Here is a 56,673-nt window from a genome sequence, read left to right as displayed (position 1 = left end):
TGGATGGCGCCGCGGTCACCGCCATGATCCATAACGCGGAAGAGGCGTTCGGCAGCCTCGACATCCTGGTCAACAATGCCGGTATCCAGCATGTGGCGCCGATCGAGGAGTTCCCCGACGACAAATGGGAAGCTATCATCCGCATCAACCTGCTTGCCGCCTTCTACGCCATCAAGGCGGTGGTGCCGGGCATGAAAAGCCGCAAATGGGGCCGCATCATCAACACGGCCTCGGCGCACGCACTGGTCGCCTCGCCGTTCAAGTCGGCCTATGTCTCGGCCAAGCATGGCATATCGGGCCTGACCAAGACGGTGGCCCTGGAAGTCGCCCAGAACGGCATCACCGTGAACGCGATCGCGCCCGGCTATGTCTGGACGCCGCTGGTCGAAAAGCAGATCCCCGACACGATGAAGGCGCGCGGCATGACCGAGGAGCAGGTCAAGCACGACGTGCTGCTGGCCGCGCAACCGACCAAGGAATTCGTCACCGTGGAAGAGCTTGCGGCACTGGCATTGTTCCTGTGTTCGGATGCGGCCAAGCAGATCACCGGCACTACGTTACCGATGGACGGTGGCTGGACGGCGCAGTAGAGCTGGTCGAAACATACCGGCTTCAGGCCGACGCCAGGCGGCGGCAGGAAGGCAGTGCGCGAGCCCATGAAAATCATCCAGCTCTCCGATCCGCATCTGATGGCGCCGGGTGGCCGTCTTCATGGCTCCGATCCGCTCGCCCGGCTGGAGGCTTGCCTGGCCGATATCGGCAGGAACCATGCCGATGCCGATCTGGTGGTGATGTCAGGCGACCTGACCAATGATGGCGAGCGCGCCGCCTATGCGGCGTTGAGGCAGGCGCTGGCGGGGTTCGTGCCGCGTTGCCGGCTGATGCTCGGCAACCACGACGACAGGGCGCTTTTTCTCGAGATGTTCCCGGAAGCGCCGGCCGGGCGCGGGTTCGTCCAGAGCGTCTTCGATGGCAGCGATGGCCGCCTGATCCTGCTCGACACGCTGGACGCCGGACATGTCGAGGGCAGGCTGTGCGCGGCCCGTCTCGACTGGCTCGACGAGAAGCTGCAGGAAGCGCGCGACCGGCCGGCTTTCCTCTTCATGCACCACCCGCCGTTCCGGATCCACATGCCGGTGCTTGACGAGGTCAGGCTCGCCGACGCCGATGCCTTGCATGACATTCTCCGGCGCCACGGCAATGTCGGCCACATCTTCGCCGGCCATGTTCACAGGCTGATCGCCGGCAGTTGGCGCGGCATACCGGTCAGCACGCTGCGCAGCACCAACCACCAGAGCGCACTGGATTTTTCGGACAGCTGGCGGCTGGGCCATGAGCCGCCAGCCTATGCTGTCATCTTCATCGATGCGGATGGGGTGGTGGTGCATTTCCACGATTTTGGGGCCGGCCAGCCCGAGCCGGTCAAGGGTCCTTGACGAGGCGGCTTTCGCCGCCGCCGAGGTGGGTCTCCCACACATGGTCCGAGATCAGCCGCCGGTACTCCCGGGTCATGACCAGTTTTCTGTGCGAGGCGCCGCCGATGTGAAAAAAAGCGCCGCCCAGCATGCGATGGTCCGCCTCTACCCCACCAAAGTCGAGATCGGCTGCCGTCTTCTGTGCATCCGAAACATCGTTCTCAGCAAGCCCGCGATACAGCAGCGTCCAGTTTCCGCCGCCGGTGTCCATTCCGCTGACAAAACGCGGTGTGAAGTCCAGGTCCAGTCCTTGCACGGCGCTGAAGCGGAAGAAGCAGAACCCAGCCCACATGAACCAGGCTTCAGGGTCCGCTTGCGCTGGGCGCTTTGAGCCGTAGACGACTTTTCCCTCCATCATTGCGGGAATGTCCACGCGGGCGATCGGAAAGCAGTCGTGATCCAGAAATCCGAAAAGCTCCGGCCGCAATGGCCGAACGACGTTGTGGAAGATCCAGTTCATGGAAATCCCGTGCGACCGGTTGGGATGGCCTTCCCGATTCCGAGGCAAACCGAAATAAGTGACTTTTCGCTCCCTGCAGATGTCCGCAATACGCACCCTGGCTGATCGATCGGATGAATTGTCAACGACGACCAGCGTCATTCCCGAGGAATACAAATGCCAGGCGCGGGTGAGCGCATCGATGACCCAGGGCGTATTGAAGGCAATGACAAAGCAGAAGCGCTGGGAGCCGGTTTGCCGCAACTCCTCGGCGAATTTCAGGCCTTCGGGAATGCCGCGCGCGCGAAAATCACGCTCAATCAATGCGTTGCGAAAAGCCTTGACCTTTCTGACAGGCCAGTTGTGGTTCAGCAGATCAACAAGGCCCTTGGCCGGCTTCCAACTCATGCAAACTTCGCCATTGCTCCAAAATCGGATGCCTGCTCATAAGACGAAGCCCATCTTCCCACAACCCTGGTCTTGAACCGCGAGAATTCGCGACCACCGGCTGGTCCGTACACGCATGCTGTATTTCAACCTGATCTGGTCGCGGGCGCTATCAATCGCGACATCGTAGCGCTAAAACGCCATCCGGGTTCTGCACGGGGTTGATATGTTTGTTGCGATCTTTCGCGCATTGCGCGCCATTCCCTTCATTGCTGCAAGTATTGCGCCGTAAAGCAGATAGCCCAGGACCTGGTGGCGCATTGCCGAGTATGACAGGGCCATCGGCGTCAGGAATCGCTTGGCGGTTCCCTCCACCACCCCGCGGCGCGCCGCGATGCGCCTGGCGAGCGCCTCATGCGACTGCGTGTAGGCCTCTGGATCGCCCGTCGTGCCGGACGCGTATCTGTCTTTCAGACGCCTGCTGAAGCGATTGGCGAACAAGGCCGAGCCGGTGATGCCGTGGATCATCGCGATCGGCTCCTGGCCGACGCTGCCGGACACCGGCACGATCAGTTCGCGGGCCGGATGCTCCGGTACCAGCGACGCGATCAAGCGGCCGAATTCGCGCGGTGTCTGGGCTTCGAGCAGGACCGAGGTCTGCAATTTGACGCCGAACCGCTTCTGCACGGCAAGCACCAAAGTCTCCGCCATCAGCGAATCGCCGCCGAGATCGAAGAAATTGTCGTCGAAGCCGACTGCCGGTACGCCCAACTCCGTGGCGAAGATGCCGGCAATCGCATGGGCCGGGCCATCGCCTGGCACTGCCACAGGTCCAACCCGTTGTTGCACGTTCATCGGAAGCCCCTAACCGATGCATGTTCACTGCCAACGCTTTTGCGCAGGGTAACGGCTCCTAACAAGTATCCTGTGCGCCATGGGACGGGACGCACGCGCGCCGCCATTGCGTGCAGTCTCGTCACGGCAATGTGGAATTACGCGGTTTGCCGGCTCTCCACCGGCTTTTTCTGCTGTGCTGCACGCATTGTGAAAGTGCTGCAAAAACACGCAGATTTTGGACATTAGTCTTGACAGAAATACAGATGTTCAATACCCGTCAGGCAATTGAACAAGCCTGCATTATGGGAGGAATGAGCGGTATGGCTTCCAATGTTTCGTTGACGGGCCTTGCTCGCGATCTCGAGGAACGCGGCAAATCGGGCAAGCCGATCCGCATCGGCCTGATCGGGTCGGGCGAGATGGGAACCGACATCGTCACCCGTGTCGCCCACATGTCGGGCATCGAGATCGGGGCGATCTCCGAGCTGAACCTGCCTGCCGCCAGCAAGGCGGTGGACATTGCCTTCCAGGAAACCGGCCATGCGCGCGAAGTGTCGAACGCTTCGGCGATGACGGCTGCCATGGAAGCCGGCAAGGTGGCGGTCACCAATGACGCCAGCCTGGTCATCAACAATGATCTTATCGACGTCGTCATCGATGCCACCGGCGTTCCCGCCGTCGGCGCCGAGATCGGTTTGCGCGCCATGGAGCATGGCAAGCATCTGGTGATGATGAATGTCGAGGCCGACGTCACCATCGGCGCCTATCTGAAGAGCGAAGCCGACCGGCTCGGCGTCACCTATTCGCTGGGCGCCGGCGACGAGCCGTCCTCCTGCATGGAGCTGATCGAATTCGTCTCGGCGATGGGCCATCCGATCGTCGCCGCCGGCAAGGGCAAGAACAATCCGCTCAACATCGACGCCACGCCGCCCGCCTATGAGGAAGAGGCCAGGCGCCGGCACATGAACGTGCGCATGCTGGTCGAGTTCGTCGACGGCTCGAAGACCATGGTCGAGATGGCGGCGATCGCCAATGCCACCGGACTGGTGCCGGACAAGGCTGGCATGCATGGCCCTGCGGCGACGCTTGGCGAGTTGAACAAGGTCCTGGTGCCGCAGAAGGATGGCGGCGTCCTGTCCAGGGTCGGCGTCGTCGACTATTCGATCGGCAAGGGCGTCGCGCCGGGCGTCTTCGTCGTCGCCGACATGTCCCACCCGCGCATCTCGGAGCGCATGGAAGATCTGAAGATGGGCAAGGGCCCGTACTTCACCTTCCACCGCCCCTATCACCTGACTTCGCTCGAAGTGCCTCTGACCTGCGCCCGCGTCGTGCTCTACGGTAAGGCCGACATGGTGCCGCTGGCCAAGCCGGTGGCCGAAGTGGCCGCGGTTGCCAAGAAGGACATGCAGCCGGGCGAGAAGCTCGACGCGATCGGCGAATATTGCTATCGCGCCTGGATCATGACGGCGCCGGAAGCGCATGCCGTCAGGGCCATTCCCTGCGGCCTGCTGCAGGGCGGTTCGGTGACGGCGCCGATCAAGAAGGGTGAGTTGATCACCTACGCCAATGCCACCCCGGCTCCGGGCTCCAAGATCGCCGAACTGCGCGCCCGCCAGGACAAGCTCGTCTACGGAACCGTGGAGGCGTGATCATGGCCGGAGCCAGCAAAGCCGTCGCGGACAGCCGCGCCAACCTGCCTTTCGTCTATCGCCAGTACAGCGCCGAGCAGTTGAAGCAGGTGCTCTACAAGATGTACCTCATCCGCCGCTTTGAAGAGGGCGCGGAGGAAAGCTACACGCGCGGCCTCATCCACGGCACCATGCATCTATCGATCGGCCAGGAGGCCAGCGCCATGGGCATCTGCATGCCGCTTGGCGAGGATGACCAGATCACCTCGACGCATCGAGGCCATGGCCATTGCATCGCCAAGGGCGCGGAAGTGAAGCGCATGTTCGCCGAGTTCTTCGGCAAGACCACGGGCTACTGCAAGGGCCGCGGCGGTTCGATGCACATCGCCGATGTCGCCAAGGGCAATCTCGGCGCCAACGGCATTGTCGGCGGCGGCATTCCGATCGCGGTTGGCGCCGCGCTGTCCTCCAAGATGATGAAGACCGGCAAGGTGGTCGTCTCTTTCTTCGGCGACGGCGCCAACAATGAGGGCGCCTTCCACGAGGCGCTCAATATGGCGGCGGTCTGGAAGCTGCCTGTCATTTTCGTCTGCGAGAACAATGGCTACGGCATGTCGACATCGACGGCCCGGTCGACCGCGGTCAAGAACATCGCCGACCGTGCCGCCGCCTATTCAATGCCTGGCGTCATCGTCAACGGCAACATCTTCTCCGAGGTCGCCGAGGCTTCGTACAAGGCGGTCGAGCGGGCACGCGCGGGCGAGGGGCCGACGCTGATCGAGTCCAAGACCTACCGCCATCGCGGTCACTCCAAGAGCGACCGCAACCGCTACCGCACCAAGGAAGAGATCGAGGACTGGATGTCGAACCGCGACCCGATCACGCTGTTCGAGAACGAGTTGCGGGAATTCGGTTTCATCGACGACAAGGGCATCGAAGCCATCCGCGACGCGGTGGCGCAAGAGATCGCCGACGGCATCGAGTTCGCCAAGGCGAGCCCCTCGCCTGACGTCAGCGAGACCGGAAATTACGTGTATACGGAGCAGGCGTGATGGACGCGATGGTGCGTGAACTGAGCTACGCCCAGGCGATCCAGGAAGCTATGGCGATCGCCATGGACATGGACGAGCGCGTCTTCCTGATGGGCGAGGATATCGGCGTCTATGGCGGCGCCTTCCAGGTCACTGGCGACCTGGTCGATCGTTACGGCGCGGACCGGGTGCTGGACACGCCAATCTCGGAACTGGGTGGTGCTGGCGTCGCAGTCGGCGCTGCCGTCACCGGCATGCGGCCGATCTTCGAATTCCAGTTTTCGGATTTCGCCACGCTCGCCATGGAGCAGATCGTCAACCAGGCCGCCAAGATGCGCTTCATGCTGGGCGGCGAGGTTTCAGTGCCTGTCGTCATGCGCTTCCCTGCCGGCTCCGGCACGGGGGCCGCCGCGCAGCACAGCCAGAGCCTGGAAGCCTGGCTCGGCCATGTGCCGGGACTGAAGGTCATCCAGCCCGCGACACCCTATGATGCCAAGGGCATGCTTCTGGCTGCTGTCGCCGATCCCGATCCGGTCATGATCTTCGAGCACAAGCTGCTCTACAAGATGAAGGGGCCGGTGCCGGAAGGCTATTACACCGTGCCGATCGGCAAGGCCGACATCCGCCGCGAGGGCCGCGACCTCACCATCGCCGCCACCTCGATCATGGTGCAGAAGGCGCTTGACGCCGCCGCCACGCTGGAGGCCGAAGGCATCGACGTCGAAGTCGTCGACCTCCGGACCATCCGGCCGATGGACAAGCAGACCGTCATCGACAGCGTCAAGAAGACGTCGCGGCTGATGTGCGTCTACGAAGCCGTCAAGACGCTGGGCATCGGCGCCGAGGTCAGCGCCATGATCGCCGAGAGCGAGGCGTTCGATTATCTCGATGCGCCGATCGTGCGACTGGGCGGCGCGGAAACGCCGATCCCCTACAATCCGGAGCTGGAAAAGGCCACGGTGCCGCAGGTTCCCGACATCATCATCGCCGCGCGCGACCTCGTGAAAGGGGTTCGCTGAGAGATGCCGACCGAAGTCATTCTTCCCAAGGTCGACATGGACATGGCGACCGGACAGATTTCGCGCTGGTTCGCCGAGGAAGGCGCTCAGGTCAAGAAGGGCGACGTGCTGTTCGAGATCGAGACCGACAAGGCCGCGATGGAGATCGATGCGCCTGCCAGTGGCGTGCTTCGCGACGTGACCGGCAAGGAAGGCGTCGACATTCCGGTCGGCGCGCCGGTTGCCTGGATCTATGCCGACGGCGAGGCTTATGGGACCAAGCAGGACGCGGCGCCAGTCTCCCCCCTCGCGACGAAGCACGATGTCCTTTCAACTGCCGGGAGCGAGGCGCCCCCCTCGGCCCTGCCGGGCATCTCCCCCACAAGGGGGGAGATCGGCCAATCGCCGTCGGGCGCACGCGCGACACCGTTGGCTCGCCGCTTGGCGCGCGAGGCGGGTCTCACCCTTTCAGCCATATCAGGCACCGGCCCGCATGGCCGTGTGGTCAAGGCGGACATCGATGCGGCGATTGCCAAGGGCGGCGCCAGGGAGGCTCCGGCGATTGCTCCCGAAGCTCCTGCCGCATCTGCTCCGGCTGTAAAGGCAATGTCGGACGATCAGGTGCTGAAGCTGTTCGAGCAAGGCTCCTACGAGCTCGTCCCGCACGACAATATGCGCAAGACCATCGCGCGGCGCCTGGTCGAGGCCAAGACCACCATCCCGCATTTCTACCTGACGCTCGACTGCGAGCTCGATGCGCTTCTGGCGCTGCGCACGCAGCTCAACGCGGCGGCACCGGTGAAGAAGACCGACAAGGGTGAGGCGCCCGCCTACAAGCTGTCGGTCAACGACATGGTGATCAAGGCCATGGCCATGGCGCTGAAGGCGGTGCCGGACGCCAATGCCTCGTGGACCGAGAGCGCCATGGTCAAGCACAAGCATGCCGATGTCGGCGTCGCCGTGTCGATCCCCGGCGGCCTGATCACGCCGATCATTCGGCATGCGGATGAAAAGACGCTGTCGGTCATCTCCAACGAGATGAAGGATCTGGCGAGCCGTGCCCGCAGCCGCAAGCTGAAGCCGGAAGAGTACCAGGGCGGCACCACGGCAGTGTCCAATCTCGGCATGTTCGGCATCAAGGATTTTGCCGCCGTCATCAACCCGCCGCACGCGACGATCCTGGCGGTCGGCGCCGGCGAGGAGCGGGCGGTGGTCAAGAACGGCGAGATCAAGATCGCCACCGTGATGTCGGTGACGCTGTCGACCGACCATCGTGCGGTTGACGGAGCGCTGGGGGCCGAACTCTTGGTCGCCTTCAAGAAGTTGATCGAGAACCCGATGGGCATGCTGGTCTGAACGGTTTTCCGCGCTGCCTTCGGAGTATGCCGGTAGCGGAAAGCGGGTTGACAGCAGGAGCCCGCCTCCCGCTCCGTTGAGGCTGTTCGTTGCGATGTGCCCGGGGCCTTCCCGGCCCCACTCGAGGCTGCCAGACAGCCTCTCTTTCCTGATGAATGCGATCTGATCCGGACGCTGACACTCAGTGTCATCCACCAGTCATATGGGCCGTGCAGGGAGAATATGGAAACCGGCCAGGATGCCGGTCCGCTCATGCACAGACAGGATCAGGAGGTCTCATGAAGACGCTATTCATCAAGCTGCTGGCCAGCCAGCTGGCGCTCGCCGCAACTTTGTTTGCCGGCGTGGCAAATGCCGAAACGCTGACGCTCTACACATCCCAACCCGAGGCGGACGCGGCCAAGACCGTGGATGCCTTCAAGAAGGCGCAGCCCGGCATCGACGTTACCATCTATCGCTCGGGAACCAGCGACATCCTGACCAAGATGGCGGCCGAATTCGCCGCGGGCAGCCTGCAGCCCGACGTGCTCCTGATCGCCGACGCGGTCTCGATGGAGCTGCTGAAGAAGGATGACCGGTTGATGGCCTATCCCGGGGCCAAGCTCGACGGTATCGATGCGGATGCCTATGACGCCGACAAGACCTATTTCGGCAGCAAGCTGATCACCACCGGCATCGTCTACAACACCGCGGCCGCGCAAAAGCCGGAGCATTGGGCAGACCTTGCCAAGCCGGCCTATGCCGACGGCCTGGTCATGCCGAGCCCGCTCTATTCGGGCGCTGCCGCCTACCTGCTTTCGGGCTTTGTCGGCGACGCTAACTATGGCTGGGATTTCTTCCGGAAGCTGAAGACCAACAGCACCGCCAGCGTGCGCGGCAATGGCGCGGTGCTGAAGTCGGTGGCATCGGGCGAGAAGCCCTATGGCATCCTCGTCGACTTCATGGCGATGAACGCCAAGAAGAAGGGCTCGCCGGTCGAGTTCGTTTTCCCCAGCGAAGGCGTGCCTGCCGTGACCGAGCCGGTCGCCATCATGAAGACCGCCAAGAACGTCGATGGCGCGAAAAAATTCGTCGACTTCATTTTGTCCGATGAAGGCCAGAAGCTGGCGCTGTCGATGGGCTATCTGCCGGCGCGCGCCTCGGTCGGCCGTCCCGACTGGCTGCCGGAAGGCGTCAAAATCAAGGTGATGCCGTTCGACACCAAGGCCATTGTTGCCAAGACTGACGCCGACAAGGCAAAGTTCTCGGAACTGTTCGGCGGCTGAGCCGACAGTCAGGCGAGATGCCGTTTCCACGGCATCTCGCCAGTTCCGGCGAAACGTGATCGAATCGATCGACCGATCCCAGGAAACCAATCATGTCGGCACGAATCAGGGAAAGCCGGGGCCAGGAAATGGCCCTGACGGCGGCGGTTGCCGTCGTCATTGTGCTGCTTTCGCTGCTGCCCATGCTGCGCCTCGTCAAGGAGATCGCGGCACCCGGCGGCGTCTTGACGACCGTGGCCGTGGAGGCCGGGCTGAGAAGCCCGGCAACCTGGATCGCGACCTGGCACACGCTGGTCGTCGGCATTGGCGGCACTCTTCTGGCTGTGCTGTCGGGGACGCTGGTGGCCGTGCTGGTCTCGCTGACCGACATACGTGGCCGAAGCGCCCTGGTGCTCTGCTACGTCATGCCGCTGCTGATCGCGCCGCAGGTGACGGCGCTGGCCTGGCTGCAACTGTTCGGCCCGGCGAGCCCGTTCCTAAAACTGTTCGGGGCGGCGCCGCCGCTCGGCACGAAGAACCTGCTCTATTCGACCTCGGGCATCATCCTGCTGCTTGGCGTCCAATACGGCCCGCTGGTCTTCCTGCTGGTGCGTGCCGGCCTGCGCAAGCTGCCGCGCGAACTGGTCGAGGCGGCGCGCGCCGGCGGCGCGAACTGGTTCACCGTACTGGTCACCATCGTGCTGCCCTTGATGACGCCGTCGATCATGGCGGCGGCCGCACTTGCCTTCGTCTCCTGTGTCGGCAATTTCGGCATTCCGGCGTTTCTCGGCATTCCCGCCAACTATCTCGTGCTGCCGACGCTCATCTATCAGAAGCTGGCCGGCGGCGGTCCGGCGGTGCTCGGCGAGACCGCGTTTCTGTCGGTGCTGATCGGCATCATCGCCATGGCCGGCATCCTCGCCCAGGAGGGGATGAGCCGTCGCCGCGACTACCGTATTTCCTCGACATCGCTGCCGTCCGAACCTTATGAGCTCGGCCGCTGGCGGCCGGTCGTCCAGACCGGCATGTGGCTGCTCATCCTGCTGGTGCTGGTCCTGCCGCTGTTCGGGCTGGTGCTGACCTCGCTGGTGCCGGGCTACGGCATCGCGCTCACCGCCAAAACGGCGACGCTCGACAATTACCGTTTCGTGCTGTTCGAGCATGATGCCGCCAATCGCGCCTTCTTCAACAGTTTCTGGCTGTCGATCGTGGCTGCTTTCTTCGCGGTTATCGTTGCCGTGCCGGTCGGCTATCTCATCGCCTGGGGCAAGCAGCGCTGGGTGCGGCTGCTCAACCTGTCGGTCGAACTGCCCTATGCCTTGCCCGGCGTGGTGCTGGCGATCGCCTCGCTGCTGTTGTTTCTCAGATCGATCCCGCTGACCGGCATCCAGCTCTACAACACCGTCTGGATTATCCTCTACGCTTATCTCGCCCGCTTCCTGGTGCTGGCGCTGCGGCCGACCATCAGCGGCTATCATCAGATCGACCGGGCGCTGGAGGAGGCCGCACAGGTGGCGGGCGCCGGCCTGTTCACGCGTATGCGCACCATCATCTTTCCGCTCGTCGCACCGGCGGCGATCGCCGGCGGCCTCCTGATCTTCATGACGGCGCTCAGCGAACTCACCGTCTCGGCGCTGCTGTGGTCATCGGGGGCCGAAACGATCGGCGTGGTGATGTTTTCCTTCGAGCAGGGCGGTGATTCCAACTACGCGGCGGCGATGTCCGTCATCACGGTCGCGGTCACCTTCGCGCTGATGCTGGTGACCAACCTGCTTGCCCCTCATCTTCCGAGCGGAGTTCTGCCATGGCGCGACTGACGCTGGACCATGTGACCAAGAGCTTCACCGATTTCGATGCCGTGAAGGATGTCTCGATCGATGTCGCTGACGGCCAGTTTCTGGCGGTGCTCGGACCTTCCGGCTGTGGCAAGACGACGTTGCTGCGGCTGGTCGCCGGTTTCGAGAAAGTGACTTCGGGCGAAATCCGCATCGGCGGCGAGGTCGTGTCGGGCAAGGGCGGCAGCGTCGCGCCGGAAAAGCGGCGTGTCGGCATCGTCTTCCAGAACTATGCGCTGTGGCCGCACATGAGCGTCGCCGAGAATATCGGCTATTCGCTGAAGGTGGCCAAGCTCGACAAGGCCGTCGCGCGTCAAAAAGTGGAAGACGCGCTCGCGCTGGTCAATCTGCAGGGCCTTGGCGAGCGCAGGCCGGCCAATCTCTCCGGCGGTCAGCGCCAGCGCGTGGCGTTGGCGCGTTGCCTTGTCGCCGCGCCGTCGCTGGTGCTGTTCGACGAGCCGCTCGCCAATCTCGACGTGCATCTGAGAGCCTCGATGGAGGACGAGTTCGCCGCCTTTCACAAGCGCACGGGCACGACCATCGTCTACATCACCCACGACCAGGCCGAGGCGATGGCGCTGGCCGACCGTATCGCGGTGATGGACCACGGACGCCTGGCGCAGCTTGCGACGCCGCGCGAACTCTATCATGAGCCGGCAAATGAGATGGTGGCCTCCTTCATCTCGCAAGGCATCCTGCTGCCAGCGGATGTGATGACGAGCGAAGACGGCGGCCGTTGCAAGGTCAGGGTTCTCGGAACCGAACTGGTGGTCCGCTGTCGGCCTGGTGAGCGGCCACGCGCCGGCGCCAGGATCTGCTGCCGATCCGCTGATATCGAGCTTTCCGCCGATGCCTCGGGCTTCGACGGTCTCGTCAAGCGGGCGATCTACCAGGGAGGTGCCGCGCGCATAGAATTTACGCCTGCTGCCGGTCCCGACCTGACCTTGCGTTTCGAGCAGCCCGATCCGGTCGTGCTGGAGAACGGTGCGCAGGTCCGGCTGCGCATAAGATCCGGCTGGCTGATCCCTGCCCCGGGAGCCGCCGCATGACTTGCTCGGCGGGGTGAGTCGCGACTCGCAACGCAGGCCCGCGCGTGATCATCCAGATCACCAAGCTGTCAGTGGCCAAATTGCGCCAATCCGATCCCTATGCTTGAAGCCGCCGCTATTTCATTCCACATCCGTCAGGATGAACGAGGCACGAGAAAGGCATCGGAATCTGTTGTGGGGTATCCCCGCATCGCTGATCCTGCACGTGCTTGTCGCGGCGCTGCTGATATATGGTGTGCCCCCACGTCCCCAGCAGCCGCGGGAGGAACAGCCGGTCAATGTCGCGATCGTGCCTCCGCCCGATCAGCCGAAGCCGAAACCTGTTCCCCCACCGCCAACGCAGCCCAAAGCCGAAAAGCCGCCGGAACCCAAGGTTGAAAAACCGCCCGAGCAGCCGCCCAAGCCGGTGAACACTCCGGTACTGAAGCGCGTTTTTCAATATGGCGAAAAGGATACGGGGCCTGAGAAATCTCTCGACGGCGGCAGCGCTCAAGTCAATGCACCGTTGCCGGCCAAGGATGAGGCCGCGAAGCCGCCAGTCGAACCGAAGCCCGCCCCGACCCAATCCGCTGCGCCTGAGCAAGAGGCAGCCTCCGACAGGGCCGACGAGAAGCCGGCAACCGCCGTGCCGGCCGAAAAACCCGCGCAAAGCGAGAAAAAGGAGGAGACTGAAGACACCGACAAACAGCAGGCGACGCCGCAAACCGGCGAAAAGCAAGCGGTCGTAGCGCCAAAGCCATTGGCTGCCGAGGCCGCCGACAAGCCGGCGCCTCCATCCTCGGAAGAAAAGGCAAAGCCTAAACCCGCAAAGCCGATGAAGTTCAAATCCGCAACAGCCTTCAAAGCCCCAGGCGGGAAGGCGGGAAGGTCAAATCCCACCAACACCGAGGCTGCGGGATCGCCGATCTACTCCGGCCTTCCGGGCGTCAGAAAGCTTTACTCGCAAGGCGCAACCGGCAATGCGCTGGCCACAAGCTCCATGGACAACGTGCCGCGCGATCAGCGCGTTGCCAACCTTTGCGGCAACGTTCTGGACCAGGAATTGCAAAGTGCTGATTATTCGCCCAAATGGGTGCCAACCATTCCGCTGAAGCTGGGCAACGTCCTTAACCCTCAGCATGCCGCCTTCAGCACCAGAACCCAATGGTACAGTCTGAACTTCCGGTGCGAGGTCGACGCTGATGCGACGAGGGTCCTGTCTTTCAACTTCCGTGTTGGGTCATTGATCCCGCCCGGCGAATGGGCCAGCCGTGGATTCACTAAGTATCCGCTAAATTAGGCCGGCACGCCGAGCCGGGGCAATCGCCGGTCATCCAGGTCGCCAAGCTGTCGGCGGTTAAATAGCGCCAATCCAGTGCCCGTGCTTGAAGCCGCCGCGATTTCATTCCACATCGAAGGTGATGAAGGACGAGGCACGAGAACGGCGTCGGAATCTGTTGTGGGGCGTGCCCGCATCGCTGATCCTGCACGTGCTCATCGCGGCGATCCTGATATATGGGCTGCCAATCCCTCCCCAACAGCTGCGGGAGGAGCAGCCGGTCAATGTCGCGCTCGTGCCTCCGCCCGATCAGCCAAAGCCGAAACCTGTTCCGCCTCCACCGGAACCAAAGGTAGAAAAACCGCCTGAGCAGAAGGTTGAGAAACAGCCTCCGTCGGAAAAGCAGGCGCAGAAGCCCCCGCCAGTGGAGGTCCTGAAGCCCGTTTTTCAGTTCGGCGACAAGGATACCGGCCCGAGGAAATCCCTGGATGGGACCAGCGCTCAAGACAGCTCGCCATTCCCGGCCAAGAATGAGCCTTCGAAGCCGCCGGTCGAACCGAAGCCGGCGGAAAACCAGCCTGCCACACCACCAGACTCCGATCCAGCCAAGGACGCGCAGAAGCAGGCAGCTTCAACCGAGGACGTGGATAAACAACAGGCAGTCAACCCGGAGGCAGAAAAGCAGGCGGGGCTCGAAGCCGCCAAGCAACAGGGCGCGCTATCAACGCCGTTGGCTGCCGATGGCGACGTCGAGCTTCCCACATCAGCCGAAGCGCCAAAGCCCAAACCAGCAAATGCGCCGAAACCCAAGGTCTCGAAGTCCGCATCGCAGCGCGACTCGGGCCTTCCGGGCGTTCGCAAACTCTACTCGCAGGGTGCCACTGACGATGCGTTGGCCACGACCTCGATGGGTGGTTTGCCGCGCAGTCAGCGGGGAGCCAAACTTTGTGCCAGTGTGTTGCAGCAGCAATTGCTGGACGCCTCTTACTTTCCCGACCTGATCCCAAGTGTCCCACTTAGAGCGGGCAATGTTGTTGACGGCTCGGATGTAGCCTTCCGCACCACAACTGCCTGGTATCATCTGGGCTTCCGGTGCGAGGTCGACACCAATGCGACGAGGGTCCTGTCCTTTAATTTCCGTGTGGGGCCAGTGATCCCGCGCGACCAATGGGCCCGCCTTAGGCTTTACTAGCTACGCCGGTACACCGAGCCCCGACAATTGCCGGCTCACTTCACTCCAGTCGGCGCAGACGAAATCGGCACCGGCGGCCATCAGCCGTGCGGCATGCTCCGCATAAGTATGTCCGCCACCTGTATAGCCGACCGCCGTCATGCCGGCGGCAACCGCGCCCTGGATGCCGAAAGGCGAATCCTCGATGACGACGCAGTCGGCCGGACTGGCGCCCATCGCCGCCGCGGCGAACAGGAAAATATCAGGCGCGGGCTTGCCGTTCTTGACCATCGAAGAGCTGTAGATCGCATCGCCGAAGAACCGCGCCAGCCCGGTGATGGCCAGGCTGTGGTTGATGCGTTCGACGGAGGACGACGAGGCAACGCAGCGGTCGCCGTCGAGCGTCTCCAGGAATGCGGCGATTCCCGGTGTCGGCTTCAATTCCTGCGAAAACAGGATCTTGGTCTCGGCCCAGATATCGCTGTCGGCGGCCGCGGGAAACTGATGGCCGGTCAATTCCTTGATCCTGACGATGATGTCGGCCTGTTTCATGCCGACGCACTGCGCGATGATGCCGCCGTGAACGCCCGGCATGCCATGCTTTTCATAGACGCGCTCGTAGGCCCTGGCGGCCAGGGGCTCGCTGTCGACGAGAACGCCGTCGCAATCGAAGATGATGGGCCTTGCTCGCGCCACGCGCTTGTCTCCTCAACTCAAATTTCGCACATCGCTATCGGCAAAAAGTCAGATGTTCAATAGCGCGGTGTTTTTTGGGGACATGCGAAAACCGGCGATGCTCAAAGCTGGCGCAACACGTCGCTGGCGCGGGAGGACCTCAGTGCCCGTTGCATGGCCTGCCGCGACTGCGCGCGGTCGGGCGTGATCCAGTTTGGCTCCGCGCCCAGGAAGCGGTCGAGGAACGCCACGGCATAGGCCGGGATTTCGGTGACGTTCTCGCGATAGGACCACCAGGTGCGCAGGTCGTCGGCGCATTTGTCGATACTGGGCGCCGAGCCGAACTCCTGCTCGTAGATGGCCGAAATCACCGAGACGCAGTAGTTGGTGTAGAGAAAGCCTTCCGGCCAGAAGCGGATGATGTCCAGCGTGCCGGCATTCTGATCCGTTTCGACGAGCTGGGTAAGACCGGAGATCTCCCTGGCCGGCGCCTGTTTTATCAGTTCGCGCAACACAAGGCCGGCGGCAAAGACGATGAAGTCGGCCCGGTCGATCGCGGCAAACCGCTTCTGCGCTTCCATGACCTCGACCCAGTCGAGAAAAGCCCGCGTCAGCTTCGCCTCGTCGATTTCGAAGCGTACGCCGAAAGTGTCCGAGACCACCTTGGCGCTGCCACGAAAGGTGGCGCGGAACCAGCGCAACTGCCGCAGCCGGTGGCGCAGGTCGGGCATGAGGGCCAATTCGTCCCTGAAGGGCAGTTCCATTGTATGCATCCCGTTTCACGACAGGCTAGCACAGCCGTGCCGCCGCCGAAATCGGCCGACGGCCCTGTGGATGACCGAGGTCGAGGTCAATATCATACATATTGACATTCGCGGAAACAAATGTTCTCACTTTGCTGTTGTTGCGTGCCGGTCCAAGGTGCGCCTCGACTGAGGCTTCGGGAGGAGAACCGAATGGCGATTTGGCAGTGGGGACTGCTTCTGCTGGTTATTGTGTGGGCGTTGCAGTCGCTCGGCGTCTGGCTGCAGATGCGGCACTATTCGGATGTCTTCCGGGGCGTCACCGACCAATACAAGGACGGCTTCGTCGGCGCAGGCAATTTTCGCGGCCGATTTGCCAAGGGGACCATCGCGCTGGTCGTGGTGACGCCTGACCTGATCGTGCGCCGGATGATGGTGATGAGCGGCCGTTCCGTGTTCACCAAATTCAAACGACATGAAGAATTCGAGGGTGTTCCCCTCGATCGACTCCGGTCCAACCCTGCGATCATGGGGGAGGGGGAACCCGGTGTGGCCGAGGCCGTGAAGCGGGCGATCGAACAGATCGACAAAGCACGGTCGGAGCCGGGGAAGAAGCCGGGCCTGGCCGGCTTGAACGTAGCAAGGGCATAGAGGAGGCCGTGCGCCGACTGGGACCACCCGGCGGGCCGGCATAAGGAGGAGAAATGTCTGTATTTTCGTTGTTGGCGCAGCATGCCGACATGGCCGTGCACAATCTGCATGTCGCGGGTGCCATGGTTTCGGATGCTGCTTTGCATGGTAAGCTCGCCGTCGAGCATGCTTCCGACCATCTCGTTGTCCTGGCGCAGGCCGACAGCGGGCCGATTACCGTCGATCAATTCAAGGAAAAGCTGAAGGACGTCCAGCAGGAAGAGCAGCTCGGCTGGCTGACCGCCATCGGCAAGTACTTCATCGGCATCTTCCAGAAGGGCGGCGAAGTGTTCGCCGGCTTCGTCACCGGTATCATCCCGACGCTTGTGGTGCTTATGACCGCCTTCTATGCCGTCACCGAACTGGTCGGCGAAGAGCGCGTGCATGGCCTGGCGCGCGGTGCCGGCAGGATCGCGCTGACGCGCTACACGCTGCTGCCGCTGCTGGCTGTGTTCTTCCTCACCAATCCGATGGCCTATACGTTCGGATCGTTTCTGGAAGAGAAGCACAAACCCGCCTTCTATGACGCGGCGGTCTCCTACGTGCATCCGCCGCTCGGCCTGTTCCCGCACATCAACCCCGGCGAATATTTCGTCTGGGGCGGCATTCTGGTCGCGCTGCTGGAGCTGGAAAAGAAGGGCGCCGTCGTCGCCGGTTACCACGTCAAGGTGGCGATCTGGTACGCCATCGTCGGCCTGGTCGTCATTCTGCTCAAGGGCATGCTGACCGAGCGCATCACCGCCATCATGGCACGCCGTCAGGGCGTCGAGCTGTAAGGGCGGGGAGGACATCATGAACAAGACATTCAAAGCCGTAAAGATCTCCCGGGGTAACACAGGCTGGGGCGGCCCGCTCGTCATCGAGCCGACCGCCCAGCGCGACAAGATCGTCTCCGTCACCGGCGGCGGCATCCATCCTGTCGCCCAACTTATCGCCGACATGACCGGCGCCACGGCCGTCGACGGCTTCAAGGCGCCGCCGATCGAAGGAGAGATGGCGGTCGTCGTCGTCGACTGCGGCGGCACCGCACGCTGCGGCGTCTATCCGCGCAAGCGCATCCCGACCGTCAATCTGACGCCGGTCGGACAGGCTGGGCCGCTCGCCCAGTTCATCACAGAGGATATCTACGTTTCGGGCGTGAAGCCGGCCAACGTCGCAATGGCGGACGGATCCGAAGCGGTCACCACTGCGGGGGGAGCAGCGCCGATGAGTTCAAACAACAGCACTTCAGCCGCCGCGCCACAGCCGCTGCCGAGCGAAGGCGGGCTTATCGGCCTGATCAGCTCGATCGGCCGCGTCATGGGCCGTGTGGTCGGCATCTTCTTCAATGCCGGCCGCCGCACGATCGACCAGGTGGTTCGCAACGTGCTGCCGTTCATGGCCTTCGTGACCATGCTGATCGGCCTGATCCTGTACACCGGCATCGGCGACGTGCTGGCGCAGCCGATGGGACCGCTGGCCAACAACATCGTCGGCCTGCTGATCATCTCGGCAATCTGCGGACTGCCGTTCCTGTCGCCCATCCTGGGACCAGGCGCCGTCATCGCGCAGGTCATCGGCGTGGCCATCATCGGCCCGCAGATCGCCAACGGCACGATTTCGCCGGCAATGGCGCTGCCGGCGCTGTTTGCCTACAACACCCAGGTGGGCTGCGACTTCGTCCCGGTCGGCCTGGCGCTCGGCGAAGCCAAGCCGAAAACCATCGAAATCGGCGTGCCTGCGGTGCTCATCAGCCGCCAGATCATGGGTCCGGTCTCGGTGCTGATCGCCTGGGTCGTCTCCCTGATCGTGTTCTAAACACCTGATAACGAGGTTCGCCATATGTCGGTTTTTCTCAAGACACGGGTCACGGCGATAGGACCCGAAGTGGCGGACCTTGCCGAAGGGGGCGTGGTCATCCTGTTCGCGGATGGCTCGCCGCCGGAGCTTGCCGAGGTCTCGGTGCTCCACAAGGCGGAGCTCGGACCCAGTGACGGCGCGCCTCAAAAGGGCGCGTCGATCACCCTTGGTCCGGTTACCGCCGTCATAACCGCCGTCGGCTCCAGCGCCTGGAGCAAGGTCCTCGAGATGGGCCACGTCGTCATCTCGTTCAACGGGGCCACCGAGGCCGAAAGGCCGGGCGAGATCTGCGCATCGCAGATCGATCGCCAAGCCCTCGTGGCCGCCCTGAAAACAGACGCGATCATCACCATCGCCGCCTGAAAGCATTCGCGCCCCGTCCAGTCTGGCTTTGGCGCCCAAAAAAGCAGAGTATTTGCCATGGAACGCTCGACCATCGTCAGAGTGCATGAAGGTTTGCACGCCCGCCCCGCCACACGCTTCGTGAAGCTCGCGAAGGGCTTCGAATCCGATGTCGAACTGGTCAAGGACGGCAAGGCGGTCAGCGCCAAGAGCTCGGTCAAGCTGATGCTGCTGGCGGTCAAGGAAAACCAGGAAGTCACCGTGCGGGCGAACGGCGCCGATGCCATCGAGGCGATCGAGGCGTTGATCGGCTATCTCGAGAACCCAACGGCCGGCCTCGACGACGAAGACACCCACGCTCCGGCGAATGACGCAGGCAAGGAAGCGGCGCCCGCGCCCCAATCCGCGCCGGCGGTATCAGGCGAGGCGAATGGTTTGCGCGGTGTCGCCGCAAGCGAAGGCGTCGCCATCGGACCCGCCTTCGCGCATTTCCCGCCTGATATCGCGGGACAGGGCCGCATGCTGCAGGCAGAAGAAATCGCCGGCGAAATCGACAGGTTCCGCGCCGCCGTCGCCGCCGTCCAGGCGCGCATGGACCGGGCGCTGGCGCAGGACAGTCTGTCGGCCGGTGACCGGGGCATCGTCGCGGCGCTCAGGGATATCGCCGCCGACGACAGCCTGACCGGCGAGGCCGAGAAGGCGATCAAGGGCGGCAATGACGCGGTGTCGGCCACGATCACCGCCGCTTCCACCATCGCCGCCGATTTCAGCGCCGTCGACGATCATTACCTCAATGCGCGGGCCGACGATGTCCAAGCGGTCGGACGGCAGATCTGCCTGGTGCTGCTGGGCCAAGACGACGTCAGCCTCGAAAATATCCCGCAGGGTGCGATCCTGATCGCCGATGATATCGGCGCCTGGGATCTGGCGCGCGCGCCGCTGAAACGCATCGGCGGCGTGGTGTGCGGCCATGGCGGCGCCACCTCGCACATCGCCATCATCGCCCGCTCGCACGGCATTCCGGCGGTGCTGGGCCTCGGCGACAAGATCAATGCCTTGCGCACGGCGCAAGAGGTGGCGCTCGACGGCAACAGCGGCCAGGTGATCATCGACCCCGATGCGGCCACACGCGCCGATTTCGCCGGCCGCGTCGAAGCGGCGGCCAAGGAGCGTGCCGGCCTGACCGCGTTCAAGACGGTGACGCCGAAGCTGGCGGACGGCAGGACTATCGAGGTCGCGGCCAATATCGGCTCGCTGGAGGAGATCGAGGCTGCGCAGGAAGCCGGCGCCATGGGTGTCGGCCTGTTCCGGACCGAGCTTCTGTTCATGCGCCATATGCACCTGCCGTCGGAAGACATGCAGGCCGAGACCTATGCGGCGCTGGCCAAAGCCTTCGCCCCCTATCCGGTCATCGTGCGCACGCTCGACATCGGCGGCGACAAGCCGATCGCCGGCATCGAGTTTCCCGACGAGGAAAATCCCTTCCTCGGCTGGCGCGGCATCCGCATGTGCCTCGACCGGCCCGATATCTTCAAGCGCCAGCTGAGGGCGCTGCTGAGGGCCGCCGTACACGGCAACATCAAGGTGATGCTGCCGATGGTGTCGGATATTTCCGAAGTGACGCGCAGCCGCGCACTGGTCGATGAATGCGCCGCCGAACTCAAGGCCGAAGGCGTGCCGCACGCCACGTTCGATCTCGGCGTGATGATCGAAACCCCGGCCGCGGTGCTGATCGCACCGGCACTGGCCAGGGAGGTGGCTTTCTTCTCGATCGGCACCAATGATCTCACCCAGTACATCATGGCCGCCGACAGGCTCAACCCGACCGTTGCGAAGCTTAACGACGTCACCAATCCGGCCGTGATGTCGGCGATCGAACTGACGGCCAGGGCCGGGGTCGCCGCCGGCATCATGGTGGGCATGTGCGGCGAGGCGGCAGGTCGGCCGGATCTCATTCCGGCCTTCCTGAAGATGGGCCTGACCGAGCTGTCGATGAGCCCGGCCTCGATCCAGCGCGCCAAGAAGACGATCACGGCGATGGCGGCCGGGGAGTAGTTCCTGCGACCGCTGCTGCTGGAGCTTACGGCAAGTGCGCAAGCAAGGTGGCGAAGACAGGTGTCAGTTCATCGACCGGGCTCGCCTTGGCGCAGGCCTGGACAATGCGCTCATGACGTATATCGGCGGCCAGCATCGCGATCTCCAGCATGTCTGGCTCCGGCGCGCCGTCGCGGCCGGTTGTCGCCAGGCCGCAAGCCAGGACGACCGGCGCCAGGCAGCTTATATCGAGCGCCCGGCCGCCAGCAGCATTCGATTCCGGCGCGGCTTCGCCAAAGCGGACCGGGCGCTGGTTGAGCAATTCGATCAAAAGCGCCGCGCAGGTGGCCGCGATTGCCTGCAGTCCGGCACCCGGCGCGGCCAGCGCGGCCAACAGATCGCCATGGCGCTTGCGCATGGCCGCGTGGACGGCGGCAAAACCGGCTTCATGGATACGGGCATTCTCGATCTTCAGCCCGGCAAGCACGGCCTTGCTCAGATAGTACATGTCGCGCCGGAACAGGCGCTCGGCGTTCAATTGCTGGTCTTCGTCCCCGGCCGGAAAATAGGTGCCGAGACCTTTGACGGTCGTTCCATCGACGCTTATCGGGCGTTCATGCGGGACGAAGGATTCGGCGATCGACAGCGCTTCGTCGACGGCGCTCGCGGCATGGCTGAGCAGGCCTTCGATGCCTTTGCCCGGAAACGGCGGAAGATGGCTGGTGGCTTCGCGCAGGGCGCTGGCGTCGCCGCTGCCGTCATGACGGCTCTGGCGGATGATGTCGCGGACTTCCCGCAGCCGGTCCTTGAGGTTGACGCGGACGTCTTCGGAGATTTGTCGGAGCATCGCGGTTTGCCTCGAATGTGCCGTGCGGGGCCAGCTGCAGTAGGGCGGCCACCGACTCTACATTGTTCCTATCGATTGGTAGATCAATAGGCGATACTAGACCAGCACGCAGAATCGGCGACGGCGCGCGTCCGCCGCCGCGGGGGAGGGATGATTTGGCCAGGGGACGACAAATCGAGGAAAAGGGGGTCGAGGAAAGGGGGGCCACCGAAAGGCGGGCAGGAGCCGAAGCGACCGAGCCGGTCATCAGCGAGAGCCGAACGGACCGCCTCAGGATCCGCGCCGCCTGGATGTATTTCGTCGAGCAGATGACGCAGAACGAGATCGCCGATGTGCTTGGCGTCGGCCGCGTCACCATCGTGCGCATGCTGGCGGAGGCGCGGTCGCGCAACGAGGTCAAGATCACCATCGAGAGCGAGCTTCTGGAGATCGTGCGGCTGGAGCGCGCGCTCGAAAGGACCTTCGGGCTGCAGCAGGCGCTGGTGGCGCCGTTGACCGCGGCCAATGCCGATCCGATCCCGGCGATCGCCGCCAAGACCGGCATGTTCCTGTCCGACGCGATGAAATCCGGCATGCAGGTCGGCGTCGGCTGGGGCAATACGCTGTTCCACACCTTGCCGTTCATCAGCGCCAAATCGCTGACCGATTTCAAGGTGATTTCGCTGCTTGGTGGCGTCGGCGTCGCGCGCCGGGTCAACCCGGCCGAGTTCGCGTGGCGCTTCGCCCAGATTTTCCAGGGCGATGGCTATCTGATGCCGACGCCGGCCGTCGTCGACAGCGTCGAGACCAAGATCGCGCTGGTCGAGCGCTGCGGCCTGCAGGAGGTTTTTGAGATGGCCGACGCGCTCGATGCCGTTCTGCTGAGTGTCGGCGGCATCGCTTCGGCCACCACCTTCTCGCGCGGCGGCTTCCTCAGGGAAGCGGACCGCGAGGCGCTGCTGGCGCGCGGCGCCGTCGGCGACCTTCTGTTCCATTTCTACGACCGCAATGGCGATCTGGTCGACCATCCCGTCAACAACCATGTGATGTCGGTGGATGTCGACCGGCTGCGCAAGGCGCCGATCCGCATTCTGACCTCCGGCGGCGCGGAGAAGACCGACGCGCTGCTCGGCGCCATGAATCTGATTGCGCCGACAATCCTGATCACCGACGAGGAAAGCGCAAGGCGCATGCTGGATGCGGTCAGCGAAAGCTGAACGATCCCGTGATGTAGTCCGGCCAGGCCTTGTGCTCGCCGAAAACAGCGGCGAGGTCAGGCGCGCCGGCCAGGATCCCACCCAATACCAACGCGGTGGCGATGCCGACACCATTGCCGCCTGCAATATCGTGTTCGACGCTGTCGCCGACGCAGACCACGCTGTGGCGGTCCGGCTCGCCTGCCAGTGCAAGTGCGGCATCGAAGATCGCCGGATAGGGCTTGCCGATGCGGGTGACGCCGCCGCCCAGGTTCTCGTAGAGATCGGCGATCTCGCCGGCGCCGAAGCGCGGTCCGACCGCCGTCAGCATGATCCTATCGGGATTGGTACAGAAGCACGGCACTTGCCGCGCCGCTGCCGGGCCCAGCAGCCGGCGATAGTGGTCGAGGTCGTGGCGGTCCCCCTCACTGGCCGAGATCAGCACCAGTTCGGCGTCCTCGCCGGCCTCTGTCAGCGCGAAGGGCAGGCCGTCGATCGCGCTGCGGTCGCCGTCGCGGCTGATCAACAGGCATTTCGTGCCGGACCGCAACACTCCTGCCGCCGCCATGTCATGGAAACGTCGCCACGCTACCTCGCCGGAAGACACAAAATGGTCCCAGCTGCCGACCTCGAAGCCGAGCTTCAGCAGGCGATCCTCGTTGGGCCGGGCGCGCTTGCCGGAATTGGAGATCAGCACCACGGTCTTGCCGGCGCGCTTCAGCGTGGACAATGCCTCCACCGCACCGGGATACGGAGCTTGGCCGTCATGCAGCACGCCGAACTGGTCGAGCAGGAAGACCTGGTAGCGTTGCGCCAGCTTCCCGATGCCGTCGAGACGTTCGACCTTTTTCATAGGAGCCCTGCCTCGCTGGCGCCTTTCAGCGCCAGCCGGGCCGTACCGGCGGCGGCCTCGTCCGACAATGCCGGCAGGAACGCGACGCCGAGCTTGCGCTGCCGGATCGCGCTCCATACCGGATTGGCGGCGCCGCCGCCGACGCTGCGAATGGAGGTCAGGGCCGGCGCGCCGAGTTCGGCCAGCCTGCCGTAACCAAGCGCTTCGATCGCCGCCATGCCCTCGAACATCGCCTTGAGGTAATCGGCATCGTCAGCAGGCCGTGGGGTGAGACGCGGCGGCAAGGCCGGATCGGCGATCGGGAACCGCTCGCCAGCCGTCCCAAGCGGATAGTAGTCGAGGCCGGTCTCGGTCGTGGGGTCGATCATCGCGCTGAGTTTGATGATCCGCGCGAGCGGAAAATGCTGCGCCAGCACCTTGCCGCCGGAGTTCGAGGCGCCGCCTGCCAGCCAGGTGTCGCCAAGACGATGGCTGTAGATGCCAAAGCGCGGCGCCGAGATCGGCCGGTCGGACAGGATCTTGATGGTCAGCGAGGACCCCAGCGCCGTGACACCGTCGCCGGCCGCCGTGGCGCCTGTCGCCAGGAACGAGGCACAGCCGTCCGTGGTGCCGGCAACCACGACCACATCGCGCGGCAGGCCGAAAAGCGCGGCGGCGGCCGCGGTGAGGGTGCCCGTGACGTCGCCCGGCTCGATGACATCAGGCAGCAAATCCATGCGCATGCCGGTGGCCGCGATCCAATCCGGCCAGCGGCGCGCCTCGACGTCGTAACCGGTCTTGAGCGCATTGTTCTCGTCGCTGACGTCGAAGCACCCGGACAGGTTGCCGGCGATCCAGTCGGCCTGGTGCAGCACGGCCGCTATGCCGGGCAGATGCTGGTACCGGAGCGCCTTGGCCAGGCCTGAAGTCGCCCCGTGGGCGGCGCTCGCTTCCGGCGCCGCGCGGGCGATCGCGGCCAGGATGTCGCCGTCATCGACCTTGTCGTTGTACATCAGCGGCTCGGCCAGAGGCCGCCCATCAGCGTCGACCGGCAGCAGGGTGCCCGATGTGCCGTCGATGGCGATGGCGCGGATCGCGGCGCGGTCGACGCCCGAAAGCAGTTCCGTCAGCGCCGCCTGGACCGCCTGCCACCATGCCGAGGGGTCGCGTGGGTTCTGGCCGAATTTGTCGAGCCGGACAGCGGACTGGCCGGCAATGGAAAAATCCTGACGCATGGCGACGGCGCGGGCGCCGGAAGTGCCGATGTCGATGCCGACGACAAGTGGCGTCATGTCGTCCCTCGCTAGGCCGTGCCGGCCGCATTGAGCTTCTGGCGATACTGCTCGGCGTCCCAGTTGACCAGTTCGTCATTCTCGGCGGCGGTGAGATAGTTCAGCCGCGCCTTGCCATCGACGCGCGCGGTCACGTCGGCAAGGCAACGCTGCATGGCGTCGGCACCGGCGCCGGCGTCGCCGCGCATCAGCACGCCGGCGCCGGGAAACAGGATCGCCACGGGTGCCGCGCCGAGCCGCGCGGTGACGCCGGCCACGTTCTCGCCCGGCCTCGCAACGACCGAGCCCTGGCCTAGAAAGATGACGTGGTCCGGATAAAGGCTGCCGCCCTCGGCCATATCCAGGCTTTCCGAATCGAGCGCGACCGCATGCGCTTCGACATCCGCCGGCAATCGGTAGTCGCCGGCGAGCGCCGTCAAGGCGGCGATATCAGGCGGGGCGGTGGCGCGCACCGGCCGCGCCAGCAGCGACCGGACGCGGTGCAGCAAAGCCTCCGCCTCGGCGACGGTTTCGGCAGCAACCACCAGCCCGTGATTGCCAAGGATCAGCACGTCGACCCCGGGCCGCAATTTCGCGGCAATGCCGCGGGCGAGCGGCAGACCCGGCCGGAAATAGGGCACCCAGGCCCATTCGATGCCATCCAGTCGCCTGGCCACCTCGGCCTCGCCATCTGCTTGCACGGCAAGCGAAATCGTGTCGACGCAATGGACATGCAGCACCACGCGTTGCGGCATCAAGGCATGCACGGTGGTCTCGATCGACGGGCGCAGGCCACGCGGATTGAGGTCTTCGATGGCGAAGGCCTGTGGCCTGTCGGCGGTTGGATCGCGCTGTTCGACGGCCTCGAGCAGCGGTGCCATCGCCACCGGCACCATGATGTCGGCGCTGAGCGCATCCTTCAGCCAGGTGCCCGAGGCCTTGATCCACAGCGTGTCGCCGGCCTTCAGCGAGGTGTTGCCGCCCGCCGCCTGCGTCATGTGCGGGTTCAGCCCGATGCTGGCCGAAAGCGCCCGCAAGGCGGCCAGTTCCTGTGCATCAGCTTGGGTTGCCACGGCGCCTTTCCTCCAACGTTTGCATGCGATCCCGTCACCGGGTTGCTGCTGGCGCTGATATCGCAGATATGAGCGATCTGCGTCAACAGTGATCTACTATCATCAAAACAAGCTTGCAATCCGGCTAGTGTTGATTAAGTTGCACCAATTGCCGTGGGAGATGGCGTCAGGGAGGAAGGGTTGAGCGACTTCGGCCGCCAGCGTCAGATCGTCGAACTGCTGCGGGACCGCCCGTTCGCCTCCGTGCGCGAGCTGCAGGAGCGGCTCGGGGTCTCGGCGGCGACGGTCCGGCGCGATATCGACCGGATCGACGAGGCCGGTGAAGCCCGCAAGGTCTATGGCGGCATTTCTGCACTCGACGGGGCTTCGCATGCGGGCGTCGCCTATGCCCGGCCCTATGACGAGAACCGTGACCTTGCCGTCGAGGCCAAGCGGCAGATCGCAGCCGCCGCCGCGACCATGGTGCGCGATGGCGATGCGGTCATCGTCCATGGCGGCTCGACCTGTTTCCATCTCGGCGTCAAGCTCGCCGACCGCAACATCCGGCTCTACACCAATTCGATGCCGCTCGCGGCCTATCTCAGCGACCATGGCCATTGCAGCCTGACCGTCGCCGGCGGTGACCTGCACCGCGAGCCCGGCATCATCCATTCACCGACCCAGGCGACGCCCTTCTATGCCTCGAAATTCTTTCTCGGGACGCAAGGCCTCAACCAGGAAGGGCTGCTGGAATCGCATCCGCTGCTGGTGCGCTCCATCGTCGATCTCAGCCTCTGCGCCGATCAGATCGTGGTGCTGGCCGACAGCCGCAAACTGTCGATTCACGCGCGCAATGTCGCGCTGCCGCTGTCGCGCATCGGCACGCTGGTGACCGATGACGGGCTCTCCGATGCCGACGCGCGCATGCTGGAGGACGCCGGCGTCATGGTGCGGATCGCTTCGACCTCGGGAGCCCTCGCGTGAACGTGGCGGTGCTCGACTTCGGCAAGACCAACTCGAAGCTGTTCGTCTTCGGCCAGGACGGGCGCATTCTCGACGAACGGCGGACGCAGCCGAAATGGGTGCAACAAGGCGGCTTCAGCGTACTCGACGAGGCAGCACTCCATGACTGGGCGTTCGGCGCCGTCACCGACGCGGTCGAAAACAATGGTGTGGAAGGGGTGATGGTGTCGGGTCATGGTTGCACCTTCGCCCTTGTCGACGGCAAGGCGCTGACCCATCCGATCCTCGACTACGAGCAGGAGCCGCCGGCCGAAATCGCGGTGCGGATCGACCACCGCATCCCGGATTTCGCCGAAACCTTCTCACCGCGCCTGCCGCTCGGCTTCAACTATGGCCGCCACATGCTGTGGCTGCAGCAGGTCGATCCCGATGCGTTTTCGAACGCGACATCGATTCTGGGCTATCCCCAGTACTGGAGCTGGCGCCTCGGCGGCAGGCCGGTCTCGGAAGTCTCCTATCTCGGCTGCCATTCGCATTTATGGGCACCGCGTGAACGTGATTACTCCTCGCTGGTCGACGCCGAGGGCTGGCGCGGCCAGATGCCGGCTTTCGAACGTGCCGGCGCCGTCATCGGCGAGCGACGCTTCGGCAATACCGAGCGATCGATCGCCATCCACAATGGCGTCCACGACTCCAATGCGGCGCTGTACGCCTATCGCCGGCAAGGGCTTGGACCGCTGACCGTCGTCTCGACCGGCACCTGGGTCGTCGTGCTCAATCCGGACTGTCCGCTCGAGGCACTCGACAGCGAGCGCGACATGCTGGTCAATGTCGACGTCGACGGTGGCCCGGTGCCGACAATACGATTCATGGGCGGGCGCGAGTTCGCCGTCATCAGCGGCGGCTGGCAAGGCGCGATCCCGCTAGGCTCGATACAGCAGGCGCTCGACGCCGGTCTCATGGCACTGCCGAGTTTCGCGCCGGGTGGACCGATATCAGACCGTAGCGGCGAAATCATCGGCGGTACGCCCAGCGCCGCGCAACGCGCGGCGGTGGCGTTGCTCTACGTTGCGCTGATGGTCGACCTTTGCCTCGATCTCATCCATTCCGAAAACACGGTGATCGTCGATGGCGGGCTGAACACTGGCGGCCTGCTTGCCGGGCTGCTGGCGCAGCTGCGTCCGGGCCAGACCTTCCTGCAAGGCGCCTCGTTGGAAGGCAGCGCCACCGGTGCCGCGGCGCTCGCCTTCGAGAGCCTGGGACGCGACTTCGCCGCCGAGCCGCCGGAGCCGGTGCGGGCGACGCAATTCGGCGGTCTTGCCGGCTATCGCGAGGCCTGGCGCGACCGCTTTGCCGGGCACGGTGCCGCCGCCAAGGCAGCGGGTGGTGCGCGATGAGCGCGGCAGTCCAAATGCAGACGACACGCCAGCCGGTGCTGGAGATGCGCCACATCTCGAAGACCTTCGGCGCGATCCGCGCCCTGCAGGACGTCTCGCTCAGCGTCCACGCCGGCGAATTGCACGCGCTGATGGGCGAGAACGGCGCCGGCAAGTCGACGCTGATGAAGGTGCTGTCGGGCGCCTATCGGCCGGACCCCGGCGGCGAGATCCTGATCGATGGCGCGCCCGCCGCGACCGGCGATCCGATCAAGGCTCGCGCGGCCGGCATCGCGGTGATCTACCAGGAGCTGTCGCTGGCGCCGAACCTGACGGTGGCGCAGAACATCTTCCTCGGCAACGAGCCGCGGCGCTTCGGCGTCGTCGACCGGGACCAGTGCAACCGGCGCGCCGCCGAGATCGTCGACCGGCTCGGCGTCTCCTTCTCGGCGCGTGCCCTGGTTTCCAGCCTGTCGCTCGGCGAGCGCCAGCTGGTCGAGATCGCCCGGGCGCTGTCGACCAATGCGCGCATCATCGTCATGGACGAGCCGACCACGTCGCTGACCTCGCGCGAGACCGACCGGCTGTTCGAGGTGATCGCGACGCTGAAGGCGCAAGGCATCGCCATCATCTACATCAGCCATCGCATGGAAGAGGTCTACCAACTCGCCGACCGCGTCAGCGTGCTGCGCGACAGCGGCTATGTCGGTACGCTGGAGCGCGCCGACCTCAACGCCTCGCGCCTGGTGTCGATGATGGTCGGCCGCGATCTCTCCGCCTTCTACAAGAAGGATCATCGCCCGCCGGACGAGAAACGCGCCGTGGCGCTCTCGGTGCGCGGCATGTCCGACGCGCACTTGCTGAAGAACTGTTCGTTCGACCTCCACCACGGCGAGGTGCTGGCACTGGCCGGCCTCGTCGGCTCGGGCCGCACCGAGCTTGCCAGGCTGATCTTCGGCGCCGACAAGCGCAGCGCCGGCACGATGGAACTCGACGGCAAGGCCGTGACCATCGGTTCGCCGCGCGAGGCGCTCGACGCCGGCATCGCCTACCTCACCGAAGACCGCAAGGAACTCGGCCTGTTCCTCGACATGTCGATTTCGGACAACATCAGCATGGGCGTGCTGGCCAAGGACGCACGAGCCGGCGGATTTCGCGATTTCGCCGCCGCCGACAGGAGAGCGGCGAAGGCCATTGCGGACCTCTCCATCCGCACCGGCTCGGCACAGGCCAACGCCGGCTCGCTGTCGGGCGGCAACCAGCAGAAGGTGCTGCTCGCGCGCCTGCTGGAGACCGAGCCGAAGGTGGTCATCCTCGACGAGCCGACCCGCGGCGTCGATGTCGGCGCCAAGTCGGAAATCTACCGGCTGATCGACAACCTCGCCAACAAGGGCATCGCCATCCTGATGATCTCCAGCGAATTGCCCGAGGTGATCGGCGTCGCCGACCGCGTGCTGGTGATGCGCGATGGCGCGATCGCTGGCGAGGTGACGGCATCGGAAGGCAAGCCGCTTCGTCAGGAAGCGATCATGGAACTTGCGACGGGAGCGTCTCAGCGATGACAGACAGGACGACCGGGACGAAGAGTGTGGATCAAGCGGCGGTCAGGAGCCGGCGGCTGCGCACCGCGCTTGCGGCCCTTGGCATGCTGCCGGTGCTGGTGCTGCTGGCCGCTGGCTTCCAGTTCATCAATCCGCGCTTTCTGACCGGCACCAACCTGCTGATCGTCACGCAGCAATCGTCGATCAACATCGTGCTTGCCGCCGGCATGACCTTCGTCATCCTGACCGGCGGCATCGACCTGTCGGTCGGCTCCATCCTTGCCGCCTCCGCGATGGTGGCGGTGCTGGTGTCGCTGGTGCCGGACTGGGGCCTGCTCGGCGTGCCGGCGGCCATCCTGGTCGGCCTTGGCTTCGGGCTCATCAACGGGTTGCTGGTCGCCTATATCAGGCTGCCGCCGTTCATCGTGACGCTCGGTTCGCTGACCGCCGTGCGCGGCGTTGCCCGCCTGCTCGGGCAGGACACGACGGTGTTCAACTCCGACCTGCCGTTCGACTTCATCGGCAACGGTTCGGTGCTCGGCATCCCCTGGCTGGTCATCATCGCGCTGTCGGTGGTGGTGCTGTCCTGGCTGGTGCTGAAACGCACCGTGCTCGGCACCTGGATCTACGCCGTCGGCGGCAATGCCGAGGCTGCGCGGCTGACCGGCATCAAGGTGCCGCTGGTGCTGCTCTTCGTCTATGGCGTTTCCGGTCTGCTCGCCGGCCTTGGCGGCGCCATGTCGGCGGCCCGGCTCTACGCCGCCAACGGCCTGCAACTCGGACAAAGCTATGAACTCGACGCCATCGCCGCCGTCATCCTCGGCGGCACCAGTTTCGTCGGCGGCGTCGGCTCGATCTGGGGCACGCTGATCGGCGGCCTGATCATCGCGGTGCTCTCCAACGGGCTCATCTTGGCCGGTGTCTCGGACATCTGGCAGTACATCATCAAGGGATTGGTCATCATCGTGGCGGTCGCCCTCGACCGCTACCGGCTCCAGGCAGGGGCAAGAACGTGAGTGACCTGGTCGCCGGCATCAACGACCGGCTCGTGCAACGCACCGTGAGAGGCGCGGTGCATCGGAGGAAGTAAGCGTAATGAAGATCATCACCAGACTGCTCTGCGGCGCCGCTTTCGCGGCCGTCGCCATCGCGCCGGCATCGGCCAAGGACCTCAACAAGGTCGGCATCTCGGTCGGCCTGCTCGGCAACCCGTTCTTCGTCGCCACCATCAAGGGCATCGAGGATGCGGCCAAGAAGATCAATCCGAAGGTCGAGGTAACATCGGTCTCGGCCGACTACGACCTCAACAAGCAGGTCTCGCAGGTCGATTCCTTCATCGCCGCCGGCGTCGACGTGATCATGCTCAACGCGGTCGATGCCAAGGCGATCGCACCGGCTGTGAAGAAGGCGCAGGCCGCCGGCATCATCGTCGCCGCCTTCGACGTTTCGGCGCCGGGCGCCGATGTCACCGTGATGACCAACAACGTCAAGGCCGGCGAGGAAGCCTGCCAGTACCTGGTAGACCACACGGGCGGCAAGGGCGACTACGTCATCCTCAATGGACCGGCGTCGTCGTCGATCCTGGAACGTGTGAAGGGCTGCAAGAACGTGCTTGCCCAGCATCCCGACATCAAGATCCTGTCCGACGACCAGAACGCCGAAGGTTCGCGCGACGGCGGCCTGAAAGTGTTCCAGTCGCTGCTGACCCGTTTCGACAAGATCGACGCGGTGTTCGCCATCAACGATCCGACGGCGATCGGCGCCGAGCTCGCCGCCAAGCAGCTCAATCGTTCGGAGTTCATCTTCACCGCGGTCGACGGCGCGCCGGACATCGAGAAGGAACTTTCTTCCGGCAAATCGATGATCAAGGCTTCGGCCTCGCAGGATCCCTATGTGATGGCCGGCCAGTCGCTGACCATGGCGGCCGACCTGCTGGCCGGCAAGAAGCCGGCGGAGGCCACCGTGCTGCTCGACCCGAAGCTGATCACGGCCGAGAACCTAAAGGACTACAAGGGCTGGACCGCGGCCCGCTAAGCCTCCCAAGGCTGGTGCGGCCGGCGCGATCCGGCCGCACCCATTCTCCCACCTCAATGCCGGAGACGATCATGTCGCGCATCGGAATCCATTCTTTCGTCTGGTCGGCAGGCTCGGCGCAGCACGAACTCGAACGCACGCTGGCCAATACCAAGGAGGCCGGTTTCGACCTGATAGAATTCTCCTATCTCGACCCCGCCGATGTCGATATTGGCGGCCTTGCCAAACGCATCGCCGATCTCGGCCTCGGCGTGGCGATCAGCATCGGGTTGCCTGGTGATGGCGACATATCGAGCGCCGACAAGGCGATCGCCGCGCGCGGCGTCGAGATCCTCAACCAGACCGTCGCGTTGACGCGCGACCTTGGCGGCAGCAAGGTCGCCGGCATTCTGTCGACCGCCCATGGCCTGCAGGTCGAGGCGCCGACACGCGATCAATGGAACCGCAGCGCCGCGGCGCTGGCCAAGGTTGCCGAGACGGCGAAGGCGGCCGGCGTCACGCTCAACCTGGAAATCGTCAACCGCTTCGAAAGCAATCTGCTCAACACCGCCGCGCAGGGCCTGGCGTTCATCAAGGACACCGGGTCGGACAACATCTTCCTGCATCTCGATACCTTCCATATGAACATCGAGGAGGCCGATCTCGGGCTCGCCATCCGTCACGCGGCAGCCAAGATCGGCTATGTCCATATCGGCGAAAGCCATCGTGGCTTCCTCGGCACCGGCAATATCGACTTCGCGGCGATTTTCGATGCGCTGACCGCAATCGGCTACGCCGACGATCTCAGCTTCGAATCCTTCTCCTCGGAGATCGTCGACGAGAACCTGTCGAAGAAGACCGCAATCTGGCGCAATCTGTGGACCGACAATATGGCGCTCGCCAAACACGCGCGCGCCTTCATCGGCCTCGGGCTGGAGACGGCGCAACGCAAGGCTGAACTCGTCTCCGCGCCACACAAACCGTAGCAACTCAAGGTCGACGCGGACAGCGGAAGGCATGCCTGGATGCGCGGCCGCGCCTGTTTCGCATGGCACGGCATTGCTCCCGTCATGTGCATCGGCTATCCGACCTCGAACATACGAAGCAAACGGAGCCCGGCATGACGAACAAGACCATTCTCAAATTCGGCGCGGTCGAGCACGCGGAAGCCGGCGATCTGCCTGGCTGGATCGCGGTCGAGGGCCAGCCGACCATGCAGACCGCCGTCCAGCACACGACCGCGGATGGCAAGGTGATATCGGGCACATGGCGGGCGTCGCCCGGCACCTATCATGCGACCTACACCGATTATGAGTTCGTGCACATGATCGCCGGCCGTATCATCATCACGCCCGACGGGGGCACGCCGATCGAAGTGGGCCCCGGCGACGCCTTCGTAGTGGAAGCCGATTTCAAGGGCACCTGGAAGATCATCGAGCCGGTGACCAAGCATTTCGTCGTCCGGGTCGGCTGAGCCGGCCTGATCGCATTCGCGCATGAAAAATCCCGCCATGGTTCGCCATGGCGGGATTTTCGTTTGCGGCATTGGTTTCGACGGGTTGTTCCCTCGTTCAATGACCGGATGCATCGTAATGGGCCAGCACGTCTGGCACGGCATTTGCTGCTATGGCGAGGCGGCCACAAGGCCGTCCCCATCCAACGGTTGGCAACGATGCATTTTCGTCAGTTTCTCATCGGAATGACCGCAACGTCGGCGTCCGTCGCGCTCGCGGCCTATTTCAGGACGGGTTCGCCATGGGTCGGCCTTGCATGGGCGGCCGCCAGTGCAATCCTGCTGCAGGCCGGTTACTTCATGCTGATCGTCAGGGAGGTCTATCGGCCGGCAATCTCGGAAAGGACAGCGGCAAACAAGGATGCACACCAGCCCGAGGTTCGGGTGCCGGCCCACCTGCTTACGCTCGTTGCGATCGCCGTGCTGGCCAGCGCGGCGATGACCCAGACGACCCTTGCCGATGACGATGACACTTACTTCGACTGCGTCATCGGCAAGGCCGAGGCGATCATGAAACGGCAAACGCACAGGGATGCCGAAGCAGCGCTGGGGAAGGCCTATGCGCTGTGCCAGCCGATGGAACCGTCCCAGGAAGCGTTCTTGTCGCCCGGACCTGCCGCAACTGGTTGAAGTCGTTGACAATAATGGGGCTTGTTTGCAACACGGTGCGACGTGGTCACCGCGAAAATCAATTCCAACCCTCTGATTTCGTTGGTGATCCCGACAGGAATCGAACCTGTGACCTACAGATTAGGAATCTGCCGCTCTATCCTACTGAGCTACGGGACCACGCGGCCAGACACATAGACGCTTCGGACCGTTTCGCCAAGAGGCCGGCCGAACGCAATTCGGCCGGCGCTTTACCTCCATCAGGCGGCTAGCGCCGTCTCCGCCAGTTTCACCCAATAGCTCATGCCGTGCGGGATGGCTTCGTCGTTGAAGTCATAGGCCGGGTTGTGGAGACCGGCGGTCTCGCCATTGCCGATGAAGATGAAGGCTCCGGGCCGGGCTTCCAGCATATAGGAGAAGTCCTCGCCGCCCATCACCGGCTGGATCGCGCGGTGCACCTGGGCATCGCCGGCCACGTCGGCGGCCACGTCGCTGGCGAACACCGTCTCATCCGCATGGTTGAACGTCACCGGGTAATTCGCGTCGTAGTCGACCTCGATCGTCGCGCCATAGGCGGTGGCCAGCCCCGCGCAGATCGCGCGGATACGCTCTTCCGATTTCTTGGCCACCTCCTTCTTCAGCGTGCGCACCGTGCCGGCGATCTCGGCCGATTCCGGGATGATGTTGTAGGCGTCGCCCGCGTGGAACTTGGTCACCGACACCACCACGGCCTCGACTGGATCGGTGCTGCGCGAGGCGATCGTCTGCAAGGCGCCGACCAGCTGGCTGGTGATGACGATCGGGTCGATCGTGCCGTGCGGCATCGCCGCATGGCCGCCCCGGCCTTTCACGGTGATGGTGAATTCGGCGGTCGCCGCCATGATCGGGCCTGGACGGATGGCGAACTGGCCGACCGGCAGGCCGGGCATATTGTGCATGCCGAACACTTTGGCGATATCGAAGCGCTCCATCATGCCGTCCTTGACCATCTCGTTGCCGCCGCCACCGCCTTCTTCCGCCGGCTGGAAGATGACCGCCACGGAGCCCGTGAAATTGCGCGTCTCGGCGAGATATTTCGCCGCACCGAGCAGCATCGCGGTGTGGCCGTCATGGCCGCAGGCATGCATCTTGCCCGGAACGGTCGACGCGTAGGGCTTGCCCGTGATCTCCTTGAGCGGCAGGGCGTCCATGTCGGCGCGCAACCCGATTGTGGGGCCTTCCCCCTGACGGCCGCGGATGACGCCGACGACGCCCGTCTTGCCGAGGCCGGTCACCACATCGTCGCAGCCAAACTCTTTCAGCTTTTCGGTGACGAAGGCCGCCGTCTTGAAGACATCGAAGTTCAGTTCTGGCGTCTGGTGCAGATGCTGTCGCCATCCGGCGACTTCGTCCTGCATTTCGGCGGCGCGGTTCAGGATTGGCATGATGGTCCCATTTCGTTGTTGGTGCAACCGGCTTCAGCCCGATGTTTTGGAATTGTGATTGTCAGGCGCTTTGCCATGTTGGCGTCACATAGGGTAAATAGCACCGCAATAATGCGGTCCGGTTTTTGAGGGTCGGATCCTTATGCTGGCGGTCACGTAACGAAATCTTACGGAGCCAGGGGCAATCAGGGCAAGAGGCGATTTCGGATTCGATCATGCGGCACAGGCATTTCCTCAAACTATTCCCGGCTGGCGCAATCATGCTGTCGGTCCTGGCTGGGCCGGCGCTGGCCAATCCGGTGGTGGTCTTCGACCTCAAGAGCGGCCAGATCCTGCAGCATCAGGATGCGTTCAAGCGCTGGTATCCAGCCTCGCTCAGCAAGCTGATGACCGCCTATGTGACCTTCAGGGCGATCGCGGCCGGGGAAGTCCAGCTCGATTCGCCGATCAAGGTGACCAAACATTCCGCCGGCGAACCGCCGAGCAAGATGGGTTTCAAGCCCGGCTCGGTGATGCGGCTCGACAATGCGCTGAAGATGATGCTGGTCAAATCGGCCAATGACATCGCCATGGCGGTCGGCGAGAATGTCGGCGGCTCGCAGGCAGCCTTTGCCGAAAGGATGAACGCCGAGGCGGCCCGGCTCGGCATGAACGGCACCCATTTCGTCAACCCGAACGGGCTTTACTCGCCCGACCAGTATACGACGGCGCGCGATCTCTCGATCCTGGTGATGGCGATCCGCCGCGAGTTTCCGCAATATGCGCCGTGGTTCTCGATCGAGGGGCTCGCGGTCGGCAAGAAGGCCATTTCCAACTACAATCTCCTGATCGGCCGCTATCCCGGCGCCGACGGCATGAAGACCGGCTTTGTCTGCCCGTCCGGCTTCAACATGATCGGTTCGGCGACCCGCAACGGGCGTACGCTGGTGGCGGTGGTGCTTGGCGAGAAGTCGGCGATCAGCCGTGCCGAAACCGCGGCCAAACTGCTCGATCAAGGCTTTGACGCGCCTGCCGCCGGGTCGACCACCGTCACCACGCTGGCGCCCTACGGCGATCTGATCTCGCCCAACGACATGCATGACGAGGTCTGCAAGAAGAAGACGAAGGCGGAGCAGTCCGAGGCGCCGCCAGCCGTCGCCGCCAAGGACGTGCCGAAATCGCCCTATCGGGAGAAGCTCGACCATGTGCCGACACTGGTTGCCGTCGGCCTCGGCGGCGCCACCGGTCCGGCGCCGAAAGCGATCCTCGACGAGGGCGCGCAGGAATATGCCGACGTGCCGATTCCGCCTTGGCGGCCCGACAAACCCGTACCGGCCGGCACGGGTCCGAAAGTCGTGGGTGCCGCCGCGCAAGGCGACCAGCCGACCAAAGCCGCGAATTAACCCGATGAGCGGTTTCCCGATACCCGTCTCGGTGCTGACCGGCTTTCTCGGCGCCGGCAAGACGACATTGCTCAACCGGCTCCTGAAGGATCCGGCCTTGGCCGACACCGCAGTCATCATCAACGAGTATGGCGAGGTGGCGATCGACCACCTGCTGGTCGAGCAGGCCTCCGACGGCATCATCCAGCTTTCCGACGGCTGCCTGTGCTGCACGGTGCGCGGCGAACTTGTCGACACGCTGGCCGACCTGGTCGACCGGCTGCAGACCGGCCGTATTGCCCGGCTTGCCCGCGTCATCGTCGAGACCACGGGACTGGCCGACCCGGCGCCGGTGCTGCAGTCGATCATGGCCCATCCGGCGCTGGTCCAGGCTTTTCGGCTCGACGGCGTCATCACCCTGGTCGATGCGGTCAACGGTGGGGCGACACTCGATGCGCATGTCGAGGCGGTCAAGCAGGTTGCGGTGGCCGACCGTATCGTGCTCTCCAAGGCCGATCTGGTCGCTGATCCCGGCGATCTCGAAACGCTGCGGGCGCGCTTGCGCCAGATCAATCCCGGAGCTCAACTGCTCGATGTCGGGGAGACGAAGACCGGCGTGGCGGCGCTGTTCGACTGCGGCCTCTACAATCCTGCCACCAAGTCCGCCGACGTGCGGCGCTGGCTTGGTGAAGAGGCTGCGCATCACGACCATGTTGACCATCATGGCCATGATGATCACAAGCATGCCCATGCCCATGCCCATGCCCATCGCCACGATCAGCGCGTAAAAACCCATTCGCTGGTGCATGACGGCCCGGTGCCGTTTTCAGCCATCGAGATGTTTCTCGATCTCCTGCGTTCCACGCATGGCGATCACCTGCTGCGCATGAAGGGCGTCATCGAATTGCAGGAGGATTCGTCGCGGCCCTTGGTCGTGCATGGCGTGCAGAAGATCCTGCATCCGCCGGTGCGGTTGCCGTCCTGGCCGGACAGCCAGCGCGGCACGCGGCTGGTGCTGATCACGCTCGACATGCCGGAAGACTATGTGCGCCGGCTGTTCGCCGCCTTCACCAACCGGCCGTCGGTCGATACGCCCGACCGCGCGGCGCTGGAAAACAACCCGTTGGCGATCGCCGGACTGTAAATCTTTCGATTATTGCTCGCCGCGCTCAACCAGAAAGCGATGGCCGCCTGAAACCGACGCTGTTTCGATCAGCTGGTGGCCGGCATCCGAGCAGAAGGCGGGGATGTCGATGACGGCCAGCGGGTCGGTGGTTTCCAGCCAGAGCCGGCTGCCCGGCTGCATGCCGGCCAGCCGCTTCTTCGCCTTCAGAACGGGCAGAGGGCAATTCAGCCCCTTCAGATCATAGACGGTGTCGCTGGCCACGGCGATCAGCCGCCGAACATGCCGAGCAGCTTGTTCTTCAGCTTCGTCACCCGGCTCTCGTCCGCGCTGGCGGCCTGCGTTTCGGCCGGCTGGGCTTCCGTCGGAGCAGCAATGGTCGCAGTGGCGACGGGAGCTTCCTTGGCGGCCTTGGCCGCTTCCTTTGCAGCCACGGCTTGCGCCTTGGCGGCTTCCTTTTCTGCCAACGCCTGCGCCTTGGCGGCTTCCTTGGCCTGTTTGGCGGCCTCAATAGCTGCCAGCCTCTGCTCCTCGGCCTTCTTCTTGGCCGCTTTTTCCGCGTCGAGCGCCGCCATCTTGCGGCCGGCGGGCGAATCGATGCGGCCCATGCGCGCCGTCTCGGTCACCGAACCGTCGGTGTTGAGCGATGGCGGGTCGATCGGCACGCGTTCGCCGCGCGCCCGGCGCTTCGACCAGTCGGAGACGATGCTGGCTTCCTTGATGCCGGCAATGGTTGGCTTCGGCGGCGGCACGCTAGCCTTGAGCGCGCCGTTGAACGCTGCATCGTAAGTGCTCTGATAGGCGTTGTAGGCGCTCTTCAAGGAATCCGGCTGCGTGGTCGCCGGGCAGGCGCCGGTCGGATCGAAGGTCTGGCCGTCGGCGGCAACCTGGTTGAAGACGTAGCGCTTCTCGCAGACGTCGACCTTCGGCGGCACCTTGGTGACTTCGAAATTGTCGTAGCCGACCTTCAGCATCTTCCAGAACTCATAGTTCGGATCGTTGCGGTAGCGCGCCATGTTGGCCGCGGTCATGCGGAACGGAAAAGCCTGGATCTGGAACTCGGTCTGGCCACCCTGAAAGGCGTCGCGGCCGAAGGCATAGATCTGCTCGATCTGTGCGTCGGTCATCGAATAGCAGCCCGACGACGAGCAGGCGCCATGCACCATCAGGTTCTGGCCGGTGCGGCCATTGGCGCGGTCATAGGCGTTGGGGAAGCCGATGTTGAAGGACAGATGGTAGTTCGAGCGCGGGTTCATCTGCGATGGCCGAACCGTATAGAAACCTTCCGGCGCCTGGCGGTCGCCCTCGGTGTATTTCGGCCCGAGCTTGCCCGACCATTTGCAGATATCGTAGCTCGCCACCATGTCGTAGCGGCCATTGGTCTTGGCCTTCCAGATTTCGAGCTTGCCTTCTTCCTTGAAGATACGGGCCATCACCGAGGAGGTGCGGATCATGCCCTTGGCCTTCATGTCGGCCAGGATCTTGTCGGGCAGCGGCTTGTTGGCTTCCGGGGCAAAATCCTTCATCGACGAATCATTGCAGCCGGCAACGACTATCGAGGCAATGAGGACTCCGGTGCGGGCAAACTTGGCAAACATGGATACGGCTATGTCTTTTTCCTCGGTCCATGGCCTCAAAGCGGCTGGACCCGTATGCTGAACACCGACGGACCGTAAGCCCGTTAACCTTGAAAATTCCTTACCGCAAGCTTCGACAAACCCCTCACGGCAATTTCATTGAACCGAATCCGGCGGCATTTTTGTGGCGAAAGCGCTCATTGCCGCCACATTGCCGTGGGCACGGGGCTTCGATGGTCCCATTGTGCCGTCGGACGGTCAGAGGCTGCGGCCCATCGCCAGGTATTTCTCGCGGCGCTGTTCACGGAAATCGGTGTTGGCGCCGGCGAATTCCTTCATCGTCTTGGCGATGAGGTCGCCGGTCGCGGCTATCACCGTTTCGGGCGCGCGCTGGGCGCCGCCCATCGGCTCGGGGATGATGGCGTCGATGATCTTCAGTTCGAGAAGATCCTGCGCGGTGATCTTCATGTTGGTCGCCGCGTCCTTGGAGCGCGTCGTGTCGCGCCACAGGATGGAGGCGGCACCCTCGGGCGAAATCACCGAATAGATGGCGTGTTCGAGCATGTAGACGCGGTTGGCGGTGGCGATCGCGATGGCGCCGCCCGAACCGCCTTCGCCGATGACGACCGAGATCGACGGCACTTTCAGGCCAAGGCAGGCCGAGGTCGAGCGGGCGATGGCTTCGGCCTGGCCGCGCTCCTCGGCGCCGACGCCGGGATAGGCGCCGGCCGTGTCGACCAGCGTCAGCAGTGGAATCTTGAAGCGGTCGGCAAGTTCCATCAGCCGCACCGCCTTGCGATACCCTTCAGGACGCACCGAGCCGAAATTGTGCTTCAGCCGGCTCGCCGTGTCCGAGCCCTTTTCCTGGCCGAGGATGGCGACAGGTTCGCCGCGGAAACGGGCAAAACCGCCGACGATCGCCTGGTCCTCGCCGAAATTGCGGTCGCCGGCGAGCGGCGTGAAGTCGCTGAACAGGCCCTTGATGTAGTCGACGCAGTGCGGCCGGTCGGAGTGGCGCGCCACCTGCACCTTCTGCCATGGCGTCAGCGCCTTGTAGAGTTCGCGCAGCGCGTCGCGCGAGCGCTTCTCGAGCCTGGTGATCTCGTCGGCGACATCGACCGCCTCGCCGTTCTCGGCAAGCTTCTTGAGCTCGAGGATCTTGAGCTCAAGATCCTGCACCGGCTTTTCGAAATCGAGGTAATTGTACATGCTTGAGCGGACCGATGCGTCGGAAGGCAAGGACTGCGGAACCGTTGAAACCAAGGCTCCGGGCGGTGAAATGTCGTCCTCACATAGCGATATGAGGCCTAGTCGGCAAGCGGATGATGATCGTTGACCAGCCGCACCAGCCGCTCCTCAAGCACGTGGGTGTAAATCTGTGTCGTCGATATGTCGGCGTGGCCAAGCAGTTGCTGCACGGCCCTGAGATCGGCGCCGTTCTGCAAGAGATGGCTGGCGAAAGCATGGCGCAGCACATGCGGCGATATTTTCGCCGAGGCAATGCCGGCGCGCGCCGCCAGCCCTTTCAGGTCGCGGGCAAAGACCTGGCGCGAGAGATAGCCGCTATCGGATGCCGCCGGAAACAGGAACGGGCTGTCGCCGAAAGCAGGCACCTTGGCCCGGACGTCAAGCCAGCTCCGCATCGCCGAGCGCGCCTTGGCCGACAGCGGCACCATGCGTTCCTTGTCGCCCTTGCCGCGCACCATGAAGAAACGGTCGTCGCGCTGCGCCACCGTCACCGGCAGGCCGACCAGTTCGGAAACGCGCAGACCCGTGGCGTAGAGCACTTCGACCAGCGCATGCAGGCGCAAGGCCGCCAACCTGTCGGCATGACCGAGCCCGGCATCGCCGGCTTCGTGCGCGGCGCGGTCGATCAGCCGGCCGGTTTCGGCCTCACTCATCGTCTTGGGCAGTGGACGGCCCTTCTTAGGGCTGTCCAGCGTGCCGGTCGGGTCGTCGGCACGCAGGCCTTCGGCATAGAGGAACTTGAAGAACTGGCGGATCGCCGACAGTTTGCGCGCCTGCGACGTCGGCGCGAAGCCGCGCGCGGCAATATCGTCGAGATAGGCGCGGATATCTGCGGTAGCCGCACCGGCAAGCCCGCCATCGATTTCTTGCGAGGCATCCTCCAGATCGCGGCGATAGGAGGAAAGCGTGTTCTCGGCCGCTCCCCGCTCGGCGCTCATCATTTCCAGGAAGGCCTCGATACGGGCGGCGCTGTTCATTTCCTTGAGGCGTTCCGAGACAGTTACGGTGTGGTTCAGTTTTTCTTGGGATTGAGCTTTTCCGGCGGAATACGCACGCTCATTTCCGCTTTTTTCGGCTCGACGAACATCACCAGCGCGAACATCGTACCATAGGCAATGCCGGCCAGAATCGCGAGGGTCACGACAAAGCGAAACAGTGTCGGCATCAATTCTCGCCCGTCTTTTTGTTCTGCGTTTCCAAACCCTGTGCCCTTATGGGACGCCAATCCGGCCAATTCAAGGAGGAAGCGGGGGCGTGTTAGCAACTTCTGATGCGAGCGTCCCTCCGTCCATATCGAGCCCACGGCGCTCGGCACGCTTGACGCAAACCGGCTTTTCATGTCGATACGCCGGCAAAGAGGGCCCAAGAAACAGCTGATGAACGCGCTACAGGCAAATCCTCCAGGCGAGACCCATGCCGCGCTGCTTGGCCGGCTGGGCGGCCGGTCCATTGTCTTTGTCGGCCTGATGGGCGCCGGCAAGACGGCGATCGGCCGCAAGGTGTCGACGATGCTTTCGCTGCCCTTCATCGACAGCGACCAGGAGATCGAGAGCGTGTCGCGGATGACCGTTCCGGAGCTGTTCGAGCGCTATGGCGAAACCGAGTTCAGGGCCCTGGAGCAGCGTGTCATCCTGCGCGTGCTTGAAAACGGTCCGCAGGTTCTGTCGACCGGCGGCGGCGCCTTCATGAATGCGCAGACGCGCGAGGCCATCGCCGCGCACGGGGTCTCGGTGTGGCTGAAGGCCGAGCTCGACCTTCTGATGGACCGCGTTTCCAAGAAGCAGAACCGGCCGCTTTTGAAAAGCGCCGATCCCCGCGCCGTGCTGGAGCGGCTGATCGGGGAACGCTATCCGGTCTATGCCACTTCCGACGTCACCGTGCCGACCCGCGACGACCGCAAGGAGATCATCGCCGCCGAGGTGCTTGAGGCGCTTTGCCGGCATTTCGGCATCGATACGATGGAAGCGACGGGCGAGGTCGAATCATGAGCGCGGATCAGCCTGTCATCGTCGAAGTCGGTCTCGGTGACCGGGCCTACGACATATTGATCGGCGCCGGCCTGCTGTCGCGCGCCGGTGCTGAGATTTCGCGCCGGCTGCCGGGCACACGCGCCGCCGTCGTAACCGACGAGAACGTCGCCGCGGCGCATCTCGATACGCTGAAGGCCGGGCTCGAGAAGGGTGGCATCCAGCCCACCGTCATCACGATGCCGCCCGGCGAGAAGACCAAGAGCTTTGCCCATCTCGAAGAAGTGGTCGATGGCGTCCTGGCCGCCAGGCTGGAGCGCGGCGACGTCGTCATCGCGCTTGGCGGCGGCGTCATCGGCGATCTCACCGGTTTTGCCGCAGGCATCGTGCGGCGCGGCATGAATTTCGTCCAGGTTCCGACCTCGCTGCTGGCGCAGGTCGATTCCTCGGTCGGCGGCAAGACCGGCATCAACAGCCCGCGCGGCAAGAACCTCGTCGGCGTCTTCCTCCAGCCCAGGCTGGTGCTGGCCGACACCGAAGTGCTCGACACGCTGCCGATCCGGGAATTTCGCGCCGGCTATGCCGAGCTCGCCAAATACGGGCTGATCGACCGGCCGGAATTCTTCGCCTGGCTGGAAGCGAACTGGGAAAAGGTGTTCGCCGGCGGACCGGAGCGGGCCGAGGCCATTGCCGAGGCCTGCCGCGCCAAGGCCGACGTCGTTGCCCGCGACGAGTTCGAAACGGGCGACCGCGCCCTGCTCAATCTCGGCCACACCTTCGGACACGCGCTCGAAGCCGCCACGCAGTATGACGGCGCTCGGCTTGTCCATGGCGAGGGGGTCGCCATCGGCATGGCGCTGGCGCACCGGTTCTCGTCGAGGCTCAATCTCGCCAGCCCCGACGATGCGGCCCGCGTCGAGGCGCATCTGCGTGCCATCGGGCTGCCGTGGCGGATGGCCGATATCCCGGGCGATTTGCCCGATGCGGATACCCTGCTTTCATTCATCACGCAGGACAAGAAGGTGTCGCGCGGCGCGCTGACCTTCATTCTGACGCGCGGCATCGGCCAGGCCTTCATCGCCAAGGATGTACCAGCCTCGGAAGTGCTGTCGTTCCTCAGGGAAAGCCATCCAGCCAGCCGGAAAGCCGGCTGAGATGGACAATGGCTGGACCGTCGTCGCCGTCCTTGCCATCATCGTCCTGCTGGTCGTTGCCGTGCGCAAGCGTCTCCTCGCCATGTTCGGCTATGAACTGTCGCGCATCGAGCCGCAGCGCTCGAGCCAGGACGAATTGCGCGGCGCGGTCGACGATTTCCGCCGTGACGGGCAGGTGGTGCGCGAGGACCGCGACCGCATCGGCGGCCTGTTCGACCTCGAAGAGCTCGAAGTTTCCGACGTCATGGTCCACCGCACGAATATGCGCTCGGTCAACGCCGACAATGCGCCGGAGGCAGTGGTGCGCGAGATCCTGCAGAGCCCGCACACCCGCATGCCGCTCTGGAAAGGCTCGCTCGACAACATCGTCGGCGTGCTGCACGCCAAGGATCTGCTGCGCGCGCTGAACGAAGTCGGCAACGATTTCTCGCAAATCGACGTGATGAAGATCGCCTCAAAACCCTGGTTCGTGCCCGACACCACGACCTTGCAGGAACAGCTCAACGCCTTCCTGCGCCGCAAGGCGCATTTCGCCGTCGTCGTCGACGAATATGGCGAGGTCGAGGGGCTGGTGACGCTGGAGGACATCATCGAGGAGATCGTCGGCGAGATCGCTGACGAGCACGATGTCGACATCCAGGGCGTCAAGCAGGAGGCAGACGGCTCCATCGTGGTCGATGGCACGGTGCCGATCCGCGACCTCAACCGGGCGCTCGACTGGAACCTGCCCGACGAGGAGGCGACCACCATTGCCGGCCTCGTCATCCACGAGGCGCAATCGATCCCCGAGGAGAAGCAGGCTTTTACGTTCCACGGCAAGCGCTTCGTCGTGATGAAGCGCGACAAGAACCGCATTGCCAGGGTCAGGATCCGGCCGGCCGGCGACGCCTGAAGCCTGTCTTTATGCTAGTTGCCCCAAGGCCGCTGCGCACTTTTTGATCGATATGCGCCGGGCCTGAGCCACGGCATCGGTGCAACAACCAAGCCTCATTCCGCGATCTGGCTCGTCGACCGTTCATGGACCGTCAGGCCCGTCTCAGCGTCGACGGCGGCCAGGCTGACCTGATAGCCCCAAAGCCTCCGGATGTGACGAAGCGTGGCGTCGCGGCTGGTGTCCTCAAGATGGATGCCCTGTTTCACCTTGTGCTGCAGTCGCAAATGCCGATCGCCGAGCAGATCGACATCCACCACCTGGATGTCCGGTCGGTTCGCGCCGACGTCGTAGTTGTGAGCGAGCGCGGCGCGTATCTTTTCATAGCCGCGCTCGTTGTGGATCGAGGCGACCTCACAATGCGGCTGGTCGGCAGCGTCGCCGAGCACAAAAAACCGCCATTTCCGGATCAAGGCCGGGCTGAGGTACTGGCGGATAAAGGACTCGTCGCGGTGGTCTGCCCAGGCGTCGAGGAGGACCTCGCGCCAGTTGCCGTGGCCGGCGATGTCGGGAAACCAGTCTCGGTCCTCGGCCGTCGGCTTGGTCGAAATGCGCCTGATGTCCTGCATCATGTCGAGGCCGAGAGCGTATGGATTGATGCCCGAAAAACGCGGATCATCGAACGCCGGCTGGAAGACCACGTTGGAATGATTGCGCAGGATTTCGAGCATGGCGCCCTCGCTGATCCGGCCGCGGTCGAACAGCGCGTTCATCACGGTGTAGTGCACGAAGGTGGCGCAGCCCTCGTTCATCACCTGTGTTTGCCGTTGCGGATAAAAATATTGCGCTATGACGCGAACGATCCTGATGATCTCGCGCTGCCAGGGCTCCAGGACCAGACTGTTCTTTTCCAGGAAATAAAGGAGGTTTTCTTCGGGCAGGTTGAGCGACTTCTTCCACTCCGGGTCCTGGACCTTGACGTCGGCCCTTTGCTGCGAAGGCGGCAGCGTGCGCCACAAATCATTGTAGGAGCGCTCTTCGTATTCGAGACGCTCGCGAAGCCCTTCGCGCAGTCGTTCCGACGACAGCTTCGGCGGCCGCTGATAGCGGAATACACCCTGTTCCATCAGCGCGTGGGCGGAATCGAGAACGGCCTCGACGGCAGCGAGGCCGTGCCGCTCCTCGCAACGGACAATGTAGCTCTTGGCGAAGTCCAGGTAGCCGAGGATCGCTCCAGCGTCCGTCCACTGCTTGAACAGATGGTTATTCTTGAAGAAATGGTTGTGCCCGAGCGCGGCGTGAGCCGTCACCAAGGCCTGCAGGGCCATGGTGTTCTCCTCCATCAGATAGACGATGCAGGGATTGGAATTGATGACCAGTTCATAGGCAAGTCCGCGCCCGCCTTTGCGATAGAGCAGATCCTGGTGGAGGAAGTGTTTGCCGAAAGACCAATGTCGGTACATCAGCGGCATACCGACTGACGAGTAGGCGTCGAGCATCTGCTGGGAGGAGATGATCTCCATCTGCACGGGATAGATATCGAGATGGAGCTCTTCGACAGCGATCGCCTCGATCGCATCATAGACCCGCGACAATTTCGTAAAATCCCAGTCGGATCCGGAAAAAAGCAGTTCGGAATTAGCGGCTTGTGTGGTCATCAGCTCCCTCACGCTCTCTTGAGGAGAGTCGGCTGTCTGCCGAAGAGCTGGCGAAAGACCGGGTAGATATCGGCGGGCGTGGCGATGCGGCTCATCTGGAAGTTCGGCCATTTCAGGTCGATCGCGCTATAGGCACGCCATAGCGATGTCCCGTTCTCGGTCGTGCCGAATATATGGGCTTCGCGCTCGTCGATGATCTCGACATAGGCAAAATACTGGCACAGCCGCATGAGCTTGCCGTCGAGCAGGGCTATGCAGCGCTCGGAATCGGTGATGGAATTGTCTCCGTCCGAGGCCTGGGCGGCATAGATGTTCCACTGGCTGGCCGGATATCGCTGCCCGATGATGCGATGCATTTCCTCGAGCGCGGTGGAAACGACGGTACCGCCGCTTTGGGTGCAATTGAAGAATGTCTCCTCGTCAACCTCCTGCGCCTCGTGGGTATGGCGAATGAAGACGATTTCGATCCGGTCATAACGCCGTTTCAAAAACAGGTGCAGCAGCACGAAGAAGCGCTTCGCCAAATCCTTTTCGCGCTCACCCATGGACCCGGACACATCCATCAGACAGAACATGACGGCATTGGCGTTCGGCACGGGCTGGGGATCGAAGCGGTTGAATCGAATGTCGACAGGATCGACATAGGCAATTCGCCTGCGCCGCCGCTCCAACCGGTCCAGCTCCTCGCGCAAAGCGGCAATGCGCTGGCGCGTTGCCGCGCTGGATTGCACCAACTCGAGCATGGCGATCTCCTCGAGGATCGCGTCCAACTCGCCCTGCTTGGGGCGCCTCAGCGCAATACGCCGGCCATGACTGTTACGCATCGTGCGCCCAACATTGATGTTGGTCGGTGAGCCGGTAGCGGCGAAGCCAGCCCGGCGCGGCTTGAAGGCAAGGATTTCCTTGAGGTTGAGCTTGACCATATCCGGGAGTTCGAGATCCTCGAAAAAAAGATCGAGCACCTCTTCGCGTGACAGCACAAAACGAAAGTCGTCTTCAGACACGGTGTTTCCCGGGGACGACGCCCCGGCGCCGCCGCCCTGGCCGGGCTTGGGGATCAAATCTCCAGGAGAGAAATGCCTGTTGCCCGGCAGGATGTACTGGCGCCTGCCGCTGTTCCTGGCGTTGTTGAAGGTCGGCTCGCCCGTGCCTCTGTCGGGCATGGGCACTGCGTGCTCGGCATCCACGTCGGCGATCCTGCCGATGCGGATCTGATCGCGCAGGCTTCGCTTGAGTTCTTCCCGAGCGCGCCTGAGGAACCGCTGGCGATTGCCCAGGCTCTTGTCCTTCGGATTCAGGCGGCGGTCGATGAAAATAGGCATGGAACCATTCGGGCCTCTCTTAACCCGCCTTGTTCACCCGCATGTACCAGTCGACAAGCCGGCGCACCTGCCGCTCGGTGTAGCCGCGTTCCACCATGCGCTGCACGAATTCATTGTGCCGCTTTTCCGTGACGCTGTCCTGCTTGGAGCCGAAACTGATCACCGGCAAGAGGTCTTCGACCTGGCCGAACATCCGCTTCTCGATGACCTCGCGAAGTTTCTCATAACCTGTCCAGGACGGGTTGCGGCCGTGGTTTCGCGCCCGGGCACGCAGCGTGAATTTGACCACTTCATTGCGGAAGTCCTTGGGATTGGCGATGCCGGCCGGTTTCTCGACTTGCGACAATTCCTTGTCCAATACCTCGCGATTGAGAATCTGGCCCGTGTCGGGATCCTTGTAGTCCTGGTCCTCAATCCAGGCATCGGCATAGGCGATGTAGCGGTCGAAGAGGTTCTGGCCATATTCGCTGTATGATTCCAGATAGGCTTTCTGTATCTCGTGGCCGATGAACTCGGCATAGCGCGTTGCCAGTTCCGACTTGATGAAGTCGAGATAGGCGCCTTCCGTTTCCTTTGGAAACTGCTCGCGCTTGATCGCCTCATCCAGGATGTACATCAGGTGCACGGGATCGGCAGCCACCTCCTTGGTGTCGTAGTTGAATGTCTGGGACAAGATCTTGAAGGCGAAGCGTGTGCTTACGCCGGTCATGCCTTCGTCGACGCCGGCGGCATCGCGATATTCCTGGACCGACTTCGCCTTGGGATCGACTTCCTTGAGGTTCTCACCGTCATAGGCGCGCATCTTGGTGTAGAGCGGCGAATTGTCGTGCTCGGCAAGGCGGGTCGAGACCGTGAATCGGCTGAGAATGTCCATCACTTCAGGTGCGCAGGGGCTTGCGGCCAGGTCGCTCTCGCGCAGCAGCTTTTCATAGATCTGCCGCTCTTCGGTGATCCGCAGGCAATACGGTACCTTGACCACGAGGATGCGGTCGAGAAAAGCCTCATTGTTCTTGTTGTTTTTGAACTGTTGCCATTCCGATTCGTTGGAATGGGCAATGATGATGCCCTGGTAGGGAAAGGCGCCGAAATTCTCGGTACCGTTGTAGCTGCCTTCCTGGGTCGCCGTCAGCAACGGATGCAGGACCTTGATGGGTGCCTTGAACATCTCGACGAATTCGAGCAGGCCCTGCGTGGTCCGGTTCAGTCCGCCGCTGTAGGAATAGGCGTCCGGGTCGGATTGGCTGAAATTTTCCAGCTGTCTGATGTCGACCTTGCCGACCAGGGCCGAGACATCCTGATTGTTTTCGTCGCCAGGCTCTGTCTTGGCAATGCCGATCTGGCGCAGCCGGGAAGGCATCAACTTGACCACGCTGAATTTGGAAATGTCGCCGGACAGTTCGTCGAGTCGCTTGGCCGCCCATGGCGAGATGAGCCCATGCAGCCGGCGTCGGGCTATGCCGTATTTATCCTCCAGCAGGTCGCCCATGCGATCGGGGTTGAAAAGGCCAAGTGGCGATTCGAAAACCGGGCTGATCTGGTTGCCGACCTTCAGCGTGTAGATCGGGCGCTGTTCCATCAATTTCTTCAGCCGTTCGGCCAGGGAGGATTTGCCGCCGCCGACAGGGCCGAGGAGGTAGAGGATTTGTTTGCGCTCCTCGAGTCCCTGGGAGGCATAGCGAAAATAGCCGGCGATACGCTCGATCGTTTCCTCCATGCCGTAGAAGTCGGAGAAGGAGGGATAGATCTTGAGGGTGCGGTTCGAAAAAATTCGGCCGAGCCGTTCGTCCTTGCTGGTGTCGACCAGGTCGGGTTCGCCGATCGCCTCGACCATCCGTTCAGGCGCCGAGGCATACATTGATTTGTCCTCTCGGCAGGCAAGGAGATACTGCTGGAGGCTGGTTTCTTCCTGGGCGGCGTTGGCATAAATCTCCGAAAAAAGATCGAAGACGTCGGACTGATTGTCGCGCATAATGCTTTGCCCTCAGAGCCGTGCTGGCTACCTAATGGCTCATCACATATTCAACTGCCGGAACGCATGGTGGTTCCCTTTATTATGAGAGCGCGTGCATTTGGCATTGAAACCCGGACGCCAGCCATCTGGCCGAAATGCTTACCCAATACTTAGGTGGTGATGGCCAGATGAGGTCGTCAAGGGGCAGATTGATTTCGTGATCTGCACGGTATTGAAGCGTGTTGATGCGGCCTGAGGCGGCGAGAGTTGCGACCCGGTTCGAGTTCGACGAAGCCTGTGGCCGCGCCAGACGGTTGACCCAGCCGATTGTCACTTGCCCATTCTGTGGCTGGATCATGCCAAAAGCGTCGGCGGAATATTGCGGCGCGGACATGCGCGGGTGCAATTGCTCCTCGTTAACGGGAGAAAATTTGCATGAATGGCGCCGATGTCCTGTGCGACGTGCTGCTGGCCAATGATGTTACGGTGTGCTTCGCCAACCCCGGCACATCCGAAATGCATTTCGTCGCCGCGCTCGACCGCAAGCCGCGGATGCGTTGTGTGCTTGGCCTGTTCGAGGGCGTGGTGACCGGTGCGGCCGACGGCTATGCGCGCATGACCGACCGCCCCGCAGCGACGCTGCTGCATACCGGGCCGGGGCTGGCCAACGGTCTTGCCAACATGCACAACGCAAGGCGCGCCAGGAGCCCGATGATCAACATCGTCGGCGACCATGCCTCATACCATCTGCCGCTCGATGCGCCGCTGACCAGCGATATCGGAGGCCTGGCTGCGCCGATGTCGAACTGGGTGCGCCGCATCGAAGGGCCTACCGATGTCCAGCCGGCCACGGAGGCGGCCTTTCGCGCCTCACTGACGCCGCCGGGCGTCACGACGCTGATCCTGCCGGCGGACGCGGCCTGGGGGGAGGCTGACGCGGTTTCGCCCGGCAAGGTTGTCCTTTCACCGCCGCCGGTGGTTGACGTGGATGCGGTGCGTCAGGTTGCCGCGGCGATCCGCTCCGCGCCCGGCCGTGTTGGCATGATCGTTCGCGGGCGGGCGGCGCGCGCCGATGCGCTCGAGATCGCCGGCCAGATTTCGGCGGCCTGCGATGTCAGGCTGTTCAGCGAGGTCCTGATCGCCAGGATGCAGCGCGGGCGCGGACGTGTCGCGCCGACGCGCATTCCCTATCCTGTCGACGCGGCGACGGCAGCGCTCAGGGATATCGATGTTCTGGTGCTGGTCGGCGGAAAGGAGCCGGTCGCCTTCTTTGCCTATCCGGGAAAACCGGGACGGCTTGTCCGTGACGACTGCCAGGTGCTGACGCTCGCCGCCCATGGGCAGGACCTGCATGCGGCGCTGGAAGCGCTTCGCGGTGAACTTGGCGTCAAGCCATCGCAACGGACGGCGGTTGCCAGCGCGTTTCCCGACGAGGCAACGCCGAACGGCCCGCTGACGGAAGACGCCGTCGCACTGTCTGTCGCGAGAAAGCTGCCGGCCGACGCGATCGTCTGCGACGAGGCCGTCACCTCGGCGCGGCGCTTCTTCGCGCTGTCGGCCTTTGCCGCGCCGCACGATTACATGATGGGCACGGGCGGGTCGATCGGCGGCGGCATCCCGCTTGCGACGGGTGCGGCGATCGCCTGTCCCGGCCGCAAGGTGATCAATCTCGAGGCCGACGGCAGCGGCATGTACACGGTGCAGGGCCTGTGGACTCAGGCGCGGGAACATCTCGACGTGGTGACGATCGTCTTTTCCAATCGCGCCTACGCGATCCTGCATGGCGAGATGAAGAATGTCGGCGTGAACGCGATCGGTGAGAATGCGCGGCGCATGCTCGATCTCGACCATCCGGCGCTGGACTGGGTTTCGCTGGCCAAAGGGATGGGCGTGGAGGCTGCGCGTGCGGATACCTGCGAGCGGTTCGACGCGCTGCTCGACGCTGCCTTGTCTCGCCCGGGGCCGTTTCTGATCGAAGCGGTAATCTGACCGGTTCTTACCAGCGCGTCTGTTCGCCGGGCGCCGCCGGCTCGATCGCCAGCGCGTGCACGCCGGCCTTCAACTCGTCGGCCAGCAGTTCGTTGACGGCGCGGTGACGGTCGATGCGGCTCATGCCGGCGAAATTCGGCGAGACGATGCGGACACGGAAATGCGTCTCGCCGGTGCCGTCGAACTCGGCGTGGTGGCCGGATTCCACGTGATGATGGCCGGCGTGCAGATGGCTTTCGTTGAGGATGACCAGCCGGTCCGGCGAAAATGCCTTGTTGAGCTTGTCTTCCATGGTCGCCTGTATGGACATCGTTTTCTCCCTTCACCACATATGGTTGGCGCTGCCGTGAAAACCAGAAATCGGTCTCACCAGGCCGCTGGCGCGCAACAAAATCAGTCATTCGCCTGCTTTAAGCCGCGATTCAGCGGTTAGGGCGATGATCGCGAAAATGTCAATTCTTGTTTCGCATCTGCGAACGCCCCATAAATGGGTGAGATGAAGCCGTATCCCAAATATTTCGAGAAGATTCGCGTTCGCCCCGACAAGGACGCGGAGGTGAAGTCGCACGCGCCGATCTGCCAGTGGGATGGCTGCAAGGAGGCGGGCACGCATCGCGCGCCGGTCGGGCGCATGAAGGAGGGCGAGTATTTCCGGTTCTGCTTCGACCACGTGCGCGAGTACAACAAGGGCTTCAACTACTTCTCCGGCGTGCCGGACACCGAGGTCGCGCGCTTCCAGAAGGAAGCCATGACCGGCCACCGGCCGACCTGGAAGATGGGCGTCAACGGCGCCTCGACACGCTCCTCGCCCGATATGGCGCAGATGCGCTCCGGCCGCGCCGGCTACTACAACCGCATGCGCGACCCGTTCGACCTGTTCAAGGGGCCGAAGGATCCGCGCGAGGCGCGCGAGCGCAAGGCGAAGCCCCTTGAGGCCAAGGCGCTGGAAACGCTTGGCCTTGATACAAAGGCGACTGGCAAGGACATCAAGGCGCGCTATAAGGAACTGGTGAAGCGTCACCATCCGGATGCGAATGGCGGCGACAGAGGTTCGGAAGACCGGTTCCGCGATGTGCTTCAGGCCTATCGCGTGCTCAAACAGGCAGGCCTGTGCTGAGCGACCCTATGGTTTGTGTCGTTTTCCAACTTTCATAAGGTTGGAAAAGGCTTTAAGACCGCCCCCGAACAAAATCGATTGCCGGCGAAACGCGACGTTTCGCTTGTGGAGACGTTGAGAGATATGAACAAGGTCGATCGCGATATCGCCAACCTGCCCGACACGACGGTGTCGGTGAAGGAGAAATTCGGCTTCGAGTCCAAGATGGTGGTGCCGGCCTATTCGGTGACATCAGAGCATGTGCCCGACATTGATCCCGACTATCTGTTCGACAAGGCGACGACCTTGGCGATCCTCGCCGGCTTTGCCTACAACCGCCGCGTCATGGTGTCGGGCTATCACGGCACCGGCAAGTCGACCCATATCGAACAGGTTGCCGCCCGCCTCAACTGGCCTTGCGTGCGCGTCAACCTCGACAGCCATGTCAGCCGTATCGACCTCGTCGGCAAGGACGCGATCGTGGTCAAGGACGGCTTGCAGATCACCGAATTCCGCGACGGCATCCTGCCCTGGGCCTATCAGCACAATGTCGCGCTGTGCTTCGACGAATACGATGCCGGCCGTCCCGACGTGATGTTCGTCATCCAGCGCGTGCTGGAATCGTCCGGCCGCCTGACGCTGCTCGACCAGAGCCGGGTCATCCGCCCGCATCCCGCGTTCCGGCTGTTCTCGACCGCCAACACCGTCGGTCTGGGCGACACCACCGGCCTCTATCACGGCACCCAGCAGATCAACCAGGCGCAGATGGACCGCTGGTCGATCGTCACCACGCTGAACTATCTGCCGCACGACAATGAAGTGAACATCGTGCTGGCCAAGGCCAAGCACTATCGCGACACCAAGGGCAAGGACATCGTCAACAAGATGGTGCGCGTCGCCGATATGACGCGCTCGGCCTTTATCAATGGCGACCTGTCGACGGTGATGAGCCCGCGTACCGTCATCACCTGGGCCGAGAATGCCGAGATCTTCGGCGATGTCGGCATGGCGTTCCGGCTGACCTTCCTCAACAAGTGCGACGAGCTGGAACGCTCGGTGGTTGCCGAGTTCTACCAGCGCGCCTTCGGCCAGGATCTGCCCGAGAGCGCGGCCAACGTGGTGCTGGGCTAAGCAGAGCCTCGATGGCGGGTCCGGGCGACAATACGCGCAACAAGTCGAAGACGGGGTCTGAAGCCGATAGCTTCAAGCGCGCCGTCACCGTCTGCATGCGCGCCATCGCCGGCGACAAGGAGATGGAAGTCGGCTTCGCCAAGGACAGGCCGGCGCTGGCCGGCAGCCGCGCGCGGCTTCCTGAACTGCCCAAGAAGGCATCGAAGACCGACATCGCGATCACCCGCGGGCTCGGCGATTCCATGGCGCTGAAGCGCGCCTGCCACGACGTGCGCATCCACAGCAAGCTGGCGCCCGAAGGCAAGGCTGCCCGCGCCATCTACGATGCGGTCGAGCAGGCCCGCGTCGAGGCGATCGGCAGCCGCGCCATGCAAGGCGTCGCCGACAATATCGGCTCGATGCTGGAGGACAAATACGCCAAGGCCAACCTCGTCGACGTCAAGGACAAGGCCGACGCGCCCATCGAGGAGGCGCTGGCGCTGATGGTGCGCGAAAAGCTGACCGGCCGGCCGGTGCCGAAGAGCGGCGAGCGGCTGGTCGAACTCTGGCGGCCGTGGGTCGAGGAGAAGGCAAAGGCGGACCTCGACGGCCTGTCGGAAAAGCTCGAGGACCAGCAGGCCTTCGCCCGCGTCGTGCGCGAGATGCTCGCCTCCATGGAAATGGCCGAGGAACTCGGCGACGACCAGGAGACCGAAGACTCCGAGGACAATGACGACAACCAGCCGCAAGGCGAGGAACAGAGCGAGGAGGGCGGCGAAGACGATTCCGGCTCCGAGCAGTCGCAATCCGAGGACGCCGAGGCATCGGCGGACGACGAGCAGTCGGCGGAGACCGAAGCCTCCGACGCGACGGCCGACGATCTGTCGGATGACGACGATGCCGATGCCGAAACCCCCGGCGAGGCGCGCCGCAACGACAATCCCTTCACCAATCTGCCAAAGGAAATCGACTACAAGCTCTACACGTCAGCTTTCGACGAGACGGTCGGCGCCGAGGAGCTCTGCGAAGAGGAAGAGCTCGACCGGCTGCGCGCCTTCCTCGACAAGCAGCTCGCCAACCTGTCGGGCGTCGTCGGACGGCTCGCCAACCGGCTGCAGCGCCGCCTGATGGCGCAGCAGAACCGGTCCTGGGACTTCGACCTGGAAGAGGGCTATCTCGACCCGGCGCGGCTGGTGCGCGTGGTCATCGATCCGATGCAGCCGCTGTCGTTCAAGCAGGAGCGCGACACCAAATTCCGTGACACGGTGGTGACGCTGGTGCTCGACAATTCCGGCTCGATGCGCGGCCGGCCGATCACGGTCGCCGCCACCTGCGCCGACATTCTGGCGCGCACGCTGGAGCGCTGCGGCGTCTCGGTCGAGATCCTCGGCTTCACCACGCGGGCGTGGAAGGGTGGGCAGGCGCGCGAGAAGTGGCTGAAGGACGGCAAGCCGCCGAACCCCGGTCGGCTCAACGACCTGCGCCATATCATCTACAAGTCCGCTGATCATCCGTGGCGGCGGGCGCGGCGCAATCTCGGCCTGATGATGCGCGAAGGCCTGCTCAAGGAAAACATCGACGGCGAGGCGCTCTTGTGGGCGCACAACCGGCTGATTGCCCGGCCCGAACAGCGCAAGATCCTGATGATGATCTCGGATGGCGCGCCCGTCGACGATTCGACGCTGTCGGTCAATCCCGGCAATTATCTCGAACGCCATCTGCGCGCCGTCATCGAACTGATCGAGACGCGTTCGCCGGTGGAGTTGCTGGCCATCGGCATCGGCCATGACGTCACGCGCTATTACAGGCGCGCCGTCACCATCGTCGATGCCGAGGAACTGGCCGGCGCCATGACCGAGCAACTGGCTTCGCTGTTTGCGGAGGAAAGCGCGAAGGATACGCGTCGCGGCGGCATGCGGCGCGCCGGATGATCTTTTTCCGAGGCGGGTTTCGGCACACGCTTTTCGCCGCCTTCGCCTTGCTTGCCGGCATGGCTTCGGCGCCAGCCGGTTCGGCCGACCCGGCTCCGGTTGAGCCTGTCGCGGTCTCGGCCCGCCCGATCACCGAATTCCATATTGGCCGTACCGACAAGCAGTTTGGCCAGCTCGAATTCGTCGGCGGGCTGGAAATGACCTCGCCATCACGTGATTTCGGGGCGCTGTCGGCCTTCCGGTTTCTGAAAGCCGGCAGTGATTTCATCGGCGTGGCCGACACCGGTTACTGGTTCTTCGGCTCGGTGGCCCGCGACGCTGACAGGCGGCCCGTTGGCATCCAGAATTTTCGCATGCAGCAGATGGTCGACCAGAACGGCCAGCCGATCGACGAAAAATGGGAAGTCGACGCCGAGGGCCTTGCGGTCAAGGACGGCATCGCCACCGTTGGTTTCGAGCGCAACCATCGCGTCGCCCAGTTCAAGATTGACCAAGACAATATGAAGGGGTCGTTCCGGCAGTTGGATTTCCTGGTGCCGGCGCGGGAGCTGCGGCAGAATCGCGGCTTCGAGACCGTCACCCATGCCAATGCCAACGGCCAGCATCAGGGCGGCCTGGTCGTGGTCTCGGAGAAGAGCCTCGACAAGGCCGGCAATATCTACGCCGCC

53 protein-coding genes and 1 tRNA gene (2 of these 54 cut by a window edge) are annotated in these 56,673 nt (G+C 63.7%); 35 read left to right on the top strand and 19 right to left on the bottom strand.

Translation table 11 applies throughout. The features are described 5' to 3' along the window. Both EN851_RS14440 and EN851_RS14435 read left to right on the top strand, forming a co-directional pair. Window positions 1-590, top strand: partial view of a 3-hydroxybutyrate dehydrogenase gene (locus EN851_RS14440; RefSeq protein WP_135929488.1) — the 3' portion only. Its footprint begins 199 nt before the window's first position; the window shows 590 of its 789 coding nt (coding positions 200-789); the start codon falls outside the window, past its left edge; it ends in the stop codon at window positions 588-590. A gap of 66 nt (window positions 591-656) precedes the next feature. Beyond that, entirely contained in the window at window positions 657-1,436 is a 780-nt protein-coding gene (locus tag EN851_RS14435) for a phosphodiesterase (RefSeq protein WP_135929487.1), read from the top strand. Here the strand turns inward: EN851_RS14435 and EN851_RS14430 are convergent. Both EN851_RS14430 and EN851_RS37080 read right to left on the bottom strand, forming a co-directional pair. After that, window positions 1,423-2,322, bottom strand: coding sequence for a hypothetical protein (locus tag EN851_RS14430; protein WP_135920123.1), 900 nt, complete (start codon window positions 2,320-2,322; stop codon window positions 1,423-1,425). The two genes, EN851_RS14435 and EN851_RS14430, sit on opposite strands and share 14 nt — an antisense overlap. A 171-nt stretch (window positions 2,323-2,493) precedes the next feature. Then, window positions 2,494-3,156 carry an acyl carrier protein gene (locus tag EN851_RS37080; RefSeq protein ID WP_281041086.1) on the bottom strand — a complete coding sequence of 221 codons (663 nt, stop codon included), beginning with the start codon at window positions 3,154-3,156 and terminating at the stop codon, window positions 2,494-2,496. Between the two features lie 302 nt (window positions 3,157-3,458). Between EN851_RS37080 and EN851_RS14420 the strand changes: the two genes are divergently transcribed. From EN851_RS14420 to EN851_RS14380, 9 genes are all read left to right on the top strand, one after another. Beyond that, window positions 3,459-4,787, top strand: a complete 1,329-nt coding sequence (locus tag EN851_RS14420) for an NAD(P)H-dependent oxidoreductase (protein ID WP_127279554.1) — start codon at window positions 3,459-3,461, stop codon at window positions 4,785-4,787. A 2-nt stretch (window positions 4,788-4,789) separates the two neighbouring features. Next, complete coding sequence (locus EN851_RS14415) at window positions 4,790-5,818, top strand: thiamine pyrophosphate-dependent dehydrogenase E1 component subunit alpha (RefSeq protein ID WP_127279553.1); 1,029 nt, start codon at window positions 4,790-4,792, stop codon at window positions 5,816-5,818. Further along, a complete protein-coding gene (locus EN851_RS14410; protein WP_135929486.1) occupies window positions 5,818-6,816 on the top strand; it encodes an alpha-ketoacid dehydrogenase subunit beta in 999 nt (332 codons plus the stop codon). Before EN851_RS14415 ends, EN851_RS14410 begins: the two co-directional genes overlap by 1 nt. 3 nt (window positions 6,817-6,819) lie before the next feature. Beyond that, a complete protein-coding gene (locus tag EN851_RS14405; RefSeq protein WP_135929485.1) occupies window positions 6,820-8,151 on the top strand; it encodes a pyruvate dehydrogenase complex dihydrolipoamide acetyltransferase in 1,332 nt (443 codons plus the stop codon). Between the two features lie 278 nt (window positions 8,152-8,429). Next, on the top strand, window positions 8,430-9,416 hold the full coding sequence (locus EN851_RS14400) for an ABC transporter substrate-binding protein (protein WP_135929484.1): 987 nt from the start codon (window positions 8,430-8,432) through the stop codon (window positions 9,414-9,416). A gap of 92 nt (window positions 9,417-9,508) precedes the next feature. Beyond that, complete coding sequence (locus EN851_RS14395) at window positions 9,509-11,212, top strand: iron ABC transporter permease (RefSeq protein ID WP_135929483.1); 1,704 nt, start codon at window positions 9,509-9,511, stop codon at window positions 11,210-11,212. Next, window positions 11,200-12,279: an ABC transporter ATP-binding protein gene (locus EN851_RS14390; RefSeq protein ID WP_135883515.1), complete on the top strand. Its 1,080-nt coding sequence runs from the start codon at window positions 11,200-11,202 to the stop codon at window positions 12,277-12,279. Before EN851_RS14395 ends, EN851_RS14390 begins: the two co-directional genes overlap by 13 nt. A 139-nt stretch (window positions 12,280-12,418) precedes the next feature. Then, a complete protein-coding gene (locus tag EN851_RS14385) occupies window positions 12,419-13,558 on the top strand; it encodes a DUF930 domain-containing protein (protein ID WP_135883546.1) in 1,140 nt (379 codons plus the stop codon). A gap of 121 nt (window positions 13,559-13,679) precedes the next feature. Beyond that, the gene (locus EN851_RS14380; protein WP_135929482.1) at window positions 13,680-14,729 is read left to right on the top strand and encodes a DUF930 domain-containing protein; all 1,050 of its coding nucleotides are present in this window, start codon (window positions 13,680-13,682) and stop codon (window positions 14,727-14,729) included. On the opposite strand, the gene EN851_RS14375 is transcribed toward EN851_RS14380, so the two are convergent. Together EN851_RS14375 and EN851_RS14370 are read right to left on the bottom strand one after the other, a co-directional pair. Then, window positions 14,730-15,404, bottom strand: a complete 675-nt coding sequence (locus tag EN851_RS14375; RefSeq protein ID WP_127279230.1) for an HAD family phosphatase — start codon at window positions 15,402-15,404, stop codon at window positions 14,730-14,732. A gap of 101 nt (window positions 15,405-15,505) precedes the next feature. Beyond that, window positions 15,506-16,147, bottom strand: coding sequence for a hypothetical protein (locus EN851_RS14370; RefSeq protein ID WP_127279229.1), 642 nt, complete (start codon window positions 16,145-16,147; stop codon window positions 15,506-15,508). Window positions 16,148-16,339: 192 nt separating this feature from the next. On the opposite strand from EN851_RS14370, the gene EN851_RS14365 reads away from it, so the two are divergent. The 5 genes from EN851_RS14365 to ptsP are packed head-to-tail and all read left to right on the top strand — an operon-like array spanning window position 16,340 to window position 21,052. Further along, complete coding sequence (locus tag EN851_RS14365) at window positions 16,340-16,777, top strand: transcriptional regulator GutM (protein WP_015315467.1); 438 nt, start codon at window positions 16,340-16,342, stop codon at window positions 16,775-16,777. A gap of 53 nt (window positions 16,778-16,830) precedes the next feature. After that, window positions 16,831-17,592 (top strand): PTS glucitol/sorbitol transporter subunit IIC, encoded by a 762-nt coding sequence (locus EN851_RS14360; protein ID WP_127279228.1) that lies wholly within the window; start codon window positions 16,831-16,833, stop codon window positions 17,590-17,592. Window positions 17,593-17,608: 16 nt separating this feature from the next. Then, a complete protein-coding gene (locus EN851_RS14355; RefSeq protein ID WP_135929481.1) occupies window positions 17,609-18,613 on the top strand; it encodes a PTS glucitol/sorbitol transporter subunit IIB in 1,005 nt (334 codons plus the stop codon). Window positions 18,614-18,637: 24 nt separating this feature from the next. Next, window positions 18,638-19,018: a PTS glucitol/sorbitol transporter subunit IIA gene (locus EN851_RS14350; protein WP_135867581.1), complete on the top strand. Its 381-nt coding sequence runs from the start codon at window positions 18,638-18,640 to the stop codon at window positions 19,016-19,018. 57 nt (window positions 19,019-19,075) lie between these two features. Beyond that, window positions 19,076-21,052, top strand: a complete 1,977-nt coding sequence (ptsP, locus tag EN851_RS14345; RefSeq protein WP_135867580.1) for a phosphoenolpyruvate--protein phosphotransferase — start codon at window positions 19,076-19,078, stop codon at window positions 21,050-21,052. A gap of 25 nt (window positions 21,053-21,077) precedes the next feature. Here the strand turns inward: ptsP and EN851_RS14340 are convergent, their stop codons facing one another. Continuing rightward, window positions 21,078-21,878 (bottom strand): hypothetical protein, encoded by an 801-nt coding sequence (locus EN851_RS14340; RefSeq protein ID WP_127872184.1) that lies wholly within the window; start codon window positions 21,876-21,878, stop codon window positions 21,078-21,080. Window positions 21,879-22,033: 155 nt separating this feature from the next. Here EN851_RS14340 and EN851_RS14335 point away from each other — a divergent pair, with 155 nt between their 5' ends. Beyond that, on the top strand, window positions 22,034-23,074 hold the full coding sequence (locus tag EN851_RS14335; RefSeq protein WP_245511776.1) for a sugar-binding transcriptional regulator: 1,041 nt from the start codon (window positions 22,034-22,036) through the stop codon (window positions 23,072-23,074). Here the strand turns inward: EN851_RS14335 and EN851_RS14330 are convergent. Genes EN851_RS14330 through EN851_RS14320 form a run of 3 tightly spaced genes read right to left on the bottom strand, consistent with a single transcriptional unit; the run spans window position 23,061 to window position 26,229 of the window. Then, window positions 23,061-23,906, bottom strand: a complete 846-nt coding sequence (locus EN851_RS14330) for a TIGR01459 family HAD-type hydrolase (protein ID WP_127872185.1) — start codon at window positions 23,904-23,906, stop codon at window positions 23,061-23,063. The two genes, EN851_RS14335 and EN851_RS14330, sit on opposite strands and share 14 nt — an antisense overlap. Further along, a complete protein-coding gene (locus EN851_RS14325) occupies window positions 23,903-25,177 on the bottom strand; it encodes an FGGY-family carbohydrate kinase (RefSeq protein WP_135929480.1) in 1,275 nt (424 codons plus the stop codon). The genes EN851_RS14330 and EN851_RS14325 overlap by 4 nt, the downstream gene beginning before the upstream one ends. 11 nt (window positions 25,178-25,188) lie before the next feature. Next, window positions 25,189-26,229 carry a class II aldolase/adducin family protein gene (locus EN851_RS14320; RefSeq protein WP_135929479.1) on the bottom strand — a complete coding sequence of 347 codons (1,041 nt, stop codon included), beginning with the start codon at window positions 26,227-26,229 and terminating at the stop codon, window positions 25,189-25,191. A gap of 180 nt (window positions 26,230-26,409) precedes the next feature. Here EN851_RS14320 and EN851_RS14315 point away from each other — a divergent pair, with 180 nt between their 5' ends. The 8 genes from EN851_RS14315 to EN851_RS14280 all read left to right on the top strand — a co-directional run bounded on the left by EN851_RS14315 (window position 26,410) and on the right by EN851_RS14280 (window position 34,244). After that, window positions 26,410-27,192 (top strand): DeoR/GlpR family DNA-binding transcription regulator, encoded by a 783-nt coding sequence (locus tag EN851_RS14315; RefSeq protein WP_127279097.1) that lies wholly within the window; start codon window positions 26,410-26,412, stop codon window positions 27,190-27,192. Next, window positions 27,189-28,568 carry a carbohydrate kinase gene (locus EN851_RS14310; protein ID WP_135929478.1) on the top strand — a complete coding sequence of 460 codons (1,380 nt, stop codon included), beginning with the start codon at window positions 27,189-27,191 and terminating at the stop codon, window positions 28,566-28,568. Before EN851_RS14315 ends, EN851_RS14310 begins: the two co-directional genes overlap by 4 nt. After that, window positions 28,565-30,109, top strand: coding sequence for a sugar ABC transporter ATP-binding protein (locus EN851_RS14305; RefSeq protein ID WP_135929477.1), 1,545 nt, complete (start codon window positions 28,565-28,567; stop codon window positions 30,107-30,109). Before EN851_RS14310 ends, EN851_RS14305 begins: the two co-directional genes overlap by 4 nt. Continuing rightward, complete coding sequence (locus EN851_RS14300) at window positions 30,106-31,104, top strand: ribose ABC transporter permease (RefSeq protein ID WP_127279100.1); 999 nt, start codon at window positions 30,106-30,108, stop codon at window positions 31,102-31,104. Before EN851_RS14305 ends, EN851_RS14300 begins: the two co-directional genes overlap by 4 nt. A gap of 79 nt (window positions 31,105-31,183) precedes the next feature. After that, a complete protein-coding gene (locus tag EN851_RS14295; RefSeq protein WP_127872188.1) occupies window positions 31,184-32,122 on the top strand; it encodes an ABC transporter substrate-binding protein in 939 nt (312 codons plus the stop codon). Between the two features lie 71 nt (window positions 32,123-32,193). Then, window positions 32,194-33,087, top strand: a complete 894-nt coding sequence (locus EN851_RS14290; protein ID WP_135929476.1) for a sugar phosphate isomerase/epimerase — start codon at window positions 32,194-32,196, stop codon at window positions 33,085-33,087. Between the two features lie 134 nt (window positions 33,088-33,221). Continuing rightward, window positions 33,222-33,575 carry a cupin domain-containing protein gene (locus EN851_RS14285; protein ID WP_127279584.1) on the top strand — a complete coding sequence of 118 codons (354 nt, stop codon included), beginning with the start codon at window positions 33,222-33,224 and terminating at the stop codon, window positions 33,573-33,575. A gap of 198 nt (window positions 33,576-33,773) precedes the next feature. Next, window positions 33,774-34,244 carry a hypothetical protein gene (locus tag EN851_RS14280; protein WP_189587324.1) on the top strand — a complete coding sequence of 157 codons (471 nt, stop codon included), beginning with the start codon at window positions 33,774-33,776 and terminating at the stop codon, window positions 34,242-34,244. Between the two features lie 82 nt (window positions 34,245-34,326). Here EN851_RS14280 and EN851_RS14275 read toward each other — a convergent pair. Both EN851_RS14275 and EN851_RS14270 read right to left on the bottom strand, forming a co-directional pair. Beyond that, a tRNA-Arg gene (locus EN851_RS14275) sits at window positions 34,327-34,403 on the bottom strand. 80 nt (window positions 34,404-34,483) lie between these two features. Then, a complete protein-coding gene (locus tag EN851_RS14270) occupies window positions 34,484-35,647 on the bottom strand; it encodes a M20 aminoacylase family protein (protein ID WP_135929474.1) in 1,164 nt (387 codons plus the stop codon). 215 nt (window positions 35,648-35,862) lie between these two features. Here EN851_RS14270 and EN851_RS14265 point away from each other — a divergent pair, with 215 nt between their 5' ends. Further along, on the top strand, window positions 35,863-37,029 hold the full coding sequence (locus EN851_RS14265) for a D-alanyl-D-alanine carboxypeptidase family protein (protein WP_127279581.1): 1,167 nt from the start codon (window positions 35,863-35,865) through the stop codon (window positions 37,027-37,029). A 4-nt stretch (window positions 37,030-37,033) separates the two neighbouring features. After that, the gene (locus tag EN851_RS14260; RefSeq protein ID WP_127872192.1) at window positions 37,034-38,152 is read left to right on the top strand and encodes a GTP-binding protein; all 1,119 of its coding nucleotides are present in this window, start codon (window positions 37,034-37,036) and stop codon (window positions 38,150-38,152) included. 9 nt (window positions 38,153-38,161) lie between these two features. On the opposite strand, the gene EN851_RS14255 is transcribed toward EN851_RS14260, so the two are convergent. The 5 genes from EN851_RS14255 to EN851_RS14235 form a co-directional block, all read right to left on the bottom strand. Next, window positions 38,162-38,395 carry a sulfurtransferase TusA family protein gene (locus EN851_RS14255; protein WP_167531493.1) on the bottom strand — a complete coding sequence of 78 codons (234 nt, stop codon included), beginning with the start codon at window positions 38,393-38,395 and terminating at the stop codon, window positions 38,162-38,164. A 5-nt stretch (window positions 38,396-38,400) separates the two neighbouring features. Next, window positions 38,401-39,729: a murein L,D-transpeptidase family protein gene (locus EN851_RS14250; protein WP_135883507.1), complete on the bottom strand. Its 1,329-nt coding sequence runs from the start codon at window positions 39,727-39,729 to the stop codon at window positions 38,401-38,403. 237 nt (window positions 39,730-39,966) lie between these two features. Continuing rightward, on the bottom strand, window positions 39,967-40,917 hold the full coding sequence (locus EN851_RS14245; RefSeq protein WP_127872194.1) for an acetyl-CoA carboxylase carboxyltransferase subunit alpha: 951 nt from the start codon (window positions 40,915-40,917) through the stop codon (window positions 39,967-39,969). Between the two features lie 98 nt (window positions 40,918-41,015). After that, window positions 41,016-41,933, bottom strand: a complete 918-nt coding sequence (locus EN851_RS14240) for a site-specific tyrosine recombinase XerD (RefSeq protein WP_135914870.1) — start codon at window positions 41,931-41,933, stop codon at window positions 41,016-41,018. 35 nt (window positions 41,934-41,968) lie between these two features. Beyond that, window positions 41,969-42,121, bottom strand: coding sequence for a hypothetical protein (locus EN851_RS14235; RefSeq protein ID WP_015315495.1), 153 nt, complete (start codon window positions 42,119-42,121; stop codon window positions 41,969-41,971). Between the two features lie 211 nt (window positions 42,122-42,332). Between EN851_RS14235 and EN851_RS14230 the strand changes: the two genes are divergently transcribed. The 3 genes from EN851_RS14230 to EN851_RS14220 are packed head-to-tail and all read left to right on the top strand — an operon-like array spanning window position 42,333 to window position 44,969. Beyond that, a complete protein-coding gene (locus tag EN851_RS14230) occupies window positions 42,333-42,944 on the top strand; it encodes a shikimate kinase (protein WP_135929473.1) in 612 nt (203 codons plus the stop codon). Next, entirely contained in the window at window positions 42,941-44,077 is a 1,137-nt protein-coding gene (aroB, locus tag EN851_RS14225) for a 3-dehydroquinate synthase (RefSeq protein ID WP_135929472.1), read from the top strand. The genes EN851_RS14230 and aroB overlap by 4 nt, the downstream gene beginning before the upstream one ends. Window position 44,078: 1 nt before the next feature. Beyond that, on the top strand, window positions 44,079-44,969 hold the full coding sequence (locus EN851_RS14220; RefSeq protein ID WP_135867568.1) for an HlyC/CorC family transporter: 891 nt from the start codon (window positions 44,079-44,081) through the stop codon (window positions 44,967-44,969). A gap of 95 nt (window positions 44,970-45,064) precedes the next feature. Here the strand turns inward: EN851_RS14220 and EN851_RS14215 are convergent, their stop codons facing one another. From EN851_RS14215 to EN851_RS14205, 3 genes are read right to left on the bottom strand one after another with little or no spacing between them, the layout of a single operon-like run. Continuing rightward, a complete protein-coding gene (locus EN851_RS14215; protein ID WP_135929471.1) occupies window positions 45,065-46,606 on the bottom strand; it encodes a SpoVR family protein in 1,542 nt (513 codons plus the stop codon). An 8-nt stretch (window positions 46,607-46,614) separates the two neighbouring features. Further along, window positions 46,615-47,928, bottom strand: coding sequence for a YeaH/YhbH family protein (locus tag EN851_RS14210; RefSeq protein WP_135929470.1), 1,314 nt, complete (start codon window positions 47,926-47,928; stop codon window positions 46,615-46,617). Window positions 47,929-47,947: 19 nt separating this feature from the next. Continuing rightward, entirely contained in the window at window positions 47,948-49,897 is a 1,950-nt protein-coding gene (locus EN851_RS14205) for a PrkA family serine protein kinase (RefSeq protein WP_135929469.1), read from the bottom strand. A 417-nt stretch (window positions 49,898-50,314) separates the two neighbouring features. On the opposite strand from EN851_RS14205, the gene EN851_RS14200 reads away from it, so the two are divergent. Beyond that, window positions 50,315-51,868 (top strand): acetolactate synthase large subunit, encoded by a 1,554-nt coding sequence (locus EN851_RS14200; protein WP_135929468.1) that lies wholly within the window; start codon window positions 50,315-50,317, stop codon window positions 51,866-51,868. 7 nt (window positions 51,869-51,875) lie between these two features. On the opposite strand, the gene EN851_RS14195 is transcribed toward EN851_RS14200, so the two are convergent. Beyond that, window positions 51,876-52,178, bottom strand: coding sequence for a BolA family protein (locus EN851_RS14195; protein WP_127276016.1), 303 nt, complete (start codon window positions 52,176-52,178; stop codon window positions 51,876-51,878). Between the two features lie 177 nt (window positions 52,179-52,355). Here EN851_RS14195 and EN851_RS14190 point away from each other — a divergent pair, with 177 nt between their 5' ends. The 4 genes from EN851_RS14190 to EN851_RS14175 form a co-directional block, all read left to right on the top strand. Beyond that, window positions 52,356-52,985: a J domain-containing protein gene (locus EN851_RS14190; RefSeq protein ID WP_127276015.1), complete on the top strand. Its 630-nt coding sequence runs from the start codon at window positions 52,356-52,358 to the stop codon at window positions 52,983-52,985. 123 nt (window positions 52,986-53,108) lie between these two features. Continuing rightward, on the top strand, window positions 53,109-54,095 hold the full coding sequence (gene cobS / locus EN851_RS14185; protein WP_127276014.1) for a cobaltochelatase subunit CobS: 987 nt from the start codon (window positions 53,109-53,111) through the stop codon (window positions 54,093-54,095). Window positions 54,096-54,106: 11 nt separating this feature from the next. Then, window positions 54,107-56,005 (top strand): cobaltochelatase subunit CobT, encoded by a 1,899-nt coding sequence (cobT, locus tag EN851_RS14180; protein WP_135929467.1) that lies wholly within the window; start codon window positions 54,107-54,109, stop codon window positions 56,003-56,005. Then, a protein-coding gene (locus EN851_RS14175; RefSeq protein ID WP_135929466.1) for an esterase-like activity of phytase family protein crosses the window boundary here: on the top strand, window positions 56,002-56,673 show its 5' portion. Its footprint extends 357 nt past the window's final position; only the first 672 of its 1,029 coding nucleotides appear in the window; it begins with the start codon at window positions 56,002-56,004; the stop codon falls past the right edge of the window. Before cobT ends, EN851_RS14175 begins: the two co-directional genes overlap by 4 nt.

It is taken from the genome of Mesorhizobium sp. M8A.F.Ca.ET.208.01.1.1, assembly GCF_004791315.1.
Taxonomy (GTDB): Bacteria; Pseudomonadota; Alphaproteobacteria; order Rhizobiales; family Rhizobiaceae; genus Mesorhizobium.
The sequence above is the reverse complement of the archived record's forward strand: the minus strand, read 5'-3'. Positions and strand labels throughout refer to the sequence as shown.

Coding starts and splice junctions, on each gene's coding strand:
- EN851_RS14435 (WP_135929487.1), top strand. CDS start 657: ATGAAAATCATCCAGCTCTCCGATCCGCATCTGATGGCGCCGGGTGGC.
- EN851_RS14430 (WP_135920123.1), bottom strand. CDS start 2,322: ATGAGTTGGAAGCCGGCCAAGGGCCTTGTTGATCTGCTGAACCACAAC.
- EN851_RS37080 (WP_281041086.1), bottom strand. CDS start 3,156: ATGAACGTGCAACAACGGGTTGGACCTGTGGCAGTGCCAGGCGATGGC.
- EN851_RS14420 (WP_127279554.1), top strand. CDS start 3,459: ATGGCTTCCAATGTTTCGTTGACGGGCCTTGCTCGCGATCTCGAGGAA.
- EN851_RS14415 (WP_127279553.1), top strand. CDS start 4,790: ATGGCCGGAGCCAGCAAAGCCGTCGCGGACAGCCGCGCCAACCTGCCT.
- EN851_RS14410 (WP_135929486.1), top strand. CDS start 5,818: ATGGACGCGATGGTGCGTGAACTGAGCTACGCCCAGGCGATCCAGGAA.
- EN851_RS14405 (WP_135929485.1), top strand. CDS start 6,820: ATGCCGACCGAAGTCATTCTTCCCAAGGTCGACATGGACATGGCGACC.
- EN851_RS14400 (WP_135929484.1), top strand. CDS start 8,430: ATGAAGACGCTATTCATCAAGCTGCTGGCCAGCCAGCTGGCGCTCGCC.
- EN851_RS14395 (WP_135929483.1), top strand. CDS start 9,509: ATGTCGGCACGAATCAGGGAAAGCCGGGGCCAGGAAATGGCCCTGACG.
- EN851_RS14390 (WP_135883515.1), top strand. CDS start 11,200: ATGGCGCGACTGACGCTGGACCATGTGACCAAGAGCTTCACCGATTTC.
- EN851_RS14385 (WP_135883546.1), top strand. CDS start 12,419: ATGAACGAGGCACGAGAAAGGCATCGGAATCTGTTGTGGGGTATCCCC.
- EN851_RS14380 (WP_135929482.1), top strand. CDS start 13,680: ATGAAGGACGAGGCACGAGAACGGCGTCGGAATCTGTTGTGGGGCGTG.
- EN851_RS14370 (WP_127279229.1), bottom strand. CDS start 16,147: ATGGAACTGCCCTTCAGGGACGAATTGGCCCTCATGCCCGACCTGCGC.
- EN851_RS14365 (WP_015315467.1), top strand. CDS start 16,340: ATGGCGATTTGGCAGTGGGGACTGCTTCTGCTGGTTATTGTGTGGGCG.
- EN851_RS14360 (WP_127279228.1), top strand. CDS start 16,831: ATGTCTGTATTTTCGTTGTTGGCGCAGCATGCCGACATGGCCGTGCAC.
- EN851_RS14355 (WP_135929481.1), top strand. CDS start 17,609: ATGAACAAGACATTCAAAGCCGTAAAGATCTCCCGGGGTAACACAGGC.
- EN851_RS14350 (WP_135867581.1), top strand. CDS start 18,638: ATGTCGGTTTTTCTCAAGACACGGGTCACGGCGATAGGACCCGAAGTG.
- ptsP (WP_135867580.1), top strand. CDS start 19,076: ATGGAACGCTCGACCATCGTCAGAGTGCATGAAGGTTTGCACGCCCGC.
- EN851_RS14340 (WP_127872184.1), bottom strand. CDS start 21,878: ATGCTCCGACAAATCTCCGAAGACGTCCGCGTCAACCTCAAGGACCGG.
- EN851_RS14330 (WP_127872185.1), bottom strand. CDS start 23,906: ATGAAAAAGGTCGAACGTCTCGACGGCATCGGGAAGCTGGCGCAACGC.
- EN851_RS14325 (WP_135929480.1), bottom strand. CDS start 25,177: ATGACGCCACTTGTCGTCGGCATCGACATCGGCACTTCCGGCGCCCGC.
- EN851_RS14305 (WP_135929477.1), top strand. CDS start 28,565: ATGAGCGCGGCAGTCCAAATGCAGACGACACGCCAGCCGGTGCTGGAG.
- EN851_RS14300 (WP_127279100.1), top strand. CDS start 30,106: ATGACAGACAGGACGACCGGGACGAAGAGTGTGGATCAAGCGGCGGTC.
- EN851_RS14295 (WP_127872188.1), top strand. CDS start 31,184: ATGAAGATCATCACCAGACTGCTCTGCGGCGCCGCTTTCGCGGCCGTC.
- EN851_RS14290 (WP_135929476.1), top strand. CDS start 32,194: ATGTCGCGCATCGGAATCCATTCTTTCGTCTGGTCGGCAGGCTCGGCG.
- EN851_RS14285 (WP_127279584.1), top strand. CDS start 33,222: ATGACGAACAAGACCATTCTCAAATTCGGCGCGGTCGAGCACGCGGAA.
- EN851_RS14280 (WP_189587324.1), top strand. CDS start 33,774: ATGCATTTTCGTCAGTTTCTCATCGGAATGACCGCAACGTCGGCGTCC.
- EN851_RS14270 (WP_135929474.1), bottom strand. CDS start 35,647: ATGCCAATCCTGAACCGCGCCGCCGAAATGCAGGACGAAGTCGCCGGA.
- EN851_RS14265 (WP_127279581.1), top strand. CDS start 35,863: ATGCGGCACAGGCATTTCCTCAAACTATTCCCGGCTGGCGCAATCATG.
- EN851_RS14260 (WP_127872192.1), top strand. CDS start 37,034: ATGAGCGGTTTCCCGATACCCGTCTCGGTGCTGACCGGCTTTCTCGGC.
- EN851_RS14250 (WP_135883507.1), bottom strand. CDS start 39,729: ATGTTTGCCAAGTTTGCCCGCACCGGAGTCCTCATTGCCTCGATAGTC.
- EN851_RS14245 (WP_127872194.1), bottom strand. CDS start 40,917: ATGTACAATTACCTCGATTTCGAAAAGCCGGTGCAGGATCTTGAGCTC.
- EN851_RS14240 (WP_135914870.1), bottom strand. CDS start 41,933: ATGAACAGCGCCGCCCGTATCGAGGCCTTCCTGGAAATGATGAGCGCC.
- EN851_RS14235 (WP_015315495.1), bottom strand. CDS start 42,121: ATGCCGACACTGTTTCGCTTTGTCGTGACCCTCGCGATTCTGGCCGGC.
- EN851_RS14230 (WP_135929473.1), top strand. CDS start 42,333: ATGAACGCGCTACAGGCAAATCCTCCAGGCGAGACCCATGCCGCGCTG.
- aroB (WP_135929472.1), top strand. CDS start 42,941: ATGAGCGCGGATCAGCCTGTCATCGTCGAAGTCGGTCTCGGTGACCGG.
- EN851_RS14220 (WP_135867568.1), top strand. CDS start 44,079: ATGGACAATGGCTGGACCGTCGTCGCCGTCCTTGCCATCATCGTCCTG.
- EN851_RS14215 (WP_135929471.1), bottom strand. CDS start 46,606: ATGACCACACAAGCCGCTAATTCCGAACTGCTTTTTTCCGGATCCGAC.
- EN851_RS14210 (WP_135929470.1), bottom strand. CDS start 47,928: ATGCCTATTTTCATCGACCGCCGCCTGAATCCGAAGGACAAGAGCCTG.
- EN851_RS14205 (WP_135929469.1), bottom strand. CDS start 49,897: ATGCGCGACAATCAGTCCGACGTCTTCGATCTTTTTTCGGAGATTTAT.
- EN851_RS14200 (WP_135929468.1), top strand. CDS start 50,315: ATGAATGGCGCCGATGTCCTGTGCGACGTGCTGCTGGCCAATGATGTT.
- EN851_RS14195 (WP_127276016.1), bottom strand. CDS start 52,178: ATGTCCATACAGGCGACCATGGAAGACAAGCTCAACAAGGCATTTTCG.
- EN851_RS14190 (WP_127276015.1), top strand. CDS start 52,356: ATGGGTGAGATGAAGCCGTATCCCAAATATTTCGAGAAGATTCGCGTT.
- cobS (WP_127276014.1), top strand. CDS start 53,109: ATGAACAAGGTCGATCGCGATATCGCCAACCTGCCCGACACGACGGTG.
- cobT (WP_135929467.1), top strand. CDS start 54,107: ATGGCGGGTCCGGGCGACAATACGCGCAACAAGTCGAAGACGGGGTCT.